Origin of the sequence: Erwinia sp. Leaf53 (genome assembly GCF_001422605.1) — a bacterium.
GTDB lineage: Bacteria > Pseudomonadota > Gammaproteobacteria > Enterobacterales > Enterobacteriaceae > Erwinia.
This window is the reverse complement of the sequence record NZ_LMLK01000027.1, coordinates 167624-222410: the sequence shown is the minus strand read 5'-3', so window position 1 is coordinate 222410 and position 54787 is coordinate 167624. Positions and strand designations below refer to the sequence as shown.

The following is a 54787-nucleotide window of genomic DNA, read 5'->3' as shown; positions in this document are numbered from 1 at the left end:
TGTTGCCAGGCGGCGTTGTAGAGGGTTCCGGCAGGCCTCGCTGCGTCAGGATTGCTGCCACCGGCGGCGGCATTGTCTTCGCCCAGCGTGCGCGTGCTGCCCAGCCACACCTGCTGCAGGCGGGCCATGTAGCCCCGCGAGGACGCAGGGAAGATCTGTTCCAGCAGGCTGAACAGCGGCCTGCCAAGCGCGCCGAGCGCCTCGATAAGAAACAGCAGCTGCTGGCGCTGCTGCACCGATGAAATGTCATGCAGCCGCTCCAGCGTATACTGACTCACGCGGCTGACCATCTGCTGGTAACCCTGTTCAGCGACAGGCCAGTTCTGTAACCCGCTGTTGCCAGGAGGCACGCTGAAACCGAGGCCTTTCTGCAACAGATCCTCGCTGAGCAGCGTCAGCAGCGTCTCGCCACCGGTCAGCATATCGAGATGGGTGAGCATCAGGTACACCGGCTGATCGCTGCAGGCCAGCAGGGGGATCTCCAGCAGCCGGACGCGTAAGGCATCCGCCAGCGATTTGCGTTCGTTCAGCGAGGCATGCAGGATTTCATGCGCGTTCAGGCAGAGGAAAACGCCGTCCAGCACCGGACGTTTGCGAAAGCGGCGCAATAGCCTGAACAGCTGCGGCAGCCCTTTTGCCGTCTCATCACTCAGGCCGTTAAGCTGCACCCAGTCACCGGCGGTGTCGATCCACACCGCCTGCTCCGTCAGCCACCAGTTGCAATCCCGGGTCGGCCCCGGCTCCACGGTCGACGTCATGCCGTAGTGCCCGGCAAATATAAACCGCCGATCGCTCTCGCTCAGCAGTGCGGTTTTGCCACTGCCGGCTGGCCCGAGGATCATAAACCACGGGCGGTCGTCCAGGTAACGCTGAAAAACACGATAGCGCAGCTGTTGCCAGCCGCTGCGCTGTTGCGCCAGGCCGGCACTTTTCAGGGTGCTCATGGCATCATAAAACCGCTGGCTGACCCGATCGCGCGCGCGGCTCTTTTCCGGGGCAGAACGCCTGGCCTGCGCATGGCGGAACAGCCCGCCGGTAAACTGCGCGATCCACGGCCAGACTGCCCGCAGGATCAGGGCGGTAATCAGCAGCAGCCGGACAACAACGCTGCTCAGAGGCCGCCAGCTGCCGACGGAAACCAGCGGCCCGACCCACCAGATAATGGCGCTCAGCAGCAGCGCCAGCAGCAAAATAAACGTTCGCCGTAACATAGCACTTCCTTATGGTGTCTGACGTCTCTTCTCACGGATATCGCGCAACAGCTGTCTGACGTCACTGTTATCCTCGCCATCCGCGCCACTCTGGCCGTTGTCGCGATGGCCAATCTTCCACAGAATATCGACACGCCGGTTCTTACTGCGCCCCTGCGGGGTGGCATTATCACCGATCGGCTCGCTCTCGCCTTTTCCCAGCGACACGATCTCCCTCGGCACCCCGTCCGCCGGTTGCATCACCGCGCGTAATACGCTGGCCACGGTTGCCGCCCGGGCGGCAGAGAGTCTCTGGTTCGAGTCCAGGGTATTGTTTCTGAAAGGCTGGCTGTCGGTGTGGCCGATAACCTCGAGATCCCCGGGCCAGGGAGCCAGCGCTTCGCCCAGTCGTTCAATGTTACGCCTGCGCTGAAAATCCGCGGAAAGCACGGATTTACCGGTGGCAAACGCGCCGTCCGAGGTGAAAATCAGCAGCCAGCCGCGCGGATCTTCCCGCACCTCCAGCCAGCCTTCGCTGAGAATGCGTGGCAGGGGCTGGGGTAGCGTGGCCATCAGGTTGATGCGCCGGGGGGGTGTGGGGGTCCAGGCGAGGATCGCGCTGCGCAGCCCGCGCGACGCATCATGCAGAGACCAGGCGGCCGCCCCCCAGCCGGCCAGCAGCAGCAGGCCGCCACAGAACAGGTGGCGCGGCCGCAGCCGTCTGCCCGCACGGGAAGCCGTAACCCCGGCAACCTGTGCCAGGCTTTGCAGCGGATCCTGACCGTACAGCAGCTTGTCCAGCTGATGCCGCAGATCCGCCAGCAGCACGGCACCTCGATCCATAATCCGGTACTTACCCGTAAACCCGAGGGAGAGGATCAGGTCGTAGAAGGCGAGAATTTCAGCGTGCTTTTCAGGTTCGCGGCAGTACTGCTGCAGGTGTTCAAAACATTTTTCACCGCCCCAGGCATTCTGATAAAACTCCACGCTGAGCGTGATGCCCAGCGCCTCCCTGCTCCTGGTATCCCCCAGTGTTTCATCAATACAGGAATAGAGCAGGTAGACCAGACGATGAACATCATCCGCCGGATAGCGTTTCAGCAGCACCTGTTGAAAGTGATCGGCCTCGCGGATCAGCTGAGCCCGCGTCCCTCCCCCCTCATCCTGTTGCTGGCCACGGTTGCGCTCCATCAGCAGCAGCGCGGGCATCGCCGCCTGGATAATCGGATTAGACCAGTTTCCGCTGCGGCCCGCCGGCTGGGTGGGCGCACCCTGTACTGCCAACGCCGCCGGGCCGCCGTCAGCCATCACCGTGGCGAATGTCTCCGCACCGTCACCCGGTATCACGGCTTTCATCCTGCGCTCAACGTCACTCATCCAATTCGTCCCTGGCGCAGGCCCCAGCTGTCAATACGCAGCTCCGGGAAGTCGCCGACGATACTCAGCGCCATCGCGGCCCCCGCCATCATCTCCCGGTAGAGCGGGTCTGCGGTGTCGGTTTCGAAATAGACGCTGTTCGGGTACCAGGGCACATGCCTCGGCGGCGTTGACATCGGCACAATGCTCGCGCCCGGCAGCTGCAGGTCAATCAGATGCACGATTTTTTCCACCGGCCCCAGTTTCACCTGCGCCGGGAAATAGCTGCGCAGGATATCACCCGGTAAGGCGGAGCTGACGGCAAACACCACTTTTTCCAGCCTCAGCTGGCCGTCGTTCTGACAGACCAGAATATTGTCGCCACGTTCGCTGAAGTTCAGGGCTACGGCAGGCGCTTCGATCACCAGTGACAACGCGCGCCTGATCGCCTGCATTAACGGAAAGAAGCAGCGGTGTGGCGCAGGGTGCTGATAGTGCAGATCGCTGCGGCTCCAGGCTTTCTCACCGTCGGGAATGATGCTCAGCCGGCCCAGCAGCCCGAGCAGCGTCTGGTATAGTTTTTCCGGGTGGGTTTGCGGGCTGTCCAGCAGATGGCTGAAGCGCAGTTGATATTCGCTGAGCAGTTGCAACAGCAGCAGTTCCAGCAGCTCCGACAGCCCGCCGACCGCCGCGGGCACGTCGGCGCGGGATACATTTTCCAGCCGCTGGGTAATTAACCCGAGCAGTTCCGTGGTGGCGGCCATCAGCCAGCGGGAGGCATGCACATCCAGCAGCGGGGGCAGTATCTCCTCGGCTATCTGCACGCGGCCATCGTGCTGTCGGTCCGTAATCATCGCGATCGCCAGTGACGACTCGGCGCTGCTGACCTCCTCCTGCAACAGCAGGCGGCAGTTCAGCCGCCCCAGCTCCAGCGTGATCGTGCGCGGCGAGCCTTCGCTACTGACGCCGAGGTTGCTGTCGGCGATATCGGCGTCCGTGGTGTTAAAACGGCTTTTTTCACTTTGCCGGTTAAGGTCCATCAGCGGAACGCCGGGCAGATCCATCATCACCACCAGGCAGATGCTTTTACCCCTGCTGGTTTCATCCACCACCAGCGGCAGCGGCAAGGGAGCATCGTCCGGCAGGCTGAACGGCGTGCCGTCCGGGAAAATACCCCGCGCGCGGGTTAAGGCGAACTTCCCCTGCTCCAGCAGCGCGTGATTGATCTCAATCTGGCTGAACCCCCAGTGGAAGGGCTCCAGCGCGTCCACCCGCTGGTTGATGCGGTGCTCAAAGAAACGTTCCTGCTGCTGAAAATGCTGGGGTTCCATCAGCATGCCTTCAACCCAGGCGATACGTTGTGTAGAAAATCGTTCCATTAGCTGCTCCCTGCGTCAGTCTGTTCGGTGTCCATCAGGCGTTGATAAAGTATTTGGTCTGGCTGGGTGCGATCTGAGCAGCAACGGTGTTGTTGTTGTTGGTCATGCTCATATCGCCAAGGCGCGTCACCGGCATCCCCTGCAGGAAATACTTTCCTGATCCCTGCATCGGCTGCATCTGCGCAGAGTGGGTGCCCGAGCCGGTCCCCACCACGCCGCCGCTATCCACGGTGGTCGTGCGGATCGTCGCCATATTCTGCTGGTTGCTGCCCATCAGGAAGTAGTTCGCCACGTTCGGCACGCCGGTGGCGTTTGGCGCGATATTGGGGCCGGGGGCCGGGATCATCGGGTCACAGCCGGCGAAGCTCAGCCCGCCGGCGTTGTTGTTGGCTGCGGTCATCGTTCACCCCATGTGGATCTGAGCGCCGTCGATCTTCAGCACGGCGCTGGCATTGATGGCGGCAAGCTTGCTTTCCAGCCGGTAGCTCTGTTCAGCAGTCTGCACAAGGTGTTTTGCCAGCACGGTGTCGCACTGTTCCACCCGCCGCTCGGCGTGTACCGCGCGCTGATGCAGAAAACGGGCGCACTGCTGCAGGCAATCGGCCAGCCAGCGGCAGGTGCGCGAGACCACGGAGAGATGATCGCTGGACAGACTGAGCGTATCGCGGGCTTCGATAGCCAGCTGCTGCGCGTAAATTTTCAGGCTGGCCTGCTGGCTGCTTAAGGTCAGGCAACGTCCGGTATCGGCGCAGCTGAGCAGATCGAGAACGATCAGTTCGTCGCCCGCTTCAATAAATCTGACCCGATCGCCCACCTCGGGCTGGGTCAGGCAGCTGACGGCAATTTTCAACACCCGATGACGATAACCCGCGATATAGAGCAGCCCGGTTTTATCGGCCTCTAAGGTCGTAACCCTGGCAATACACTCGGGGGCAGTGGGGGCTACGGCTGCGCTCCCTGTCTGACGGCGGGATGGTTTTCTGAAGCGTAATACTGTTGCGTGATCAGACATAACGGCTGACTCCTGAAGGTAAAGTAGGAAATGAGAGGCCGGCGTGCGGCCCGGGTTGGAACTGCGCATACCAGCGTTCGATAGCCTGCAGCAGCGGGTCGGCAGGCCTGGCGGGTTCGCCTTCCGGCAGATGGCTGCCGTACAGTCGTGCCGTCGCCAGTTCAGCGGCGTCGGGCCTGTCCAGGCAGGCATCGCGCAGGTCAGCCCGCGTCCATTCACTGGTGGCCAGCGCACAATGGCTCAACGCAGCCCGCTGCAGATGGGCCGCCGTCAACCGCGCCCCACGCAGCTGGCACTGCGCCAGTTGCAGATCGGCCCCCTGCACCGCCTGCAGCTCCGTATCATTGAGCAGGCAGTCCGTCAGACAGGCAGCGCTGAAGATCCCGCCGCTGAAATCACTAGCTGAAAGGTCGCAGCCGGTTAACCGGCTCTGGTGGAAACTGATGCCCGGCAGCGTCTGCTGCTGTAGCACGCACGCTTCCAGCTGGCATTTGAACCAGACCGGTCCGCGCCCCGGCAGCAGGCTGAAGCGGCAGTGCGCAAAGCGGCTGCTGGCCGCCACCCAGCGGACCAGCGCCAGCGCCTGGAAGTGCCCCTGCTCAAGGGTGCAGTCGCTGAAATTCCAGTCCTGCGCCTGGCCGTTCAGCAGCCGCAGCTGGCTGAGTGTGACCTCAATCAGCGTCCAGTGTGCGGTGTGACACTGCTCCGCGCACAGCAGCTGGCCGCTGTCCTGTTGCAGGGTGACGTGGCTCAGCCGGCTTTGCGTCAGCTGCAGGTTTTCCCACTGGCTCTGGTGGCTGTAGAGGTGGCTGACCTCCAGCTGATGCAGGCTGACGTTGTTGAGCCGGCACTGAAAGAGATCGCAGTGGCGAAACGATCCGCCGTTGACCCTGACGTCAGTGAACTGGCACCGTTCAAAGCGTACCCCTTCCAGCTGCCACACCTGCAGTGTCAGCCCGCTAAACTGGCAGTCGGTGACGTGCATATTGCGCCACGCCCCGGCGGGCGGGTTGTGCGCGCTAAAGTGCTGCCCGCTGAGCACGGTCGGGCTCTCCGGCACGCCGGCCAGCGCCGCGTCCGGCGATGTCCACATCGGGTCCTGCGGCGGTATCTGCGGGTTATCCGTCATACGCTCCCCCGTTTCTTCGGCATATCCGGGGGCAGCGCAGGCAGACGGGTTGCCCCCTCCAGCAGACAGTCGCTGAACTGCGTGGCCCGGTCGCAGCGGGTTCTGGCCAGACTCGCGCCGATCAGATTGCAGTCGCGGAAGTGGGCAGCACAAAGATTGGCCCGGTAGAACTGCCCCTGCTGCAGGCTGGAGTCCAGCCAGTAGGTGTTTTCCAGCCGGGCATCTTTCCAGCGGCTCCCCGCCATATCACAGCGCAGAAAACGGCTGCCGGTTAGCCTGCACCGATCGAAGTTGCCTTCTTCGACCACGCAATGTTCCAGCAGGGCTTCGGGCAATATTCCGCCTTTAAAGCCCATTTTCTGCAGCCAGCAGTGAGAAAAGTGGACGCCGGTGAAATCACTCTCCAGCGCGGCGGTCAGGCTGACCAGCTGACACTCGCTAAACGCGCTTTTTTGCCAGTTGCCGCCCAGTAATGAGGTGGCCGTGGCCGTGACCCGGGTCATCTGCAGCTGCGCCGCGTCGCACTGGTTAAACAGGCACTGCGTCAGGGTACTGTGCAGCAGCTGTGCCGCCGGTAACTGACTCTCATCCAGTGAAACGCCCCGCCAGTGGTTATCGTGCCAGCGGCTCTGCGCAAGATCGCACTTCACAAACTGGCAGTGGGTCCACTGGCAGTTATCACAGCGGATTTCACCAAGCAGGCAGCGCTCAGCGTTGAAATATTGTGCGCTGACCTGCTGCCAGTGCGCGCTGCGCAGGTCGCACGCCGTCAGGGTGACATGTTCAAACTGCACCCCTTCCAGCCGGCTGCCCTGCCAGCAGCACTGGTCAAAGCTGCAGTGCTCAAACCGGCATTGCTGCAGCGTGGCCGCCAGAAAACTGACCTGGCTGAAGCGGCAGCGGCGGAACGTTTTCCCGTGCAGCTGGCTTAGGGTCAGCGCTGAGAAGGTCTTATCCTCCAGCAGGCTGTGCTGCCGGAGCAGTGACAGGGCGTCAGGCGTACCGGGTAAATGACAGTCGGTGAAATCCCGCGCGGAGAGCGGTTCCGGCCTGGCGTGGTCCGCCGCGATCAGCTGTTGGATCTGCTGATAAAAGTCACGGGCAATGGCCGGATCCTGCGGGCCGTGCGGGGCTTCAGCAGAATCAGGATGTTGCTCCGCAGACGCGATCACGTCCAGTGCGGCCCCTTCCGGCATCAGCTCCGGATCGTAAAGGAAACTGAGCGGCGGGGCGTCCGTTGCCGTCCGCCGCGTCACGATCCCGGCGTAGTACTGCGCGGTACGCGGTGCCTGCACGGCGTCGAGACCGGCCATAATCAGGCTCACCGATTCATCCAGGGCATCGTCCAGCGGCAGCCGGCCGGTGAAAATAATTAACGCCAGATCGCTGTCCGGCAACAGCCACAGCGTCTTACGTTCCAGCCTGACCGGTTCAACGGGCTTGTCGCCATTGCGCGCCAGTACCACGGCCCGTACCGCAGGCAGCGTGCAGTTTACCTCGCTGTCATTATTGAAACCGGTCAGCGTTAATGCGACATCGTCAGGCCACTCCGGGGCGTTCAGCCACTGTTCGGCTGCCGCCATCTGGAAGTAACGCGGGTCGATATTCTCCGGTAAGCCGGGAAAAACCGTATCGCGGTAAGCGGCACCGTTCATCTCCGCCCGTACCGGCTGCAGGTAGATATCACGCTCCGGAAAATGATGGGGTACCGGCGTGGCCGCGCCCAGCTTACACGTCAGCGGTTCACCGGCGATTTCGATATTGGCCAGCGGTTTACCGGCCGGGTTGAGCCTGCCATTTTCACCGCACCATCCCTGAGGGTGGTCGAGCGGCATCCGGGTAAAGGGCTCAGGGCTGAGCCGCCCGGCTTCGCGATCGCCGACGATATGCCAGCTTTTTCTCAGCCGCCCCACCGCGATGCTCACCTCGGCGTGCGTGGCGGGAGGATCGCGCAACACCCAGCCTGCCAGCAGATATTCCGCATGCGGTTTCGGCTCGGCGCAGTCGAGCACCGACATCATGTGCGGGGCACGGCTCCAGGCGTGCCAGATTTTTGCCTCGGTGGCAAACTGGTCAGGGCGGCTGAGATAGCAGCCCGCCACCACGCTGATCCCCAGAAAACTTTCCTGACCGATCTGATAGCCCGACTTCAGCACAATCAGCTGCTGCGGTTTGATGATTCTCATCTTTTCACCCTTCCTTAGTTCGACATTTTCACGCCGACGGTTTGCATACTGGCACCGGCCACCGAGACGCCGACACCGGTGGTGGTGATACTTGAACCGGTGGTTATGATGCTGGAGCCGATATTGGTGATATTTGAACCATTGTTCATAAACACGGAAGCGGTGAAGTTCACCCAGGAACCTAACATCTGTACCATCGAGCCATACATCATGGTGCTGGACCCGGTCATCACCACCTCGCTGCCGGTCATCGACGATGACACGCCAGTCATCGATGATGACACGCCGGTGAAGGCGGTTCCCTGTCCGAGGAAGGAGGTTGAGCTGGCGGTGAAGTTGCTGGCATCCCCGATCACGGCGGTTGAACTTCCGGTACAGCTGCTGCTACAGCCGGTGAGGCTGACGCTGCTGCCGGTAGTGGAGAGGCTGCTGCCGATGACCGCGCTGCTCATCCCGGTAAACGCGCTGCCATTGCCCGTGACGGAGAGATTGTTGCCGGACAGGGAGACCGCATTGCCCGTCAGGCTGGCCTGATTGCCGGTGGCGGCAACGCTGTTACCGGTCACTCCGATGGCGTTCGCTTTGTAAGAAACCGCGTTCTGCAGCTGTTCCGTCAGCGTGCGGGTGACTACCTGATAGAGATCCTGCCCGACATCGGTGGCGCTGTTACGCTCAACCGAGGTCTGCAGATCGCGCTCCGCGTGCATCATCACCCGTTCACCGCCGCGCTTGTCATCAAAGGTCAGCTGACTGGCATGCTGCGGCTGACCAAACTTCAGCGACCGGGAGACCAGGCCGCTGTAGTTGATCTGCTCCGGCAACCGGTAAGGGGGTGGATTATCGCCGTTATAAACGATGCCGGTGACCACCGGCCGGTCAGGCGAGCCGTCAAGGTAGGTGATCAGCACCTCCTGCCCGACGCGCGGCATCGCCAGCACGCCCCAGCCTTTGCCCGCCCAGGCCTGCACCACCCGCATCCAGCATGAACAGTCCTCCTCACTGCTCTTGTCACGGTCCCAGTGAAAATGCACGCGGATGCGCCCGTGTTTGTCGGTGTGCACTTCGGACTCAGCCGGGCCGACCACGGTGGCACTGTGCAAACCGGGCATCTGTGGCCGTGGCGTGACGCGGGGTGGCCGCCAGGCAATGTCGTCGTTTATCGCGATAAAACGGCAGATGACGTTGCGCCCCTGGCTGCTGCTGTCCGGCCCGTCCTGGATAAAGTCGTAATCGCAGCGCAGCAGTTTGTAGCCCCGGTTGCGCTGCGGGTCAGGGTGCAGAGACAGCGTAAAACGGCGGGCGGGCCGTAAGCCTGTGGCATTGCTCTCGCCGTTGAGCAGCAGCCCCTGTGCCTGCAGTTCCTGCAGGCGTATCTGCGCCAGCCGTTCGCCCCGTTCGGTATCCCGGTAACCCGTGGCATAGTCATACCACTGCAGCGGCGTCTCCCGCAGCCGGTTGTCCTGCTGTTCGGCCCGGGTTTGCAGGTTATTGCGCGGATTGAGATAGTCAAAATCACGCAGGACAATCTCATTCGGGCTGACCCTGCGCTGGCGACGAATGCGCTGAATGCCTTCGCGAATGGCGCGCCCCTCTTCGCCGTCGGGGATGTAGCGCAGCCCCTGCCAGGGGGCATCCAGCAGGGGCCAGGTCTGCCGGTCCTGGATCACCAGCGTGTGGCGATCCTCGCCGTGTTCCGTCACGTAACTGATGCCTTCATCCTCCAGCAGGCGGCTGACGAAATCGAAGTCACTTTCGGCAAACTGCACGCAGTACTCCCGCGGCGGATAGGTGCCTTCCAGCTCGAAGCGGTAATCCGCCGCGCCATAACGCGAGAAAATCTGCGTGACAATGTCAGGCACGTTCAGATTCTGGAAGATCCGGCAGTTGCGGTTCTGCTGCAGAAACCACAGCCAGCCACTCAGCCTGAACTGATAAACAAAATGCGTGCCCTGCTGCCCGCGATCGGCCCCGGCGATAATCCAGGCATTAAACGGCCGCCGCCTGCCGCCGGGCAACTCAACGGAGACGGTGACCTTCTTACCCAGCAGCGGGTCGAAATCGACCTCCGCGCTGCGGCACTCGACGTCCAGAGCGTACGCGGCATTCGCGGACATGCCCTCCTCTACCTTAAAACTGAGCGGGTAGGCGTCCAGCGCGTTCAGCTCATCACTTACGATTTCAAGCAAAGACATACAACCTCCTTGTACAGGGTGATGCGGTTCAGACGAAATGCAGCGTCAGGCAGTCGTCTTCGATACTCAGTTGAATTTCGTGCAATACCTGGCGGGTGCGCTGGCGTTGCAGTAGCTCAAGGCCGATCGGCGGCAGCACCGTCTGTTGCAATAATCCCTCGACGGCACGCCCGCTGGACGGATGCTGTCGGGCGCGGGCCGTCAGCCAGTCCATGACGTCTGCCGCCACCGTCAGCCGGGTTCCGGCACCGGCACCGGCCGTCAGCCGGGCGTCGAGTGCGTCCAGCTGGTGGCGGACGATCGCCCGCAGAGCCTCGTCGCTGAGCGGCAGATACGGGATCAGGGTCATGCGCGCCAGCAACGCCGGAGAGAACACCCGGCTAAGCGCCTGATGGACCCGCGGCCGCAGCGTGGACAGCGTGAGCGGCTGTTCGGCGGCGGCGGCCTCAATTTCATCACCGCCGGCATTGCAGGTCAGCAGGAAGAAGCAGTGGCGGAAGCTGATCTGCCGCCCTTCCCCATCCTCCATCAGCCCTTTATCAAACACCTGGTAAAACAGGTCATGAATATCGGGGTGCGCTTTCTCAAACTCATCCAGCAGGACAACTGACCAGGGTTTACGCCTGACCGCCTCGGTTAGCTTTCCTCCTTTGCCGTAGCCGATATAGCCTGGCGGCGCACCTTTCAGCGTGGAGACGCTGTGCGCTTCCTGAAATTCACTCATGTTAAAGGCGATCAGATTATGGCTTCCGCCATAGATCGCCCGGGCCAGCGCGTGGGCGGTTTCCGTTTTCCCGGTGCCGGTCGGCCCGGCCAGCAGAAAGACGCCAGACGGGCGCTCCGGCGACTGTAAACCAGCACGCGACACCCGTATCGCCTGGGCCAGCTGCTCTATTGCCGCAGGCTGGCCAAAGATCTGCGCCGCCAGCCGTGACTCCAGCTGCAGCACGTTGTCGATATCGCTCTGCAACATGCGGCCGGAGGGGATTCCGGTCCAGTCAGACAGCACGTCGGCAATCACCCGCTCATCCACCCACGGAGAGACCAGCGGCGTTTCGTTCAGCCCGTCCGGCGGTTCCGCCAGCGCTGGCTCAGCCCCTTCCTGCTGCCTGGCACGATAACGCTGGAAGATCTGCTGCTCCTGCTGATGCTGCTGGCGCAGGCTGTCCAGCCGTTGCCGGCACGCCGACTGTCGCTGTTGCAGCGCCGCCAGCCGTGGTTCTTTCTCCTCCGCCGCCAGCGGTTCCTGCCGCAGGTTGTCGCTTTCCCGCCGCAGCGCATCGAGTTCGGCCAGGGCGTCACCGATGGCGTAAGGTTGCCCGTGCTGGCTGAGGGCGACCCGCACGCAGGCGGTGTCCAGTAGCGCAATCGCCTTGTCGGGCAGCTGCCGCGAGGGCAGATTGCGCTGCGACAGGCGCACCGCCGCCAGCAGCGCGGATTCGCGAATCGACACCTGATGAAAGGCGGAAAATTTCGGCGCGATGGCGCGCAGCATGGCGACCGCGTGCGCCTCATCAGGTTCACTGACCAGCACGGTCTGAAAACGACGGGTCAGCGCGGCGTCCGGCTCTATAAACTGCTTATACTCCGACCAGGTGGTGGCCCCAATCATCCTCAGCTCACCGCGCGCCAGCATCGGTTTCAGCAGATTCACCGCATCACCGGTTCCGGCCTGCCCTCCTGCACCGACCAGCCCATGTGCCTCATCGCAGAACAGCACAACCGGGCTGCCGGAGGCAAGGATGGCGTCCAGCAACGCGCAGATTCTGGCCTCAAACTCCCCGCGCGCCGTGGCACCCGCCTGCAGGCTGCCGAGATCCAGCGACAGCAGACGCGCCCCCTTCAGGCGTGGCGGCACCTGGCCGCTGACGATCTGGCTGGCCAGCGCCTCGACCACCGCGGTTTTGCCTACGCCCGCCTCGCCTACCAGCATCGGGTTGTTCTGCCGCCGGCGCTGCAAAATATCGATCATCTGGCGCAGCTCCTGCTCACGACCAATGACCGGATCAATCTCACCTCTGGCGGCCTGATCGGTCAGATCGGCACACCAGCGGGTGAGCACGGAGGTCTCTGCCCCGGCGTCTGCGGCGGCGGGCGGCGGGCTGACAGACAACGGGTCAGCGTTTACCTGCTCAATGGAGCGGGCAACGATCGCCGGATAGTCGTCAAAAATTTTGGGCAGCGGCAGCTTTTTGAACTCATCGCAGAGTCGGTATAACACGCGCTGCAGCGCCGGATCCTGCAGGATACCCAGCAGAATATGGGCGGTGCGCACCGGGCCACCGGCCGGGTTAAGCTGGCTGACCACCACCCCGTGCTCTACCGCACGGATCAGGCTGGCTGACAGGTCGCTCACCGTCCCCTCGCGGTTTGGCTGAGTGTGCAGGATCTTCTTCAGCGCGTTCGCCACCCGTGACTGGCTGACCTCACAGGCGTTGAACAGCAGCGGGATATCACCGCGATCCTCGCTGACCAGCACGCTCAGCCAGTGCTCCAGCTCCACGGTCTCGTGGCGGAAACTGCGGCACAGCCGGGTTGCGTCAACAAAGGTTGCCCTGGCAAACGCTCCCAACAGGGAAAACAGACGTTCTCGCTGATACACCTTTAACCTTCCTTATTTCAGGTTGTCGAATACCAGACAGGCTGGGAGACGATCTTTTCCCTGGCCTGCAACCAGCCGCTGCGCCCCGCACGCCCCTGCCCCAGACGGCAGGCCATCGCAGGTGAGGTGCGGATCAGCAGCACAATATCCATCACGTACCGGTGGCGGAAAAAAGCCCGGCAGCAGTGCGCCAGAGAGAGCAATGCCGGTGCCCCGCGTTGAAATGTCGAATACTCGCTGGCGTCCAGCGGACCAATATCTATCCGCACGGCGTGCTGCGCATCATAGAAACGCCTTCCGAGTCGGGTGGCGCCCAGCAGGTTGCCCACCGGATGAACGCCAGGCTCATCGCCAATCCACCTGCCCTGTCGGGTGCGCACCCGCACCGGGACGGAGAAGTAGTGGGTCAGCATCCGTTGCAACTCCGCTACCGAACCCCGCCCCGGCAGCCACGCGCCGGGCCAGGCCAGGCGCAGACGGCTCAGGTGAGTTTCCAGAGGCTGGGCCGCCGATATCCCGGCGACGCTACGCAGACGGCGGTCAAACCGGTTCTGCTCCGGCGGGCGATCGTGCCCGACCACCGGGTTCAGCTGGCTCCACGCACGGTAAAAAAGCAGCGCCAGCCGCTGGCTGAAAATCGCCATAAAGGCCTCAAAGGCCCGGTTGCGCTGCAAAAATGCGTCGGCATGCGCGTGCTCGGTGACGTAAAGGGGTAACGGGCCGTAAGGCGCAAACAAGCCAAAGTAGCGGGTGACCACCTCCAGCCGACCGTCGTTGATCTGCACATCCGCCACCTCACGCGCGGCGAATGCCGCGTCTGCCCGCTGGGTAATGCGTATGCGCGACAACGAACCATCGCGACTCTCTCCCAGCTGCGGCTGGCCGGGGCAGAGATGTTCAAACTCGCGCAGCAGGGCGAAAAAGTCCCGATCGGCGCTGAACGTGCCCCACGCCAGCGGCGGCAGCGGCTTAGCAGACATGCTCTTGCTCCCAGCTGATTTGCGGTTCGCCATCCAGAGAGAGCGTCATGCGCAGCGTCTGGCTCAGCTCACAATACTGGCTCAGCGCACGATGAATCACCGCCGCGAAGACCACCGCGCCGTGATCGGCATGGTGATCGCGCCGCAGGTTGAGCGCGATCTCGGCCCCGCGGGTCCAGGCCAGCGGCCCCGCCCCGCGATAGCGCTCAAAGCGGTGGCCGATCGCGCTGTTCTCAATGCTGTCCAGACGGCGTTGATGGGTGGGCTGCAGGGGATCGGCAAACAGCATCAGCCACTCCTTCAGTAAGGCAGAGCAGTCCGCCACCTGCGGCCGGGCATAGTGCAGCGGGTTAACGGCCAGCAGCTGTAACGCCTGCCAGCTCTTATCCGCTGGCGGCACCGCCTGTGGGCTGGAGGGATGACGAATAATCTCCGTCTGATGCACCGGCAACGTCTGTTGCAGCTGGAACACCGGCTGTTGTAACCCGGCCGGGATCAGATGCCGTTCGCAGACCAGCGCCTCCACCGCCAGCGCTTTCAGCGCGTGCGCTGGTCCACTGGCTTCCCCCATCGAGAGCGCGATAAAAAGTTCTTCTTCCGGTAACCCGCTGTTGTGATAGCGCGATGCGCGTGGCTCACGCCGACGCCGTAACGACCAGACGGCCGGAATGCCCGGCTGATGATAACGGCGATCGCCCTGCGGTGAGGCCAGCGGGATCGGTTCCCCCTGCGGGTTCACGCCCTGTACCTGACACAGGCTGTGAACGTCGTAAAGCGACGCGTTCAGCCGGTCGACAATCAGCGGATGTTCAACGCGATCGTGGTTGAGTAATACCGGGTCACAGCGACGGCGGTACAGGTTAATCACCGGCGTGGCAAACAGGGCGAAATCGGCTGCACCAATCTGGTTCAGCAGCGTCACCACCTTCCGATCGAGCAGAATAAACAGTTCAAACTCCCGCGCCTGCCGGCACTCACTGAGGAAAGGCTGCAACCCGGCGATATCAACACGGCAGAACAGGCCGGGTGCGGCAAAGTACTCGCGCAGGATCCGGCAGCCCGGCAGCTCGCCCGTGACCTGCGGCAGCAGTGAATCCTCATCACCCAGCCCGCCCAGGCGTAATGCGCTGGCGGGCAGTTCTGCAACCTTTGTCTGCCGGTCGCAGGTCGCCCAGGCGACTATTTTTTGCGTGTGCAGCAGGATCAGCGAGAGCAGCTGGCTGGCTTTGACCTGGTGACCGGCCAGCGTCAGTTGCAGCGGTGAAAATCTCAGCTGTGAGACGGCAACCACGCCCCGGGTGCTGAGCCGGATGCGCAGGTGGGACTGACTGAGCTGAAAATGGCGTGCCACCCCTTCAGGCAGGGACGCGGGGGCCAGCAGCGCGTAGCTGGCCTCCTCAATCACCACCGGCTGAAGGTGCAGCGCTGTGCCGGTTGAAAACGTTGCCGTCCTGCCGTGCAGTGACGGATCGCTTAATACCACCTTGCTGCCGCGAGGCAGCGTGGTGTGCGTATCCCACTGCGGATAAGTCAGGTCGGGACGGATGGCGATCAGCGCCATTGAGGGTACCGGGGCCGACCAGTAGGGTGCCAGGCGGGCCAGCATATTAAGCGCGAACTCAGGCTGCTCATAATTCAGCCGCTGCTGAACGCGGGTGCTGAGGAAGGCCGCGCCCTCCAGCAGTCGTTCAACAAAAGGATCGCGTACCCCGTCGTGATGCATCCCCAGATGCCGGGCAACCTGCGGATTTTCACGTGAGAACTGCTCACCGGCCTGCAGGAAATAACGGAGTTCATCGTTGTACAGGGCTAAAAAATTGTCATCGAGCATGATTTTCCCCTAAAGCACCTGAATGGCACCACATGAGTAGTCCAGCGCAATCCGTAAATTAATGACCTGGGCACCTTGCGAAATGGCCAGAACGCCGCTGATATCAAATAAGATCGCCAGTGCCAGCGTTTGTCGCGTTTCAAATACCGGCTTCACCGTAATTCTCACCGGATCAAGACGCGGCTCGAACGTCACCAGGATGCGATGTATGTGTCTGGCCAACGCCGATACATTTTCACTGATCGGGATCTGTTTACTCAGTGAAGGCAGTCCGTAATTGATCACCGAGCCTGCGCAGAATGAGTAATGTTCTAACGATAACGTGCCGCTGCGCGTGGCATCATTCAGCAGTCTTTCAATATCGCGCAGCAATATTTCCCGCCACCCCGCCATACTCATGGCCACAGGTAGCGTGCTGAGCTTATCGAATAACGCAGGCCGTGATATTATCATTGTATTTTCCTTTATCCTGGCCACCCGTAAACGGGCAGCCAGGGTGCGGATTAGATTTTTATATTCCGCTTAAGATCATAGCCGGACTGGATAACGGCCCCCATACTTCCGTCATTATTCTGCTCCTTATATTCAATCTCTATCCTGGCAAAATTGAGCCTGATCAGATCGGTTGGCAAAACCGTATCGACCTTGTGAATATACATAGGATCAATAGGCATATTACCCACGGTTTTATAGGACGACACCAGGCAGTTGCTGAACACCACCGTGAGGAAGTCCTGCTGACCCTGACCGGATTTACGGCAGACCAGCCGGGCTTTTTCAATATGCGCCCCCGTTGCACACATCAGAAAGAGTTTGGGGGAGGATTTGTTATTGATCATGCGGAATTCAAAATCTTTCATTTCAACTTTTCCTGCTCCACCGCCGCTACCCATTCCCCAGCGGCCGGCATTCTCTTCTGACCACTGCCAGGCATCAAGCTGGATCCAGCCACGATAATGTTCATCAGGCGATTCACCATCAACGCCATCTATTTTTAAAAAATAATCAACTAACGCTGCCATCTTAATCTCCTTGATTGCGTTACGCCGGTTTGTACCGGCAGATATCCGGATAAAAATGCACAGTGCAGAACGCCAGGATTTTGTGCTTTAACGCACTATCCGGCTTTCATCACTCTGATTCATTTTCATCTTTTCCCATCCATGTTGGCAGAGGGAAGTCTGGACACTAACCGTAATGAAACGGTCATGCCTTCTAACTGGTAATGGGGGCGCAAATAAAAATGCGCACGATAATATCCCGGATCGTCAGCCACCTCTTCCACGCTGACTTCCGCTGCGGCGAGAGGGCGGCGAGCTTTGGTAGTTTCGGTAGATACCGTAGGATCGCCGTCAACATAATTCATCAGCCAGTCATTCAGCCATAACTGCATATCATCACGAGAGCGGAATGATCCTATTTTGTCCCTGACAATACATTTCAGATAGTGGGCAAAACGGCAGGTGGCAAAAATATAGGGCAATCGCGATGATAACTTCGCATTCGCCGTCGCATCATCATTTTCATAGCGCCTGGGCGCATGCAGCGTGCATGAACCAATGAAAGCGGCAAAGTCAGAGTGTTTACGGTAAACCAGCGGCAGAAATCCCGCATCCGACAGCTCCTGTTCCCGCCGGTCAGAAATAGCGACTTCGGTGGGACACGTCAGTTCATAACCGCCCTCCTCCGAGGGAAAGGCATACGCCGGTAGCTCTTCCACCGCGCCGCCGGATTCGATGCCGCGAATTCTTGAGCACCAGCCATATTCATGGAAGGCCCGGTTGATGTTCAGCGCCATGGCATAGGCCGAGTTGGCCCAGCAGAAATCGTCACTCTGCTCGGGGCGAACCACTTCTTCAAAAGAAAACGCCTCTACCGGATTGGTTTTGGCCCCGTAAGGCTGGCGGGCCAGGAAGCGGGGCAGCGTCAGCACCAGATAGCGCGCGTCGTTGCTTTCCCGCAATCGTCGCCATGCCGCATATTCCGGCGTGGTAAAAATCTTGCCAATATCCCGCGGGTTGCCCAGTTCGGCCCATTTGTTCATCTGCAGCAGCGCTGGTGACGCCGCAGCAATAAACGGGCAGTGCGCAGCGGCGGCAATTTTGGCAATTTCACTCAGCAGCGACACGCCAATCGGGCTGTGATCGAACGGGTAATCGCCAACCAGACAGCCAAAGGGTTCACCGCCAAACTGCCCATACTCATTTTCATAGATCTGTTTGAAAATCGGGCTCTGATCCCAGGCCGTACCCCGGTAGCGGCTCAGCGTGCTCATGAGTTCCTGCTGAGTAATATTAAGAACACGGATTTTCTGTGTTTCATTAACATTAGTATTATCAACAAGATAGCTAAGACCGCGCCATGCCGCCTCCAGTTTTTGAAAAGCCGGCTGATGAATGATCAGGTTCATCTGCTGTGACAGTTTCTCGTCGATTTCAGCAATCAAACGCTCGAGGGTGAAAATCACGTCTTTGCTGACCCTGACCTGGCTTCGGCTCACGTAGTCCGACAGGGTGCCGATCGCACTGCGTACCGCCAGCGATGCTTCCTGCGTGCGTGGGCGAAAGCTCTTTTTCAACAGCGCGTCCAGCTCATCGCCGACGTCTACAGGTTCATCATATTCCCGCCGATCGTGACTGAGATGTTCAGCCAGCGGATTAGTCTCTGTCATTGCCCTTCCCCTTCCTCTGTCCTGCTGCCTGGATCCGGCTCGCCTTCGCTCTCACTGAAGATATCCGCGCCTTTCACGATCAGATCGTTAAGAAAATCGGGACGTTCTAACAGATTTTTTACTACCTCTTCCGCGCTGGCTTTCCCGTCCATATAGGTGATCAGCTGGGAAAAATGCTCACGGGCCTGCAGCAGTGCCGCCATCTGTGGAATGCGCCGTGCCAGTTCTGCGGGAGAAAAGTCCTCCATGGATTCGAATTCCAGATCGATATCGATCAGGTCATCGCCCTCACTCAGCGTATTTTCCACGTAGAATTGCAAATGGGGTTTTATTGCCCGCATGCGGTCATTAAAATTATCCTGATCGAAGGTCAGAAATTTACGTTTTTCAATAGCAGGCAGATCGGTTTTACGATTACCGGAAAGATCGGACATGATACCGGTGACAAAAGGTAGCTCGATCTTCTTTTGCGAACCATAAAGCTCAACGTCATACTCAATCTGAACGCGGGGTGCATTGTTCTTGCCGATAAACTTTTGTGAATCAGTATCCCTGGCCATCAGCCTCTCCTCGGTATTTTATTTATTACCAATAAACTGCTGTAACGTCGACAGTGAGTCCGGCAGCATATCTTCAACGATCGCTAAAAAATCCATACCGATCATTTTTTGCGACCGCCGAATCAGCACCGGTGCCGGATGACCCGGCTCACACCGTTCAAAATAGTCGATAACTTTATCCAGCATGATAATCACATCCTGACGACTCGAAAAACCGTCTGGCGTGAGTGCTGGCAAACTCTGACTTTCCAATAAAACCGCGTCGTCATCACTACTTGCAGTGATATGAGCTATTTTATTCCGCAGGACATCAATCCATTCCAGCAGCAACCGACAATCCAGTTGATATCCTTCGTTATCCTTATTGACCAAAAACTCTATGTTTTTCAGCGAACCATGGATCAGCAGCAGCTGCTCTGATAACGCCGGCAGTCCGGCCTGATGGTAGACTTCATTTACCTGAGAAACAGCGGATACAATTTGTGAATAACTCAATTCCGTACTGTCGGATGAGAGCCCGCGTGAAAAAATATCATCATAAGATAATCCTCCCCCAGGGATTAACTGACTCTTTTTTATCAGGCTCAGGCACGGTACTGATGAAATCCAGCTCAGCGCTGCGGCTCCATCACCATTGAGTAACAGCGTCTTATCCTCAGCGACTTCCGTTATTGACAGGTCAAGAAGATAATGTTCTATTTTTTTTATACTCTCAAAGAGTACGATCCCACCGCGCAGATTCAACTCCGCACGAAGTAACCAGAGTTCAACCCGCAGGTCAAAATTTTTTGATATTAAGTGACTGCAGTTATCTCTGATTTTATACCAGTCAAACTTTTCTTCCGGAAGCGTATAGCCCAGAGGATCGTCGATTTCATCGAATTTAGCCAGAGATAATTCAACATCAACATAGAGTGGATCAAACTTGATATCTTCATTCGGTCCGTAAGAAGAAGCGCAATCATCCATAATTCTATCCTCAGCGTGGATTAGCAGTACTTTTTCTGTCACAGGGGCATGCATAGCTCGTCCTTGTATAAATCACCTTATCAAACAAAATTAATTAACACCCAATTGTTTGTGAGAATTAATCAGCACTCAATTATAGATTTCATCTATCAATAAATTGATATCGATCGTCAAAAGCAATAAGCATTATTAACGGTTCATTTAAGTTTTTTTATGTCATCGTTTTTACTAAAAAACCACCTGTTAAAATCGTATAATTACTTCGATAAAAAACTTTTTTAATCAAATATTATTATAATCATAATATTTGTTAACTAAAAATAAGGTTTTTCCGCAAGTTAAAATCATTAAAAAAAATGAACCCTCATTTTCTGGCTACAATTGCAGCAGTGAAATCTTTTTTTTGCAAATGCAGTATAAAAATTTTGGACATGTTGAAATCATTGAAAAAATGATTTTTATCGGGCGTTAATGTGATAAATACAGAACGGTAGTGAGTGTAAGATCATGTTTTTGAACAATATATTTTCCATGAGCTTTTTTTAACTTCAGGAGAGACGCTCTTACGGTGACCGGATGTTTTACGATAAGCGTTAATTCCCGTCCGACAAAATTCCTCAGCTTTGCTGCATTCATAAGTAAAATGAATCATTCGCCACGTACCCTCACCCTTCACGTGGATAGAGTATTAACTGAAAAAACTGTTACCTGCGCAGAAATGCTCATACCCGGCGTGCCCGAGCATGAGTCAGAAAGAGGGGGAAAAGGGAATTCAACAGGTCGGCGCTGCTGCGTTCGTCAGGCATAGCGACCATGACGCTCGCTGTTGCGTCTCGTCATCTTCTTACCAAGCAGTGCGTCGAAATCTATCGACGCACTGCGGCACTCGATATCCAGCCGGTATTGCGCGTTGCCGGATACCCGCTCTTCCACGTCAAAGCTGAGCGGGAAAGCACCCAGTGCTTTGAGTTCCGCACTCCCGATTTCAATTAACGACATATAACCTCCTGGTATGGGTTGCCGTCAGAAGGTGCTAATGGTTTACGGCCTTCAGCAGGATGCCCTGACCGACTGAAAACAGCGTCATTTACCGTCAGCTTAGCGTTTAACAGGTCAGTTTGTTTTTGCCAAAACGGGTGGGTTGAACAACCACAGAACAGGATGGAATGGGATGAAAGTGCAGGGCCGGCAGGTATCGTCGGGCAATTTACAGCAGGTTGCAGAGCACTAAGCACAAAATAAAGAAAAAGACGGGTAAACAGCCCCACCACCGCCAGGTGGGGGGTGTTTACCCGTCCGCAGGGGCTGCGCCCTGTTGATTGACTCCGGCCGTTTATTCCAGGCTGGTGGTGCCGTTGATCCTGAACTTGATGGTCATTTTCAGATCTTTCCCTGGCCTGCCGGGTTCGTAACGCCACTTACGCATCGCTGATTTCACCTCACGCTCAAACATATTGCGCGGTTCGGCGGAGACAATACGCACGTTCTCTACCTGCCCGCTGGCGTTGACGTCGAACATCACCCTGACCGCACCCTCCACGCGCAGCGCCAGCGCCCGCGACGGATAATCAGGGTTGCCCTGGCTAATCGCCCGCGTACCGGTTGAGACGGTATTCGACGGCGGCGCCGGGTTGGTTGTCGGCGCGGTAGACGCTTTCGGTGCTTCGGTGACCTGCTTTTCAACCGGGGCTGGCGGACGCGTTTCACGCGGCTTCACCTGTGGCTTCGGCTTCTCTTCCACCTTCTTCGGTTTCGGCTTCGGCTTCGGCTTCGGTTTGGGCTTCGGCTCGGGGATCGGAATCGGAACCGGCTCGGCTTTTGGCGGCTCGGGAACGATTTCTGGCTCAGGTTCCGGCTCAGGTTCGATCACCGGCTCTGGCGGCGCAGGCTGCACTTCCGGCTGCACTTCCGGCGCGACCATCGACACGCTGATGGGCTGTGCCGGTTTCGGCATCTCAGTCGTCTGGTGGTACGAGGCGTAAAGCAGCGCACCGATCACCGTACCGTGCAGTACAACGGAAACCAGCAACGAGAGGGGTGAACGGCCTGGTAGTGGGGTTGTCAGCGTCGTCATAGTCTTTATGGTCAAAATGTGAAGGGGTGAGTTTAAATGCAAATAGCAATCAATTTCAACAACCAGCGGCATCCAATTGACAATAAGCCCTTAAATCACCGCCCGGCGGGTCAGATTCCCTCCGTTTATCTTTCGTTTGCACAAACGCTGGTGATCACTTAACGTGGCGCAACTATTTATTTCGACAGGGGTTCGAAAGTGCTCTACGTAATATACGCTGAAGATCATGCTGATTCACTGGAAAAACGGCTGGCGGTGCGCCCTGCACACCTGGCCCGGCTGCAGCTGCTGCGCGATGAAGGACGCCTGATTATCGCCGGGCCAATGCCCGCCGTCGACAGCAACGACCCCGGTGCCGCAGGCTTCAGCGGCTCTACGGTGATCGCCGAGTTCACCTCGCTGGAAGAGGCGCAGACCTGGGCGCAGGACGACCCATATGTCGCGGCGGGTGTATACCGGCAAGTGGCGGTGAAGCCATTCAAACGGGTCTTTTGACTAAACGGCATAAATCATTTAAAACAATGATTTATGCCAAATACAAAAAAATAAAACAACCACCAAGTACACATAAGAGTACGCAAAAAATTTTTCGTGCATCAAATCGTTGGTTCGCGCCTTTCCAAAACCTCCAGCACGATCCACGTCACGCAGCCCAGCAACACCACATCCTCCAGCGCCTGCCCCTCAATCGCCTCACCCTCCTCTGTTATCAGCGACTCCCCCATCAGCTTTCCGATGTGCCCTTCCCCGAACAGCTCAAACGCCACGGTATCGCCCTGGTTAATCTTCACGGACCGATCGATAACCAAGATGCGGCCAGGCTCCCGAATGATGGTTGTCGCCGCCGGATGCGCGACCATTAAATCGTCGAGGTTGATCCGGGTTTCGATGTAGTCAGTTGCTGGCGAGGGGAAGCCCATCAGTAGCTCCCTGCGCTGTTGGGGTTGTAGAGGAAGAAGGTGCGGCGTTCGCCCTCCTCGGTGGAGATGTCCTTGAAGCAGCTCTGGTAGTTCTCTATCCAGCGGTTGGCTTCGCGCAACGTGAAAACATGGTTGAGGTTTGCCAGTTCGCGCTGAAAGTCGACGGTGCGGACGATCCGCCGGCCAGACGGTTCATGAACGACGCTTTTTCTGAATGCTGCGGGAATGTCTGATTTGCGGGGCATGATACCCTCCTGAAATATACTGTATACCCATACAGTATTATCTCAGAAGGGGATCGATCAAGCGGGAAATGCGGGGGGGAAGGTTAAGTAGGTGTTTAGCCGGATAATTTAAGTCAGGAATCCGGTGAAGCATTCCAGACGTGCCTGGATGAGGGGCTCTTACGGTCAGCCGGTTTTGTCGGTCTCAAAGAATACGAAGGCCGTCTTTGCCGCAATCACCAGGTCGAGGGGGAAAGATTTGTGATCCACGTAAAACAGGTCGTAGCGGATCATGTTGTCGAACGTGGTGGTGTTGCGACCGGATATCTGCCACAGGCCGGTGAGACCGGGCTTAATGGTCGAACGTTTTGCCATCCTGTCCGGCCTGACCTTTTCGGCGTCATAGAGCGGCAGCGGGCGCGGCCCGATAACGTTCATCTCGCCTTTGATGACGTTGATAATCTGGCTGGTTTCGTCAAGGCTGGAGCGCCGCAGGAAATTAGAAAACCGCCCCGCCACCCTCGGGTCCATCTGGGTAACAATTTTGTTGTAAACCTGAACCTGCCGGAGCAGCTCAGGATTAGTTTTGATCTCTTTTTCAAACACTTCTGCCACGTTTAATTTCATGGTGCGAAGCTTTACTGCGCGGAACGTTTTCCCGTTATGCCCCTCTCTCTCCTGCATAAAAAACACAGGGCCACCGTCATAAATTTTTATGTATATTGCGAACGCTATCAGGACGGGTATGAAGAGAATGAAAATCAGAGCGGAAAGCAAAACCTCTAACAACCAACTGAAAAGCCTCATGAAATCCCTTACAATTAGCATGTGATGGAATCTCACTTGTATCAAAAACCCGCAAAATTGTAAATAAATATTTATGCACATCCCTGTGCACTCACCCTTCAACATTAGCCGCCACACAGTGTCAGCCCGGCGACACCCTCAGCATGCGGCCGTCAGAACGCCACCGAAGGGATGACTTTTTGCAGCCAGGCGCGGATCGTCGCCAGCTCGGCGTCGGTCAGCACGCGTGAGAAGACCAGCGCGGCGGCAATATCCACCGCAGCGCCGCTCACACCGAACAGCGTCGGGGCGCCGCCAAGCCGCAGCGTTCTCAGCGCGGTGCTTTTCACCAGCGTTGAACCCGCCGGCAGCGTGTACAGGCCGGTTTTGGCCTCGGTCAGGTTGTTCAGCTGCGCACCGGTGGCGGCCGTAAATCTGCCGGTCAGCATGGTTCCGGTTTCCACGCCCAGCGCGGAGGTGATGCTGGACGCGCTTACCGTTCCCGCTGAGTCGGCCTTTGCCAGGAACAGCTGAGCATTGGCCGCGCTGTACATCAGGCTTTTACCCGGATCGCCCGCGCCGTTGTAGTTCGAAATCAATGCCCGGTTATCCGCCAGGCTCGCGCGACGGCTCACCACAATCAGCGTCATGTTGTCCGTATCGGTAATGCCCAGGTCGAGATAGTTGACGTTGTTCCCGGCCTTAAGATAGCCGCCGGTGACCGTGAGCGTGCCCGACACCGAGGGCTTAACGCCGCCCGGCACAAAGTTATCCGTCAGCCCCGCGGCGGAAAAGACGTTGGCATACATCAGCCCGGTTGTGTCCCAGCCGGGGGTGAACTCATCAGGATCGGATACCTGAGAAAGCGCGTTGTTAGAGAGTAGTGTGAATCCCATAATGTCCTCTTCAGGCGGTGACGGTGATGACCTGAGCCCAGGCCCAGTTGTTCAGCGGATAAGGCTTGTTGACCAGCTCTGCGATGTTTTCGGCAGGCTGCTGGCCGGAGCCGGCGGTGTAGCTGTAATTCTCCATCGCAACGAACGGATCGGAGTCCTGCAGGCAGCCGTTGCCGTTGTGCGCGGTTTTGTCGGCGTACCAGATTTTCAGGGTGCCGCTGACGTTGCGGCCAAAGTTAATCTTCACGATGGTGTCGGCGACGATCTCCACCGACGTTATTGCCAGCGCGCCGGCGTCATCCGTGGCGCGGAATCCTTTGTCCGCATAGTCGGTTGCCACCGCCCCCACGTAAGGCCTGCCCCACTTAAGCGGCGGGTAAGGCACGGCGTAGCTGAGCAGCGCGTGGTTATCGGTGACTTCCGCAGACGTGCAGTGCAGCGGCTCCCAGCCCTCACCCAGCACCAGCACCCGAAACATCACTTTGGCAAAGAACATATCCATCCAGCGGTAGCCGTTGCTGGTCAGGTGGCCGCCTTTGTCCGGGAAGGGGTAGGACGGACAGACCCCGTAATAATTTCCGCCCTCCTTTGCCATATCCAGCTGGGCCATACCGATAGCCAGCTCGTTGGTGTCGCTGGTAAAGCTGGCGCTGGTCTGATAGGTGAACATCGCCGGCGGCAGCTGGCCGGTGCAGAAGTCAGCCACAAAGTCGGCGTAAAGCTGCTTAACCTTCGCCCTGTACCCCGCCCGCGTGGTGTCGCCGCCGTAGGTCGGGTTGTAGTTCCACTCACCCTGCAGGAAGCAGAGCGCCCCAATCCCGTAAGACTTACCGGCGGTTGTCGCCAGAGACCTGGCCAGATTCACGGCTTCGCGCACGCGGTTATACAGCTCCGGGCTGGCCCCCTTTGACAGCTGCTCAACCGTCCGCCCGTTCACGCCGCAGACCGACAGCAGCAGCCGGCGCGTTTCGTCTGACGAAAGCGACATGTGCTTAAGGAACAGGCTTCGGAGCATATTCACCGCAGCAACGCCGCCCTCACCCTCGTTCGGCGAGCCGGCGGGCAGCGCGGACACTTCCGCATCGGTCATCACGGCGGAGCCGTCGGCGGTCTGGGTCACCGCGACCAGGGGGGTGAGCGCGGCCGCGCCAACCGGGACAAAAGCCGGGTTGGTTCTGCTGGACGGGCGGCAGCTGTTGCCGATCATGAGGTTACCCAGCGCCGCGTAAGCCGTCTTGCTGAGCGCCGGATAACCCTCCTGGAAGGTGGAGAGCGACTGGCCGTCGACGATGATATGCGTCAGGGCAAAAATCAGCCGCTCAATGCCGGCGTTATACTGGCTGCGCACCCGGGCGTAATAGTTCAGGTTGCGGTTGTTCGTTACCGCGATACTGTCGTCGCTGCCGCCGCCCTGCTCCACGCCGACCAGCTGCCCCTTATCGTCGATGATGGTTCTGCTGCGCCCCAGGCTGTCGGTCACCTTCAGAAAGGCCGGTCCGCTGACCCGGATTTTATTCCCGCCGGATGAGAGCGACACCTCAGAGCCGGACACGCTCGCAGCGTCCGTGCCAAAGCTGCCGTCAGCGTTTTTACGGACGCTGCGCGGGGCGACCACGCCCTTATCATCGACCACCGTCACCACCCGCCCGAGAGCGTCCCGGAAGTAGAGCCCTTTGCCTTCAACCTGCAGCATCAGCTTGCTGATGATCTCGTTTACACCCTGCTGAGACAACATCACCTTGCCCGTAGCGGTCAGGGTGCCTGCAACGTTCTGATACTCGTCTGCCAGCGAAGCGCTGGCGGAGCTGCGGACGTAAGCATAGGCCCCGACGGCGATGACACCGGCGCTGACATCAGCCTGTGCGGCGGGCAGTGTGGCGTACTGTTTGCCCAGAGGCATGATGTTCTGGATCGCCCCGGTTATCCTTTCTTCGTTTTCAGCCTCAATACCCGCCCACGTCCTCCTCTCTGTGCCCAGGCGATCGGTGTAATTCTGCTGCTGGGAGTTGATCGCCTCATCCATTTTTTCGGCGTTGAAGAGTAAGTTTCTCGGTGAGCTACTTGGAACCGGATCATTAGTTGGTGTCGTCGCCATAATTTTTCCAATAAAAAACCCGGCGCGGTGGCCGGGTGTTGGTGGAGGAATCGATCAGGAGTAGATGCTGTCGTTATATTCAGAGAGCGTGAAGGCCGTGGTGCCGTCGCTGTTCGGTTTTTTGTCGTCCACCAGCCACAGGGTGCCGTCCATCTCTTCCTGCGTGGCGATCACGTAGCGTGATGGCGACTGCACGTCGTAGCCGTCCCAGATGTTCAGCGCGATGGCCGGCAGCGCAGCTGTGAAGCCAAAGCGGGTGTCTGCCCGGGCGATGGCCGGATAGCGCGCCGAAGTGCTGCCCAGGTCATCCGTGACGGTCACGAACATCGCGCCGGCGAAGACGATCGCCTCGCTGGTGTCGAAGTCATTGCCGGTGCGCTTCACGATGTAGCCCGACTGCTGGTTAGTGTCGAAGGTATCCGGCACCTGCACCATATCCCCAACCGACACGTACTGCCCGTCCGCCAGCGTGGTGCAGGTCATTTTACCGCGGGAGTAAATCAGCCGCCGGGCCTCCATAAATGCGCGATCACGTGCCTGGAATTCGTTCCTGCAGCCGACGATTGTCACCTTTAGCGGCGATTCGGCCGCCTGCTCGACAATCCCCGTTGCGGTGATCCGCAGGCGGATGTAGGTCTTTTTGTTGGTCGTCGGGCTGACGTACTCAATTTCCACCCCGTCATAGCCGCCGGGCATGGTCATTTCATAGGTCAGCCTGTAGCCGTCACTGGTCATGTTGGCACGGTTGAAGGTGGTGGCCGGGTACGGCACCGCCTGATTACGCACAAACGACAGCACGCCGTCCTCCGAGAAAGCGGTAACCCGCGCGGCGCCGCATATCGACGCCACCCGGCTGCCCAGCGAAACATCCTCATCGTCAAAGGTGTAATCGAAGTAACCCAGGCGCGGATCGCTCAGCTCGGCGGCAATGTCGTACAGCGCCTGCAGGTCGATGCTGGTCACGTCCTGCCTGCCCATAACAAGCCAGGTGTGCGCCACGGCATCGGCGAAAGAGCGCGACGGGCGCAGCGTGTAATCGACCTGCCGGGTGCTCCGGTTGTAACTGATGGTGTGCCGGGTGATCAGCGCGTTGTATTTCCTTTCATGAATATTGGTGGGCCTTTCCGTTGCGCGGATGGTGACCTTTACCAGCGTATCATTCGGGTAAACGACGCCATTTCTGACGTTTATGGCGTGCACGCCATCGAGCGTGAGCTTGTTTCCCGAGTTACTGTTGTTGGTTCGCTCGATGCTGACTGCATACTTCGCCAGGCCGTAAGCCGGGGTGAATTTATAGGTCCGGTAATAAGACTTGGTCGTGACGTTGAAGGGGTTGTCGATGCTGTCAGAGACGGTCTGCAGCGTACCGGGGATTTGGTTGTTATTCTCATCCACCGCCCAGCACTTGATAACAAAGTCGGTTGTGCCATCAACGGGCCCGAGGTCAGACACCGTGTGAACCCAGATAGCGGTTGAGCTGATGGGCGACACGAACGGGCCAACCACCAGAGTCGCCTTGTCCACCAGGGTGAATCTGCTGTTATTGATCGTCGCCGTAGTCAGGTACTGGGTAACGTCGCCCGTAATATCGGTGATGGTGAAGGTGTACCGATAGTCGGCAGGAGGTACGGCGCCATCATTGGTTTCCACCGCCCCGATCAGGTTGCCACTCAGGCCCACATCTTTGGTGACCACTCCTGATGCGGTGTTGTAAGTCACGTTCAGCGTGAAGCTGACCGCGTGCGGAAACGAAAGCCCGAGGAAATAATCGAACTCAGTGTTTTTTGGGATGGAGACGGCAATCTGGCCGCCGGAGTATTCACCCGAAATCACGGTGTTCGTCGTCGCGCTTTCAACGGGCGTAGACTCTGACTCATTTTTACCGGGCACCTCCTGCCCGTCGATGCCGTCGAACAGGTACGGCTCGATAAGCTGCCCTATCACCTCGCCGGGGTTGTAAATGCTGTAGGTGGCCCCGGCCAGCGATCCCAGGTTAGTTTCCGAATAGCGAACCGAGCTCACGTCGTATCTGCCGATGCCGAAATTCATCACCTCGGTGATGTACTTTTTGTCGTTAATGTACTCATAACAGGACTGCTGGATCAGGTCGGGGAACGACCGTACTTCGCCGTAAACGTCCGGCCTGGCCTGATAGGTTCGGGCGACGTTGGTCTGTCCGGTCAACTTGTTGTTCGGGCTCTCTTTGCCGTTGCTGTCGGCCACGGAAACGGACGGCTTCGGCACCAGGAAGGACAGCACCTTGCTGATCAGCTTAAACAGCGGCTTCACCACCGCCAGCACGCCCTTTGGCTGGTCGAACACCTGCACCCGATCCGCGTCGGTCAGCAGAAAGCCGACATCCTCGTCCGGGCCAATCTCGCGACCGTTGACCACCACCATCACGTCGGCGTGAATGTCGGCGGCCAGCAGCCAGTCGGCCAGCGCGGTGCCCGCCGGTACCGCGATGCGCTCCTTTGGCGTGCCGGGCACGCGCTGCAGCTCAATTACCGGCATATACCATGTACTCCACCCGGGTGAAAACTCTCTCTACAGCCTGCAGCCGGTCGCTGCGCACCGCGCCATTATCGCCCCGGCTGTGCAGGGCCCGGCCACCTACTGTCAGACCGACGTGAATCGGCTGTCGGCCTTCGTAGCCGATAAAAATGCCGCCCTCCTGCGGTACCACCACCGGCCGCCAGTACACCACCTCGTCGGTAAAGCAGGTGATGAACTCGCCTGCCGATTCGTAACCCGCCGAGTGGTGAATCTCCACCCCGGCCACGTGCCGGAACCACAGCACCACCAGCCCCCAGCAGTCGCATGCATCAAACGAGCAGGCGCGGTTCAGCCAGGGCACGCCGATCATCCGGCGGGCGAAGTCATCAGGTGCTTGCAAGGCCGGGCCATTCTGCTGGGTCATAGAGGATGCCTATATTTTTGTTCAGGGGGTTGGTCATCGACAGAGACACGTTGACGTCCAGGGCGTCCATGCTGCAGTCATTCACGTACAGCACCCACGATTTCAGCAGCGTGGCCATATCGGCGTCGTACAGCGCGAAGGTGGCGCTGATCGGCGTGACACGGGAATAGCCCTTCCAGGCCTTCAGCTTCTGCTTAAAGTCCTGCGCCAGGCGGCTGAATTTCAGGGTGCTGTCGATCACCGGGATACTGCTCTGCTGGCTTTCCGTCAGCTCGAACCGGCAGGCGTCAAAGTCGATGCCGGCCAGCCGCTTGGCGAAAATCTGGTTGTTGACCAGGCGAACATACCCGAAGGTGCTGTGATGAAAGGTGATGGTTTCAAACTGGATGCGGTTCGGTCTCTGCGCTCTTATCTGGCGCAGCGTGGGCATTATTCACTCCTGGGGATGGTCTCAGTGACAACGATGTCGAGCCAGCTGCTCCACGGCGGCGGCAGCTCCAGAATCAGGTCGCCGTAGTCGTCGTCGGAGTTGGCCAGCTGCCGGCAGATAACGTCACCCACCCAGGTGAATACCGATCCGGACTGGCTCCACGTCGGGTAAGCCGTAAAATGCAGCTCCAGCAGCTCCAGCCCGGTGTCACCCGTTCCGGTGCCGACCTTCATCGTGAACCACTGGTTGCAGTTGTCCAGATAGTTGGGGCTGCGCAGCCACTGTGAAAAAGCCCGGTGCTGGTACTCGCTGAAAATCCAGCTCAGCGAGAGCGAGGTTTTCAGGTCGTCGGTCAGCTTCTGGAAGATCGGGGCGCCGACTTGTGGCTGTTCGGTGCGAAATCCGGTATCCGTCTTCGGGTTTTTGTTGGACTTCTGCGCCAGCGGCAGCCAGTCGGGGTATTCGATAGCCATAGTTACCGCCATAAAAAACCCGCCGAAGCGGGTTGCTGTTTATTTCCAAGCCCCTAATGTGTACCCATCAACTTCACCAACTTTTAAACGCCAAACTGTATCAGGCGTTTGAATTTGCTGAGCACCTTGAAATACTCTCACAGCTTCAAGATGGATAAACTCAATAGCATCAAATTCATCAGGTGGTGATGAGTATCTTTCATTCTTAATATGATTAAAATAGTTATTAATAGCCTCTGTAGCTTCTTCACTGGGCGAGCTACTTGATAGTTGCTCAGCCATCAAGTCACACCATCGAGCCCCTCCGATTATCATTCCACTATATAAAACACCCTTTATAGACAGAGTTACAGCTAGCGACACCCCTTTATTTGCCCAAGTAATGTAACTAACTAGCGTGTCATCTTTGTGGTTATAGCTATATTCTACTTCCGATGTTTTGATTTCGTTTTCTTCTGTAGCCATGTGAGCCTCGATTTATGTTAAAGCAGTCAATCTGCAAAAAAAAGCGCGCAGTATTTTACAAGTTAACATAAGTTAAGTTAAAGATTAACTACCAATCGCTTTACGTGGTGCACTGTGGTAGGTGGAGATCGCTCGGCTGGCTTGCCCTCCATTAGCGATGTCCGTAATGAAAGCCTCTAAAGTGAGAGTGTTTCCATCTTGACTGGATTTGTAGTCATAAGCATGATCGCCGGAGGTGTAATCATTGAAGTTCACGACAACATTCATAGCACCGCCGCCCTGCATGTCCTTATTGCTGATCACCTTCCCGTTATCGCCGGGGATCATGTACTGGCTGCCGTTACTGGCCTGGTAGATTTCAGGCATCCCCCCCTCGCCCACCTGGTACATTGAGCCGGCTGAGACCGGGCCACCGTTTTTACGCTTACCGGCCACGCCCATCGCCAGCGCGCCGAGCACGGCACCGATGCCGATAGCCGCCGCCCCGCCGAACGAACCGATAGAGGCCACGATAGCCGCTGGCGTCCAGGCTGCGGTAGCAGTACCAGCAGCGGCTGTACTGGCGGCGGTGGTCGTTGCCAGCCCGCCGACCTGCGCAGCTGTAGAGGCCGCAACGGCGGCCTGATTAGCCGCGGTACCCATGACCGCCGACTTGACCCACTCAACGCCCATCTGAACGAAGGTGTTCACCAGGCTGTTCAGCACGGTAGAGCCGAGTGAGCGCATTGCCTCTTCGGCACTCATGCTACCCGTCAGCATGCCTGTCAGCGCGTTGGATGCATTACCGGCCAGTGCGTCGAACGATGCGGCCAGCGCCTCGTTGCCGGTGCTCTGGTTGCGCCAAATCTCCCACTGCGCCGCCACGCGCTGCTGCTCGTACTCAGTGTTGAGGGAGTTGCGCAGCGCCAGCGCCTGCTGCTCGGTCAGAGTTTTGTTCTTCTCAAATTCTTGGATAAGTGCCAGTTTACGTGCGTTCTCGTTGGCCAGCGCCTGTACCGGGTCCACCAGCCCGGCGGATTGCTGCTGCGGGGTGACCGCCTGCCCGGCGCGGATCTGCGCGAGCTTGTCCTGGTGATCCTGTGCCATTCTCTCGGCGGTAGTATCGTACTCCTGCTGGGTGATCTTCTTCTGCGCCAGCGCCACTTTCAGGTCGGACACATCCTGCTGATAGCTGACGCTCTCGGCTGTTTCAGGGATCAACTTCTGCGCTGCCGCCTGCGCCCGGATGGCAGCAGCGCCATCCCATTTCTTGGCGGCGTACTGCGCGGCCAGCTGCAGGTCCTTCTGCGTGGCAGCCGCCCCGAGGGATTGCTGCGCGGTCAGGATCGCCTGCTCTCGAGTCATTTCCCGGGTCGAGTCTGCAGTAAGTTCCGACTGCTGCTTCAGGTTCGCCAGCTTCTGCGCGACCGATTCAGTGGCTGATGCGGATTTTTTATCCTGGCTGAGGCTTTCCTGCTGTGCCTTTTTACGGGCCTCTTCAGCTTTTTGCAGATCGTAATTTTCACCAGCCAACTGGCCGGCACCCGTAACCTGATTTCTATTTTTACTGACCTTGGACATCTCCATCTCGGCTTTGGTAACAGCCCGAGTCCGCTCGTCTTTGATCTTGAGGAGCTTATTCTGCTCTTCCAAGCTCAAAATCATTTTGTCACCATCCTCGGTGGCTGGGGAAATGTTTAGAGATTTCGGGTTATAACTCTGCCCAGCCTGATTCGCGCGACTGACTTCATCAGCGGTTGTACCAAAAGCCCTGGCGACAGCGCCCTGAACACGCTCAAGGGTTGTGCCCTTCTCGATCAGACCATCATGGACACCCATAGATGTGAGCATGTTATTTGTAAGAAGCCGGCTGGCCTCGGCCTGGGTACCTTCCGTTTTCGCCAGTTTTTCGCGCGCGTTTGCCAGATCACGGGATTTTTTGTGGAGGTTGTCAGTTACTTCGGCTGAGGTGCGCAGGTACCCCTCAAGGTTGCCCATGCTTTGCGCTGCCCGCTCTGCTTCAGGGCTGATGTTTTTATACCGAGCCTGGAGCGTTGCAACTTCTCCTTCCAGCGTTTTGACTGCATCGACCTGAGCACGCACCGACTCGTTGGCGTCGGCGATCGTTCCGCGTAGCTGGGTGTTGCTCATCGACTTCATTGCATCGTTAAGCCGATCCAGCCCGTCAGCGAAAGCAATAGCTTCTCTTTTCGCCTGCTCGGATTTCTGCCAGAAGTAATAAATAGCTGCTGCAGCAAGCATTGCTGCCCCGGCAGGCCCACCGATTAACCCTAACGTGCCCCGAAGAAATGCTGTTGATGCTGAAGCAGCCCTCGTGGCAATTGTTGTAGCCTCTTGTGAGGCTATATACCGTCCGTTCGCTGCCGTAGCGACACCCGTAGCATCCGCAACCACTAAACGAGCTGCACTAACCTGCGCTTCTGCAGCTGCAATTGCCGTTGCCCTTGCCTGAGTAGCGGACGCTTCAGCAAATGCTATACGTGCACTTAGCGCTGCAGACGCTTGCTGCAACTGAGCCATCCTTGTTGCGGTGGCAATGCGCCCCTGTTCAGTGATCTGAGCTTTAAGCCTCTGCGTCTCCTGCACTTTCTCCGCTTCAATCTGAGCCAATTGAGTGCGAAGCTGAATTGCCTGTGCCTCCGCCAATCGGACTTCAGTTACTGATAATGCGTTCGTCTCTTTGAGCACATTAGCTCTTGCCTGAGCAACATTTAAGGCGGATATGGCAGAACTTTTATCAGCTTCAGCCACTCTTAACTTGGCTGCTGCCTCAATCTCCGCGCTTTTCGCAGCCACAGCAGATGCTTTTGAGGCGGCTACGCTGGCTAATGTATCCTGCACTTTAGCTGTGGTGGCCATAGCTAGGGCCCCGACATACCGACTTCCCATAACTCCTGCAACCAGAATCAGAGTTCCACTAAGTAACTCGAGGTTCTCAGACATGGTGATGACCGAGTCACGGAAGCCAGTAGCGAAGGATTTAACAGTGGAATTTTCACCGAAAAACTTCGTGACGTTGTTACCGGCAACCAGCAAGCCCTGCGAAATACTGACCGTGGTTTTAGCGAACTCCTTGCCGATCGCATCGCCCTGTGACAGCAGACCATTAACAATAACTTCGTTGGTGATCTTCCCTTGTGCAGCCATGGCACGCAGCTCACCCAGCGACACACCAAGGGAGTCAGCCAGGGCAATCATTAGCCTGCTACCTTGCTCAGAGACAGAGTTAAACTCCTCCCCTCGCAGCGCGCCGGCAGCGAGGCCCTGTGATAACTGGACGATGGCGTTTTCGGCTTCCTGAGTCGTTGCGCCAGATACGGCAAAACCCTGATTTATGATGGTTGTGAGCTTGGCAAGATCGGCAGAGCTGGTATTCAGCAGGCGGGTACCGCGCTCCAGCCGGGCATAAAGGGTTGCGGTACCGTTCAGGCTGGACTGAGTTGCCTGCGAGATGTCAAAAATACGCTGCATGACCTCGGCCTGCTGCTCACCCTGTTTAACGGAGTTGGCGACCTTGTTATTCAGAACGGTCCAGGCGTCAGCATAAGCACCCACCTGCTGGACAGATAGCGCCGCCAGCAGGCCTTTTGCTATGCCGCTGAGGCTGGACATCGTCCGCTCCATTGATCCAACGGCGCGCTCCGTGCGATTAACACTTGCCTCCAGGCGGCCCATGCTGCCGCCCATGCCACTCAGGGCAGCATCGACTTCTCGCCGGGCAGCCAGCAACTTGGCGGTATCCATATCCACTTCATAAATGATGCTGCCTGCGTTAACTGAACCTGCCATTTGCTTTTCTCCGGGCATAAAAAAACCCCGCCGAAGCGAGGTTTTATGAATTAATATTCATTGCATTATTAACTCTTAAAAAGACCTGCAAAAATCAACAGAGCAACAACCGCAATTAGCCAAGGTAATGCACGCTGAATGTCTGACTTTGCGGAAGGCTCATTCATTTCCTCCAGTTTTTTCTTATCCAACAAATCAAAATCATGCCTGAGCAAAGCTTGTTTTTCTTCAAGAAGAACAGCATTCAGGTCATCAGCCATCGATGCATATTCAGACGTCATGATTTTTGTCAACAAATCAACGGTCGCATCATTTACATCAAGTTCTGCCGCGTGTTTATTGCCACCTGATAACTCAGCCGCCTTTAAATATGCGTGACATTTTTCAGCTAACAGCCTCACTTCGGAGCGATTTACTTTAAACACATCTTTTGATGTTTCTGATTTGATAAATAAATCATCAATTTTCTCATCATAAGCAAAAGCCATATCCCTATCCCTATCCCCATTAGTAAACCGTTCAGATGAATCCTAACGGGGAGCGGTAGCAAATGGAAGCAACAAAATCCACACTTAAGCCTTGTCACCAGGTACTGTTTATCTATCAGGATAGATGAACACCACTCCTTCAGGTTAGGCTGAATGAAACCCCAACGAGGCCCGAACCATGGATAGATTTTCCTCACAGATTGCACGCATCTCCTCTATGTCTCACAAAGAAATCGTCGATCTGCATTTCGCCCTTCATACGGAGATAAAAGAGCTGTATAAGCCGAAAAAGCATCCCGAAAGAATCAATGATGTGAAGTTGCTCTGTGAAAAGTCAGTGGCCATATCAGCGATTGTCATCAACTCGCTGAAGAAGAAGCACAGGGCTGAGGCTGATGAGTATGCAAGGCTATTTGGAAAACTTTCTCCTCTCAAATTCAGCTACCCCGCTCACGCTCCAGCTAACACGCTTTGCGCCATTTTAAGAAAGCAAGGTGATAGCAGCCAGGCAGATTACATTGAGCGCAAAATGACAAGCGAAGGTTGGGGTACAGGTCGTTATGTAGATCTTCTTGACCTTTGATTGCAACCGGCGGAGCTAAGCCAGTTTCGCCCGCCGGCGCGCCCGCTTCGCAAAGAAGTCATCAGCCTCGGCGTCGTACTCTTCCCGGGTGTAGCCCTTCTGATCCGGGTACTTGGCAGCCAGCATCATCGTGAACTCAGTCATGGAGAGCTGCTGCGCCTCTTCCCGGCTAATGGCAAACTGGTTGCGCGCGGCGCTGACGTACTCAAAGGCGCGGAACTCCGTGGTGGCCTGCCCTCTTTCGTGGCGCTGCAGCTGTCGGATTTTTGCTTTGCCGATGATGCCGTGGGTGATCAGCGACTGCGCGATCAGCACCATGTCAGACGGCGACATCAGGCCGGGCCGGTACATGAAGGCCCGTCGGCCGGTTTTGCCCGGCACCAGCTCACCAGTCAGGCGTGACACGTCACGGTCGCAGCAGGCGGCGATGATATTCATAGCCGCGGAGACGGCCGCGTTTGCCATCTGCTGGCCGCCGATGTACTTCACCAGCCAGTCGGGCACCTTGCCGTACGCATCGTGTGCACGCTGCAGCAGCGGCGTCACCTCATCGTTATGCACGTCATAGAACGCCTGCACAATATCCCGCGGCTCGCCGATCCGCGTCATCGCCAGAAATGACGGCCGGAAAAAGTATTCATCCTCGCCGGCGGTAATGGCGCACTCGCCGATCTCTTTCACTGGTGTCATTGGCGTCTCCTGTAAGCAAAAGCAAGGGCAGGCTCGCTGCCCTTTGGTTTGGTTACACGGTCACCGTCACGGTGTGGGTGGCGACATACTCGCCATCTACCGTTTTAACGGTGATCACCGCGGCACCGGCCGTTGCGCCGGACGGCGCTGACACGGTTACGGTGTTGCCAGCGAACGCCGCGGTGGCGCGCGCCGGTACCGAAGAGGTCACGGTGAACAGCTTGTTGTCGGCATCAGCCGGGTTAACGGTCACGGCAAAGGTCGTGCTGGCCCCGGCAGCGATAGTGCTGGTCGTCGGCAACACGGTAACGCCGGTGACCGGGATATCGCTGTCAGCGGCGATCACCTGGTAGGTGTTGCCCTCGTTCAGCTTCAGCTCCAGGCTGTAGGTCACGATTTCCTTAACGCCGCCGCCGTCGCTCAGCCCGGTCGCCACCATGTAGCCGATGTGGTAGAAGTCACCCCACTGGAAACGCATCCAGAAGGTTGGCTGACGGCGCGCACGCACCTCATCAACCACGTATTTCACCAGCTGCTGGATGCCGAACTCGTCGGTGCGGTCGTTAACGCGTACCTCACCCTCGATCGAGTAGGTAGGGTCCAGGCTGGCGATCAGGCTGGCAGAGAAGCCGCCGTTATCGGCATCCGACGTCAGCGCCTCCGGGCTCAGGTCCCAAGTTGCTGACGTGGGCAGCCCCAACAGCTTCCAGTCACCTTCTGCCGGAACCTGGTCAGGGCAGCCATACGCCAGTTCCAGCGTTTTGGCGCGGCCAATGAGCTGGCCGTTGTTAGTGGAGCAGCCTTGCATAGTTGCTTACCTCATTTCAGATAATAAAAAAGGCCGCTCCGGGCGACCTTGTTCGAATTGGTGGTGATCACCCGCCGTACAGGCAGGAAAATTGCAGACGCCACACCATGCGCCCCTCGGTAGTGAGTACCGGCGAAGGTATGCCGCCCATGTTGGTGATCTGGCCGATACAGGGATTGAGCGGGTTCTGCTGCACCCAGTCGACGATCGCCTGGGTAGCAGCTTCAGCCTTCGCGAAGTCACCGGAAACAGCAGAGATAACATCCAGCATGACGTAATGGTCAGAGGCCATATCCCGGTCTACCGCGCTTCCGCCATTCGAGCGGATCACGATAAAGCGGTCGCTGCCAGTTCCGGTATCGTCCCAAAATCGCCGCTGGATGGTGAAGCCAGCAAACAGCCCGGCCTGCTCCAGCAGCTCACTGACGCGCTGATACATGGGAGGCGTCACAAGCTCATCTCCCTGGCGATGATTTCATGAATTTTCGCGCGCGCGTCTTCAGCTGGTTTTTCGAGGAATTTGGGCTCGCCGGTTTTATCCCAGATATTTCCCCGGGAACCGGGTTTCTGGCCTGGCTTAACCGGGCGCGGGGTTTTGGTGCCCAGATGAATACCCTTCGCCTCATGAACTGCTGCCGCATACTTGACGGAATAGCCAATCTTCCCGATGATCCGGGTGCCCAGCGTGGTTACATCACGAAACTGTGAATTCAGCAGCGTGCTGGTATCGACCGGCACTTTTACGGCCGATTCAATGCCGATGTAGTAAAGCGCCGAGTAAATCGCCCGAACCGTTCTGCGCCCCTCGAAGCTGTCGATCAAGTGGTTAATGTTGTTGGCTACCTGCTTCACTCCCTTCACTTTCACGCCCATATCAGACTCCCGTCAGTATTGCGTAATCGTCCGCCTGCCGGTTAAAGGTGTCGGCGTAGCGGATCACCTGCATCACCTGGTCAGCGCCTGCCGCTATCGGGTCCGGGTCTGCTGACTCACCGATCAGGATGTAGTCACCCGTCTCAGCCTCAGCGTATTCAGACCAGATCGTGTTTTTCACCACCAGCTCAGCGCCAATATTGCCGATGCGCTTGGACAGCCCGCCCTGATAGTCGGCCATGATGACCAGCGGCGCGGACCAACCCAATGCCTGGTTATCCCGGTCTTTCCCCAGCGACTTCCAGATGGTGCATGGCGCGGTGTAACTCCAGATGGCTAAACTGCTCACAGTGGATACTCCAGGTGCTGATCGGGGCAACCGGGACAGTTCGGGCATTGCTGGCAGTCCGGCTTTTCTTCCGGCTCGTCTTTCGGTTCGGACATCTTAGCCTCCCACCACATCAAAAAAGCCCACGCTGGTCCCGACGTCGATCGGCAGCCCGGACGTGCAGCCTGTCTTATCCAGCGCGGCCAGCGTATTGCGCATGTTTTTAATATCGCCGCTGTAGTCGAACGAACGTGACGCCCCAGACGGGGCAGACTGCGACTTAATGCGCTGACTGGACGCGGTAACCGCCATCAGGGTGACGGCGTAAACCTGAATCAGCATCAGGTCACAATCATCGTGACCGGAGGCCGCCAGGCATTCGCTGATGCCCTCCAGTTTGCACAGGTAGGCATCAATCATGAAGTCCGGGACGGTGTAGCCCAGCGCAGATAACTGCTGTTTTACCTGCGCTGCCGTTATCTGCACTGCCATGATTATTTCCCCTTTTTAACTGCTTCCGCCAGCGCCGCGTCGGCTGCGTCAGCGCGCTGCTTTTCTGCAGCCAGTGCGGTGGCATGGGCCAGCTCAGCAGCTTCAAGGGCGTCAGCCTGAGATTTAGCACTGGCCTCAGCTGCATCCTTCAGTACCTGCACTTCCGCCAGCGCCGCGTCGAGCTGCAACTGCAGCGCGGAAGATACAGCAGCCACCGGTGCAGACGGTGTTGCCACCTCAAAGGCCAGCTTTTCGCCCTTCTTCTCGCTGGTCTTCTCCGCCTTGCCCGCGGTGATCCACTTTTCAGCGATCGCATCGTCCACGTCATACACCACGCCAGCCTCCAGTTTCTGGAAGCTGGCACCCGCGAACAGATTCGCAGAGAGAATTTTCACAAGTGCCATGGTGACCTCTTAGCTGGAAGCGTAAATAACGGAGAACTTGCCGTTGATGTCCTGCTTGACCATCAGGCCCGCAGCGCCCCAGGTGCGCCACACGTAATCGCTGTTGTAGTTCAGGCGCGGATCGGCAACGGTGCCGAACGCCTGCCCGACGATTGGCGCGATGACACCTGCCTGCAGCGGCACAATCAGAATCTGATTGCCGGTGAGCTTGGACTCTTCTTTGATGGCCGCGATACCTGACAGCTTCAGCAACTCTTCCAGCACGGTGCGGGTTTTGTTGGTGGTCTCGTAGTACTGCTCCAGGTTGGACATGATTTCTGCCGACACGTACCAGGTCTGCTGGCCGTACTGGAAGTTTTGCACCTTCAGCACGTCACGCAGCGCGATAGCGGCTTTGCGCATCGCTTCCGGATCGTTACTGGTGGCGAAGTTAACGGTCAGCGTAACGTGCGCCACGCGCTCGTCACCGCGCAGGCCTTTCCAGGTGTAGTTGTCGAACTTGATGAAATTGCCTTCGCTGTCGCGGAAGCCATCCCAGATGTAATCGACATACTGGCGACGCACGTCGTTCACGGAGCCAGACTGGGCGTCAGCCAGAGAGGACAGCGCAGAGCCTTTGTTAAACACCGGATCGCGCCAGTTGAACTTAAAGCCGCTGTCGTGCACCGGCACCATCGTACCGTCGAAGGTGTAGCTTTTGGCATCCAGCGCCGCGCCGATCTGGCCGGACATCGAGGTGTGCGCCCAGCCACGGCCGCCGGTGCGCGCGTATTCGTACACCGACTCTTCCAGGCGAACAGAGCGGGACAGCGGCATCAGGTCATTCAGCAGCGTGAACTCGGTGTTGGGCTCGAACTGCGCCAGCACCGTCTGATCGTAAGAGCGGTACAGGCGGCGGATATCGTCCACAGCGTTGGTGGCGTCCAGTTGCGGCGCACCTTCTGCATCACCGCGCCACTGCGTGCGCATGATGAAATCAGCGGCTGCTTGGGCGCTGGCGTTGCGGGCAAAAGTCAGATGGCGAAACTGCGCCTGGTTGATTTCCAGATTACCGGTCTCGGTCGCCTGGCGGGTAGAGTATCCGAACATTGTCGCTCCTTACTTGAACACGACGCGAACCAGATCGCCAGCTGCGGCTGTCAGGTCTTTATCTTCTTCGACATAGGCGAACACAGTATCTGGCGTGTCGCCGGTGGTGGTGGCCGGCTTGATGCGGCCATTGGCGATGGCTACCGGGTCACCTTTCCCGTAGGTGCCGGCAGCAGCACGCAGGTTTAGGAACACGCCCGGAGTCGGGTGGAAGCCAACCACCCAGTCGCCGGCGGCGATCGTGTCATCGACCGTTTTGCAGCGCAGGTAGTCATAGTTCGCCACGTAGTGGATGGCTGCGGCCTTGCCATCGGTTGCAGCGGTGAACTTGCCGTTTACGAAGGTGCCCACGGTACCGGGCAGCAGGTCAGCCGCCGCCGCGCCCTCGCGGTGAAGCTGCGGGTTAGCGAAGATGCCGCCCGCGTGAATTACGTGCTTTCCGTCTTTAGCCATGACTTACTCCGGCATGTCACTGAATGAATTGGTGGTGGACTGCTGGCGGTACGCGCCATTCAGGCCAAAGGAGGTCTGGCACTGAGCAAACAGGCCGTCGAGGGCAGCACCGTCGAGCGCATTCACGGCCAGATCGTCGAGGCCGAATTTGGACTTAACGGCGGCACGTTTCTCGCCCTTTTCTTTGTCGGCATTAACCGCCAGACCGCTCTCGATGGTGGTCAGTTTTTCGGCAAAGGGCTTGAACCAAGCGGGAGCTTCAGCGCTGTTGCTGGCCCGTTCACGCTCTTCCTTCTCGGCCTTTTCACGGGCTGCCTTCTGCTCAGGGGTTTCACCATTCCCGGCAGCCTTCTCGGCCGCCAGCTGGTTGTATGCGTCCATCAGCTCAGCATCGGTTTTGCCTTCGGTAGGCTTACCCGCCGCCTGGAGCGCGTTTACGATCAGGTCTTTCATCGGATTCTCTTCTCCGTTGGTTTTAATTTCGTACTCAGTGGGTTTGCGCACGACTTCTACAGGCTCACCGACAAAGACGGCCTTACCGTCATCGCCGATCAGGTATTTCTGCTTGAAATAGCGGGTGTCATTCCGATAGATGAAGCTGTCCGGCCAGACGCTCTCCGGCCACAGCCACTTATCATCTGAGCGGCCTTCGCGCAGCTTGTCGCTGATGGCACGCTGGATGTCGTCGAATGAAAAATTGGAAGCGTTGGTGAAGAAGAACCGCGTTTTGTTCAACAGCCCTTCGCGGGTGCAGTCAGCGGCCTCGGCCAGGCTGGCCAGCTCGATTTCCTGATCGTCACCTTCGGCGTTAACGAAGATGCCGACACCTTCCGCCGGCGTACCGGCACCCGGCTCGTCCAGCAGGATGGCGACGTGGTCAAAGAGCATGTTGGTGGCGATTTCGTTGTACTTTTTGCCCTTCGACTCGCCGTTGGCGGCGATGCCGGAATAGAGCAGCCCGGTGGATATGTGGATCGGCTCGGCGTTGCTGCCGGCTGCCATCTCGTCCAGGCGGTTTACCAGGCGCTTGCCCTTCTCACTGCCTTCGGCGTACTGGCGATCGACATACATATCGCCGGTCACTTTGCCGTCGTTGTGGCTGACGTTCTGCAGCCAGGCACCAACGTGATAGTTGTTCACCGCACGGACGTCGCGCGCCGAAACGTGCTTGCCGTCTACCTTCGGGTGACCGAACGGCATCGGGTTACGCTCAAGGGTGTTAAAGGCCTTGCCGATCTCTGCTGCCGGGTACAACTTCCGGTTCATCACGATATCGTCGACAACGGGCGTGACGCCGCGAACCACGATATGTGGCTTGCCGTCGATAGTTTCAGTGGTGATTTTTGAAGCGGAGTTGACGACGGTCAGCACGTTAACGCGATTGCGTTTCATGCTGTGTCCTCGTTATGAAGCCTGACCTTCTTTGCGATAGTGATTCGCGACGATGTTGTTGCTGGCTTTCTGAAGCGCCTGGTTGAACTGTTCATCGGTGCCGACAGCATCCAGCGGCACAGTCGTTTCAAATGTTTTTACGCCGAGCCTTGATTCCAGAACAATTGTCACTTTTGCTGTTCCGGTCATTGCCGCTCGTTTCAAGCTGCCTTCTGCCATTGCTGGCGCTCCTCTCTCAGTCGTTGAACTAATCCCTCATTCACCACCTTGCCGTCATCATCCACCAGGCAAGGTATCTGGCTGCAGTAACAGTGATAGCGGTTGCCGCGCTCTGCGTAGAATGTTTCGACCTCTTCGGTGGTGTAGGTGCGACCGTGCCGCGCCGCGTGCCAGCTGCGGGTCGTTGCCTTGAGCGCTGAAAGCCACAGCAGCCGGGTATTCAGCCCCAGCCGCTCACGCGCCCAGTCGGTTTCCAGCCATTGAGCCTTACGCAGCGCCCCGACCTGCTCGGTCTGAGCGATGTTCTTCGCTTGAGCCATCGACACGTCAAGGCGTTTACTGATGATGCCGGCCGTCTCACGTGGGTTGACGCCGCGGCCAATCGAATCGGAGATCACGTTGGCCAGATCGGCACGTGCGGCATCGCTGATGCCCTTCCAGTCGCTATAGGTCGAGACATATGCGGCGGCGATCTGGTTCTGGTAGGCCGGGCTGCTCAGCAGCTGCGCCAGCGTAGTTTGCTGGGCGTAGACCGGGGACTGTACCGACAGGTTAGTGAACGCCTGATGCGTGCCGCGCTCGTACTCTGCAGCAACGTAACCCAGCGCCCACAGATTCTGACTGCCACCTTCCAGCAGCGCGTCATCGAGTATCACCTGCACGCGCTGCAGCAGGTCGGCCAGCTGCGCCGCCGTCATATCGTAGATAAACGTCCCGGCATTGACCTGGTAGAGCGTTGCAGGTTCGTCGGCGTTATTGCAGGCCATAAAGCTCTGCTGCCCGTTGGTCTCACGCGTTACGCCCGTCAGACGCTGATCAAACAGCACCCGCAGCGCCCGCTTGATAGCGAGGTAACGCTCGTCGATATCGCGGAACATGCGGCCTACCTGGCGCGCTGACTGCGTGGGGTCGGCTTTGTTACGCGGTACTATTGGCGTCCCGATCCTCGTCGTCGCTGTCATCATTTAGCGGGTCCTTACCGGGTGGCTTAGCGCTGGGGTCTGGCTGCTTCGGCTCTTTAATGGGCTCCATTTCGCCAACAGCTCGCACCTCATTGGCCTCAATGGCAGCCGTGCCGAAGGCCTGCTGCGTTTTCTGTGCTACATCGGCCATTGCCTGCATATTGGCGATCTTCTCTTTCTCGCTTGGGGCCAGTAAGTCAGACCAGGCCAACGTGACCTCGCCGGAAGCAGGCGGCTCAATGGCCCCCATCATCCAGAATCGCTCCAGCACTGCGGTGACCACCGCTGACATAAACCCCCAGCGGCGGCCGTTGCAGCGCTTAGCCCAGTCCGTCTTATCCTCATCAGAGGCCAGGCGGCCGGTCTGCTGACCGAACTGAATGGTGAACGGGCATTGAATTGAGGCGGCGAACTCGTTGGCAGTCACTGTCCAGGTCGGTGCCGGATCGGCAGCAGCAACTGACAGCACCGATGGCGAGCCGGCCTGCATGACAATCGCTGCATCAGTACCGCGGTTCATTCGAGAAATCTTCTCATTCAGCGCCTCGCCTACGTCTTTAAAGCCTGCCTTTTCGGCCTGGTCCTGCAGCACCTGCATATCAGTTTCTTTTTCAAACGCGATACCCAGCTGGCGGCTGGCATTCTTCAGGAAGCCCTCCGCGCTGCCGCCGGAAACTTTCTCCAGGTCGAGCAGCTTGTTATAGCCAGCGCGCAGGAACGGCACGCCTGACAGCATATTCTCGTCTTCCGAGCCTTCGCTCAGAATGATGATCCGCTCAGGGTGAACGGTAACGCCACGCACCGGCCCGTAAGTACCATCGTCGCCGACGGGCTGCTCGTTGAAGTTGAAACTCACCGGCTGGCCGTAAGTCTCCGACATCGTGTCGGTGTCGAAGTTACCCGGTTTAACCTGCGACTCCCATGCGGGGATCAGCTTCACGATGGACTGTTCTTTCAGCTGCCCCACCAGCGTGCGGTCAACGGGCAGATGCCACTCCCGACCGTCCTTAAACTGGATCAGCAGCGCAGAGTAACGGCCAATCAGGTTACGCCGATCGGCATCCTTGATTTTCGGCCAGTGCTTTTTCAGCAGCCGGGTGACCTGCTTCTCCCACGGCGTGGTTTTGGTCGCCTCCCTTGCCTGGTCGCCGTCGATGATCGTTGGGTTATCGACCCAGCAGCTGTCCAGCAGCTTATGCACCGCGGCGTGCGCCACGGCGTTGCGTTCATAGGCCCGGTAGTACTGCTCGAAGCCAACCTGATCCGGGTAGCCGAACTCGTCCCACAGCTTCGTGCGCTTCGTGTTGCCGTTTACCCCGGCATACATCGAGCGCAGGCGGCCGACGGTAGCAGCCAGGGCGTTAACGAGAAAATTCTCCCGCGGCATTAATTCACTCACTGGTGCTCCTTAGAAGAAAATTGCCCCGGTAGAGGCACCACTTAATTCGGTCAGCGCATACACCATCGCATCGAGCCGGTCAGGTGACTTTTTGGCGGTGGCCGGAACGTATTCCATCAGCTGATTTTCCAGCACATACAGATTGCCGTGGTTAGCCACTCGCCCCTGTTCGTAAAGCGCGGATATCGGCTCAGCTCGAGCATATTTGCCCTTACTGGCATGAACCCTGATGATCCGCCCTTTGAACCCGGCATTACGGAGCGTTTCCTCGGCCATATCGCCACCCTGGTTGGTTTCGATCACGATGGCATCGGCCTGGTGGTGGTCGTAAGCGAACATGGCCTTTTTCGCCCAGCCTGCAGGCGAGTATTTGCCGCTGTAGTCACCATCCACCGAGAACTGCTTGCGGTCACCGGCACCATAGACACTGGCGGCCACTATGCCGGATTCGTCACTCTCGTCGCTGTTGGTAGCCTGCGGATCGACAGCCACGACCGTTCTTACCTTTTCCTGCCTTATCTGCAGCTGGTGAGATGCAGCGATAAGCGCCTCTGTCCACAGCGCACCCTCTGCATTGAAGCGACGTGGCTTTTGCATGTACTGCGCTTCGGCGGTGCGCCGGTGCGAGAACAGGGCGACGCGGTGCGTTTCGTTATGCTTGAACGGCCACAGCCAGCCGTCAGGCAGACCGTGGTCAATCGGGATGGCGTGGGTGTTCTCCGGGTAGGTCTCGGCATAGCTGATGCTGTTATCGATGATGACCGGCAGGTTGAGGTGGTGCCACTTCTCGCCGCTGCCGCCGCGCAGCAGGTATCCACTGAGGTCGCTGTAGTGGATGCGCTGCATAATCACGATCATCGGCGTCGTTTCGACGGCAAGGCGCGATTTAATGGTTTCGTTAAAGCGGTCGTTCACCCCGCCGCGCACGACCTCGCTGTAAGCGTCGTCCGGCTTAACCGGGTCATCGATGATCAGCGCGCCCTGCCAGCCCGGCTCCATATGCCCTGCACGAAAGCCGGTAACCTGCCCTGCAGCTGACGAGGCGTACACGCCGCCGCCGTGTTCGTTCCACCACATCGCCTTACTGTCGGCATCGTCGCGCAGCTCCATAGGCCACATCGCCTGATAGAGCTTCGACTTGATCATGCCGCGCGCGGTGGAGGAGTTCAGCAGCGCCAGGTTGTGCGAGTAGGACAGGTGCATGAAGCGCGCCCGCCGGTTCAGCGCCAGCCCGCGCCCCATCATGTTGATGGTGGCCAGTTCAGTTTTGGTGTAGCCGGGCGGAACGTTGATCACCAGGCGCGTTATCTCGCCGCTGATAACCCGATCGAGCGCGGCCTGTATCGCCAGGTGGTGCGGCGCGATGATCATCTTGCCGCCGGTGCGCTGTTTGAAGAAGTAGCGGGAGTAATAAAGCCCGTCTTCTTCGCACTCTATCTTGCGGGCAAAGTTCCGCTGCTCAACAGTCGTCATCCTCCAGCATCTCCTGTCGAGCCTTCTTGTATTCGTCCTTTGTCAGCGTGGCAGATTCGATCGGGCCGCCGTTCGCGCCGGTATGCTCCACCTTCTGCTTATTGGTATAGGCGTCGCCCACCTCTTTGGCCGCCTGCTCCATCAGCTGGGCGGTCATCGCGAGATTCTTCATCCCCTCCGCCCTCGTCGCCATGCGATCGAGCACGCGTAGCCGGTACGCCTTATTGGCGATCGGGATGTCGGCTATTTCGGTCTGGAAACGGGCGCGGGTGGCGTTGAACATGTCGACCCACCGCGCCGCGAGCGCTTTGCCGCTGGCCTTCGTCGGGTCGTAAGATTCGACCTGCTGGCGGGTGATCTTCACCTTAAATTCTACCTGGACAGCCTCAACCACCTGAGAGGGGCTGTCGAAGCACGCAAGCGATTGAACTATGTACGCTTTTACGTCATTTTTTAGCGCCGCCATAATTCACCATCCGTCCAGGTCAGTCCAGGTAATCACGCCAGTTTCATGAGGCATGTTCCGCATGCCCTGGCTATGTTTAATTTCGCTACCTCCGGCCGCTCTGCTGCGGCGTCGATCAGCTGTTGCACTTCGTTGCTGGCACCATAGCGCCGCACCACGCCCACAAACTCTTCCACGTCATGCCCGCGCATCTTCAGCTTTGGCTGACCATCGCGTGTGAACGCTGGCGCGCCAAACTCATCGGTCTCCTGGGCGATGTGGTACAGCTCGTGCTCGACCAGTGCGCAGAACTCCAAATCCGTGCACTGTGCGCAGAAATCGGCAGCCAGCGTGATGATGAACTTCGGCACTTCACCGAACCACTCATGCATCTGCTGCTCCATCCGAGCTTTCTGCCAGCCACCGGCGCGCATGGCGACTTCCTCGGCCTGGCCCAGCACCGTGCGGCCCTTTTTCGTGAACGCGCTGGAGGCCCACATAAAGCGCAGATCAGCGTCTATCAGGTGGCCGTGATCAGGATTATGCAGGTGTCCGTCATTGGAGAGGATGCGGTCGCGAACCCATTCACCGATTTCAGGAGCGGGGATCAGTCGTGTGTGGGGGTGGAACTCGTTAAGCAGGCTGCCTGGTGGTGCCGGGCGCGCGAATTCCGCTTCTGATTTGCTCATAACAGAATTTCCTGCTGGTTTCGTTGATATATCACCGACGTTGAAGTTAACCGCCACCTACCGAAACTTACACAAAACTCTGTCAATGGCGCTTTACTGACACCATTTGCAGAACTTTGTAAAATCGCTTTCATCTACCATCGCAGCGACTGGCGACCATGAGTGAGCGCCCCTGATTGGCGTCAGGAGTAACACGGCAATGGCGTTATTGGTTCCCGCTGTGCGCTGGCGTGCAGGAGTGGACACGTTCATGGCTAACACTACGGGACAGCGACGGCCGACGCTTCAGGGAGGTGGTTATTTCTCGGCGGTGGCTGTGGCAGTTGTCTCGTTCAGCACGGTGATCGCTTCGACTGACTCCTGCACTGCTTTGGTGGCGCGTGCCACGAAGTCAGTTTCAGAGTAAGTGCGGTTGAACTGGTTGATGAACAGGCGATGCTTAAACGCGTCGTCCTTGATAAAGGCCACAGCAACTTTAGCCGCAGCGGTGTCATAGTTCAGCGTCTGCAGCAGCTCAAGCTGGTTGCTCTGCTCGGTAGTGATTTCCATGGGGTACCTCGGGGAGTGGGTTTACTGTCATTACGATACCCGGCGCGCCAGGCATTGTGATAGCAATAAAAAACCGCCCGGTTAGGGCGGCTTGAGAGCTCAGTCAGTCAATCTTTCAATCGAATGTAATTTAAAAGTCAATAGGCCTTGAGCATGAGTAAAACGTTTCTGCCTCAGGGGAAACCATAACAAAAACAACTGAGTTCAATCCACCACCGTTCATGGCATTTTTAATTGCTCTATAAACACGATTTTTGACACGCTCAGCTCCGATAGCTACCGACTCGTAGGCCCCAACCTTCTCAGTCTCAGTCCCGAGATAGGTGTTACTCGGCAGCTTATGATTTTTATGAGATAGCTGCTCAAAACCATTATCGGAAAGATAAGAGTTCACATAGCGGTAATCACTTGAATTGGCGTAGCTAAGATCGAATGTAACAAGAACTGTATACCCTATTAACTTCATAAATCCTCCTCTTCGTTTGAGTAAAAGTTATCGGATTCATGAAGATTTTCTTTACTTTTAACTTCCTCGATCTGTGGATGTGTCAGAAGAAATCATTTAGAACACTGCTCCCTGATGTACTGCTGCAGGTAGCTCACCTGTCCTGTGATGGTGCTGATCCGCTCTCTGAGGGTGAAATAATTCCGTTCAGCGGACTCAGTAAGTCGGGGGCTGGTAGCATCGCCCACGCTGCTGGCGGTGGCGGTGCCACCCTTTGAGCAGGTGGCGTTGACGTGCAGCCCACACTTGCCAGAGCGAACACACTGCTGCAGATCATCAAGCTTAGCTTTGGCATCGGCCAGTTCTCCGGTGTATTTGGCGTCCAGTGCAGCAACATCGCGCTGGCGCACCTGCATGTCGTCGATGGTCTGCTGCCGCTGGGTTGCCAGCAGCTCGGCATCATCAGCGCGTTTATCGGCAGCCTGGTATTGGCTGTGGTAGTAACTGGCCAGCTTCGCGCCGACGATCGCCATGACCAACAACACACCCCACACCATCGTGCGCCAGTCGAATTTCACGACAGGAACAGCGCACGTTCGCGCCGCCTCCGGGAAAGGAGAATGTCCGGGTCTTTACCGGCCTTCTTCCACATCAGGAATGCGTCTGCCGCACCAGTGTAGTTTTTGCCATTGAGCAGCCGAAGCACTGTCGAACCGGCAAACGCCGGGCCGCCGATGTTGAAAACCAGACTGCACAGCGCGTCATACTGGTTCTGAGTGAGTGGCACTTTCACAGAGCCATTGATGGCTTTTTCCACCCACTGGATATCCTGCAGCAGCAGCTCGGTAGATTTGACCTGGCTGATCCTCATCCCCAGCACAACGGGCTTGCCATCAACCTTCCCGGTGTGGCCTACGCCTACTGTAGGGATGCCGCGGGAGTCCAAGTAACCGGTGAGCTCTTCACCCTCTTCTCCTTTGAGGCGGATTACGCCGTTACTGCTGATTTGCATCTTCCACCCCAGCTTTTTTGGCAACAACACGCTTAATCAGTGCGCCGATGGAGTCTGTCCCCACGTAGCCAATGAACACGCTGGCGATGTAGGCAAGGTTGGTGTTCAGCCCGACGAAATCCAGAAGGTCACGGACGAACCAGGCAATCATCGCGCACATCACGCCGTCAATGAGTGTCTTCACCAGTGGGCCGCCATTGTAGCGACCCCGCAGCCAAGCCATCACGAACGCCAGTATTGCGCCGATTCCCTGCTCTTTTGCCGCCAGTAGCGCGGCAAGGAAATCCTGTTTATAGGGCATACGCATATCTCTCACCTCCGTTTCCGGATCGGTGTTGTGTGTGGATGGGTAAGGGGGAAATGAAAAAGCCCCGGCGGTTAGCCAGGGCTTGAAATGTGGTGTGGTGTGCTGACCTTCCAGCCAGCATGGTTCGGATGCGCACACTGATGTGTTTTACGAACTGGCAGACTTTTTCGGCGCTGCCACCGTAATTCATTTTGCCGGATGCCGCGCTTTCGTGCATTCCGAGCCGATGCACCTCATGACCGATTAGCGGCTTTCGTTCCGATGATGCCAATAAAAAAGCTGCCGTGGCATTCACTAAGAACACTTACGGCAGCTTACCTACTTATTATGGGTAAATGGGTATATAGACGTCAAGCACTTTCACGCAAAATCACGCAACATGCCTAATCTTCTCGACACGTTTGCGGCTATTAAGCGCATTTTTGAGTGGGGAATAGAGTAAGTACAGGCTGGCATTGATGATCTGCGCCACTTCCTTTCGACAGGTCTCCTCTGATGGCTTGCGCCATCCCTCCCCCTTGCGGCCACAGACGAACTTGCGGGGTTTTGCAGTGGCATGGTAGTACGATGCAATGGCTCGCTTAGATGATCCGTGAGAGTAGTAGCTGAGCAGAATACCGAAAGCCCGCTGGTCAATGCACATGACGGAATCCACGACCTGAGAAATCAACATTCCGTCATCGTCATTGCACATCGGGCGGGACATTACCCGGGAAGGTTCGACGCTCTCCATCCACTGAGCGATCATGCTGCTCATTCGCTTTTCCAGCCTGCCGCTGTACACCCACGCGCCCCATAGCTCCAGCCAGTTATTCAGCCAGTCGTGCTGGTCTTTCGTCAGATTCAGTTCACGTACCGGCATGTTTTACCCCCATAAGTTTTTCGGTGTTCCGCAATATGCGGTAGTTGATCTCGAACATGCGGCGCGCGCGGAACATCCGCAGGTAACGCCACTTCTGCCGAAGATAGTCAGCCATCATTCAGCCTCGTCCTTGATATGCATTCTCGGCTCGCCATCCTTCGGCTCAGGCCAGTTACGCGCCATGTTTACCTTTAGTTTTTCTTCCATCGCCGAGATGATTTCTCCATCACTGATTCCGGCGCGACGCTGCGCATCCCACAGCAGAAACTGCATGTCTGCCCATTCAGACAGGTCATCAACTTTTTCAGCTGCCTCCAGCGCTTCTGCTGACAGGTGTTTTAATGGTCCAATCGGCCCTACATCGCCGAAAGTCTTTTGTGACCATTCGGCATGCCTGGCACGAATCAGGTCACGGAGTTGCACCAGCGATCCTGTTGCGTGGTTTTTGTTGCTCATGCTGCATGCTCCTGTTTTTTTATCAGCACCCGTAATTTCGCCCTGTAACGCGCCCTGATGGCGTCGAGCTCTTCGCGGGTGTAACGGTGAAGGTTGTTGTCTGTTTCGAGCGCTGTGACGCGCTGGAGGCCGATTTTCGCTATCAGGCTGATGCGGTATGGACCGATGTTGCCGGAGTGGTGGATATTGCAGGCCGAACACTGGCTGTTGCAGTTGTCCTCGTTGAACCGGTGCTGTGATGCCGCTGCCGTCGTCCGGTAGTGGCCGGCGTGGTAGGTGATTGCCGATCTGCTGCCGCAGCTGATGCAGATATTGCCGTCCCGAGCCCTGATGAAGTCGTTAAACGCCCGCTGGGTCATGCTCATCCAGTGGCTTAACGGCTTGACGTCTGCTTTGCGTTTGTTCCACGCCGCGCGTGCGGCTTTTTCCTCTCCCTTTTTTTTGCGGTCGGTTTGCTGCCTGGCCAGCTTGGCGCCGCATTGGGGGGAACAGACGGTTTGCAGGGTGTTACGGGGGAGGAACTTCTCGGGACATACTCGGCATTTCTTCGGCTTCGGCGGTTTCGGCTTTGTCGCCTTTGTCATCGCGTTCTCCGCATACGGTTCCACTTCGCCTGCAGCAGGCCGTGCACATAGTCAAACGTCGGTATCTGGCTGGCGGTGGGCTGGGGTTTGGGTTTGCGCCGGCTGCGGCTGGTAGAGCGGATCATGGCGTGGTCGAGGCACTGCTGGAATCCTGACCTCATGGCCGCACCTGCTGAACCAGTGACTGGAAATCGGCCAGGTTGCGGCTGATGCCAAATCCAATCGGCGCGCGTGCCTTTCGGTAAACCACGCCACCCGGGTTTTCCGGGTCCTCTTTTCGCAGCAGCGCGCCGTCGGCGATCAGCCGGACAATCATGCTGCGCACAGACGGGGCTTTGTACCCTACCCGCTTCGCGATTTGGGCAGAGGTCAGCCACTCTCCATCGGTCATCGAATTGACGATAGCTATGAATAATTTGCTCATGCCAGGCTCCTAAAAATACGAATACAGCTGGTTGAGAGTGTTCTGGTCCCGCGTACCGCCAAAGATGTGTTTGATCGCAGCGTTGATCATTGCGCTGTAGCAGCGCTCAAATTCGTCAGGTTCCATGCTGCCGTAGGCCAGGCTCTTTGCCTCGGTACGGATGTCGCCGTTAAGCCTCACCGTTTGCTCATAAAACCCGGCCAGTATCGTCAGGTCTTTGCGGAAACGGTCGAACTGCGTGGCCTCGTCGGCGTGCTCAAGCCCGGCGCGATCGGCTGCCCAGTGCTCAAAGCAGAACTTGAAGAATGCGAACATCTTGCGGTGGAAAGCGGGATTACGGGTCAGTTTGAAATCGGCGGTGTAGGCTTCGCCGTTTTTGAACTTCGTCAGGCGGGGTAAATCGTGATCGAACATCGGAACAAAAACACCGCCGGCGTTTTTGACCATGGTTATTTCCATTCAGCCTCCTGTAGTGGTCCTCAGATGGTTTTCGATGATCTGCAGTGACTCAGCCAACTGGCTCACCGCGTCTCTGGTGCGTTTGTTCCCCAGCTGCAGGACGACCTGCAACTGTTCACGACATGCACCGTCCAGCAGCAGCTGGGCGTCGCATAGGCCGCGAAACTCGGTACGGGTGATCGTGACTGTCGGAGAGAGGGTTATTACTGGCGGGCAGGCTGTCATGATTTCGTCCTATCCTCCAGGGCACTTAATTCCCCCATCTGGCGCTGTATCTCCACCAGGTCGCAACCAGCGCAACCAAGCGCCTCCGCTATGAGCTCGCGCTGCTCTTCAGATGGCCCAGCCTGCATTATCTGGTTCAGCTTTTGCCGCGACACTCCGACGTGCTTTGCGATACTGTTTAGCGTCACGCCGAAATCATCGGCCATCGACTTGACCATGATCCGGAAGTCACTCCACTCGATGCTCATGCCAACCCCACGGCCTTGCGGCGCTTGTATTCTTCGTAAAGCCACATGGCCGGAGTTACTGATCCAAGCACCGCAGCATTTGGCATCCAGTGCATTTTGCAGTCGTCTTTCGACGGGTGGCTGGTTACTGGCATCACGTCGCGCTTCACCTCCAGGCTGACAATCGGATCGGGAATGCTTTCGCCAGCGGACACTTTCCGTGACCAGTCATCGAGCTGCTTAGCGGCGTACTTCTCCACCTCGGCCTCGCTGAGCTGGCGCTGGTACATCGCCCGGCGCACTTCGCAGACAATCCAGTACAAAACGGGTTTCTTCCAGGGGAACTGCTCAGCACCGCCAGCGTGATAGCCCTTCTCACGGCTGTACCGGTGAAACTCGTCCATCACGTCCCGGACTGTAACGCCCAGCACGGTAGCGCTGTCTTTGCACCAGGAGATGAACTTACCCGGCGACGGCCAGAAGTCGGAGTTACTGGCGCGGGCATGGCGCACGCCGGCCGACAGCTGCTCACGGGTTTTGATGCCGTTTTCAGCGAAGGCGGCGATCCACTGGCGCTTCGTAGTCTTCTCGTCGGCCTCGTTTTTCAGGCTGGTGCTTACGGCCGCGGGGAAGATTTGCTTCAGCTGACGAAAAAGCGAGTCTACCAGCGCCTCCGCCTCGCTACTGAGCACCTTCTCCGGCTCGTACCGGTCTCCAGCCATGCGCGCCATAGCAGCGCCATCGCGGTTGTTAATCGCGTTCACCAGTTGCAGGGTCATAAGAAATCCTTCCAGCCTTCTCGGCTGTTCCAGTGCGGTGAGTCCTGATCAGGACGTGGTCTTTTGGGCAGGCCCTTCGGCTTGAACAACCCCTGGTAGCTGTTCGCGATGCTGGTGTTGATCACGTCGGCGGGGTCGTGGCCCTCGTCGAAGCACTCTTTCAGCAGGTTGAAGGCTTTGGTGACCGTCATCGCCGTTTTGATTGGCTTTTTGGACTGCTGCCGGTACTGGACCCATTCTGACCAGGCACTGCTGTCGAGCCACACAGGGATAGCGACTTCGAGAGGGTCGAATTTTTTGGGTTTCTCCCCCGGGGGGATTAAGGGGGGATCAGTATTGTCTTTTGTCTTTTGAATATTGTCTTTTGTGTTTAGCTGTTTTGGCGAATGGGTATTAGCTGACCTGGCTAATGTTTGTTTAGCTGGTTCAGCTAATGTTTCGCTAATTTGGCTAACCTCCTTTTCATCCCACATTGAGACGTGTTTATTGATGCCAATTTTCGACCCGTTGCTCACCAAAAGCCCCCGGTCGATAAGCTGGCG

63 protein-coding genes (2 of these 63 cut by a window edge) are annotated in these 54787 nt (G+C 57.7%); 2 read left to right on the top strand and 61 right to left on the bottom strand.

Features of this window, described 5'->3' with window-relative positions:
• The 18 genes from tssM to tonB form a co-directional block, all read right to left on the bottom strand.
• Nucleotides 1-1211, bottom strand: the 5' portion of a protein-coding gene (gene tssM / locus ASF13_RS22970) for a type VI secretion system membrane subunit TssM (protein ID WP_056242436.1). The gene continues 2251 nt to the left of window position 1, outside the view; the window shows 1211 of its 3462 coding nt (coding positions 1-1211); its start codon is at nt 1209-1211; the stop codon falls past the left edge of the window.
• A 9-nt stretch (nt 1212-1220) separates the two neighbouring features.
• Nucleotides 1221-2567: a DotU/TssL family secretion system protein gene (locus ASF13_RS22965; protein WP_056242433.1), complete on the bottom strand. Its 1347-nt coding sequence runs from the start codon at nt 2565-2567 to the stop codon at nt 1221-1223.
• On the bottom strand, nt 2564-3925 hold the full coding sequence (gene tssK, locus ASF13_RS22960) for a type VI secretion system baseplate subunit TssK (RefSeq protein WP_056242430.1): 1362 nt from the start codon (nt 3923-3925) through the stop codon (nt 2564-2566). The genes ASF13_RS22965 and tssK overlap by 4 nt, the downstream gene beginning before the upstream one ends.
• Nucleotides 3926-3959: 34 nt before the next feature.
• Nucleotides 3960-4325, bottom strand: a complete 366-nt coding sequence (locus ASF13_RS22955; protein ID WP_056242428.1) for a PAAR-like domain-containing protein — start codon at nt 4323-4325, stop codon at nt 3960-3962.
• A 3-nt stretch (nt 4326-4328) separates the two neighbouring features.
• Nucleotides 4329-4778, bottom strand: coding sequence for a DUF3540 domain-containing protein (locus tag ASF13_RS22950; protein ID WP_235515102.1), 450 nt, complete (start codon nt 4776-4778; stop codon nt 4329-4331).
• A 151-nt stretch (nt 4779-4929) separates the two neighbouring features.
• Complete coding sequence (locus ASF13_RS22945; RefSeq protein ID WP_056242423.1) at nt 4930-6066, bottom strand: pentapeptide repeat-containing protein; 1137 nt, start codon at nt 6064-6066, stop codon at nt 4930-4932.
• Nucleotides 6063-8252: a pentapeptide repeat-containing protein gene (locus ASF13_RS22940; protein WP_056242420.1), complete on the bottom strand. Its 2190-nt coding sequence runs from the start codon at nt 8250-8252 to the stop codon at nt 6063-6065. Before ASF13_RS22940 ends, ASF13_RS22945 begins: the two co-directional genes overlap by 4 nt.
• A gap of 14 nt (nt 8253-8266) precedes the next feature.
• A complete protein-coding gene (locus ASF13_RS22935) occupies nt 8267-10444 on the bottom strand; it encodes a type VI secretion system Vgr family protein (protein WP_056242417.1) in 2178 nt (725 codons plus the stop codon).
• Between the two features lie 28 nt (nt 10445-10472).
• Nucleotides 10473-13046 (bottom strand): type VI secretion system ATPase TssH, encoded by a 2574-nt coding sequence (tssH, locus tag ASF13_RS22930; protein ID WP_056242415.1) that lies wholly within the window; start codon nt 13044-13046, stop codon nt 10473-10475.
• 17 nt (nt 13047-13063) lie between these two features.
• A complete protein-coding gene (gene tssG / locus ASF13_RS22925) occupies nt 13064-14026 on the bottom strand; it encodes a type VI secretion system baseplate subunit TssG (protein WP_056242413.1) in 963 nt (320 codons plus the stop codon).
• Nucleotides 14016-15857, bottom strand: a complete 1842-nt coding sequence (gene tssF, locus ASF13_RS22920) for a type VI secretion system baseplate subunit TssF (protein WP_056242409.1) — start codon at nt 15855-15857, stop codon at nt 14016-14018. The genes tssG and tssF overlap by 11 nt, the downstream gene beginning before the upstream one ends.
• A gap of 9 nt (nt 15858-15866) precedes the next feature.
• Nucleotides 15867-16310 carry a type VI secretion system baseplate subunit TssE gene (locus ASF13_RS22915; RefSeq protein ID WP_056242407.1) on the bottom strand — a complete coding sequence of 148 codons (444 nt, stop codon included), beginning with the start codon at nt 16308-16310 and terminating at the stop codon, nt 15867-15869.
• Between the two features lie 50 nt (nt 16311-16360).
• Nucleotides 16361-16879 (bottom strand): type VI secretion system tube protein Hcp, encoded by a 519-nt coding sequence (locus ASF13_RS22910; protein ID WP_056242405.1) that lies wholly within the window; start codon nt 16877-16879, stop codon nt 16361-16363.
• A 125-nt stretch (nt 16880-17004) separates the two neighbouring features.
• Nucleotides 17005-18528, bottom strand: a complete 1524-nt coding sequence (gene tssC, locus ASF13_RS22905; RefSeq protein ID WP_082502405.1) for a type VI secretion system contractile sheath large subunit — start codon at nt 18526-18528, stop codon at nt 17005-17007.
• A complete protein-coding gene (gene tssB, locus ASF13_RS22900) occupies nt 18525-19088 on the bottom strand; it encodes a type VI secretion system contractile sheath small subunit (protein WP_056242401.1) in 564 nt (187 codons plus the stop codon). Before tssB ends, tssC begins: the two co-directional genes overlap by 4 nt.
• An 18-nt stretch (nt 19089-19106) precedes the next feature.
• Nucleotides 19107-20111, bottom strand: a complete 1005-nt coding sequence (locus ASF13_RS22895; RefSeq protein ID WP_056242399.1) for an ImpA family type VI secretion system protein — start codon at nt 20109-20111, stop codon at nt 19107-19109.
• 744 nt (nt 20112-20855) lie between these two features.
• Entirely contained in the window at nt 20856-21056 is a 201-nt protein-coding gene (locus tag ASF13_RS22890) for a hypothetical protein (RefSeq protein WP_056242397.1), read from the bottom strand.
• Nucleotides 21057-21390: 334 nt separating this feature from the next.
• Nucleotides 21391-22131: a TonB system transport protein TonB gene (gene tonB, locus ASF13_RS22885; protein ID WP_200929804.1), complete on the bottom strand. Its 741-nt coding sequence runs from the start codon at nt 22129-22131 to the stop codon at nt 21391-21393.
• 198 nt (nt 22132-22329) lie between these two features.
• Here tonB and ASF13_RS22880 point away from each other — a divergent pair, with 198 nt between their 5' ends.
• Complete coding sequence (locus tag ASF13_RS22880; protein WP_056242390.1) at nt 22330-22626, top strand: YciI family protein; 297 nt, start codon at nt 22330-22332, stop codon at nt 22624-22626.
• Nucleotides 22627-22727: 101 nt separating this feature from the next.
• On the opposite strand, the gene ASF13_RS22875 is transcribed toward ASF13_RS22880, so the two are convergent.
• The 12 genes from ASF13_RS22875 to ASF13_RS22825 all read right to left on the bottom strand — a co-directional run bounded on the left by ASF13_RS22875 (nt 22728) and on the right by ASF13_RS22825 (nt 35617).
• Nucleotides 22728-23051 carry a hypothetical protein gene (locus ASF13_RS22875; RefSeq protein ID WP_056242387.1) on the bottom strand — a complete coding sequence of 108 codons (324 nt, stop codon included), beginning with the start codon at nt 23049-23051 and terminating at the stop codon, nt 22728-22730.
• The gene (locus ASF13_RS22870) at nt 23051-23296 is read right to left on the bottom strand and encodes a DNA polymerase V (RefSeq protein ID WP_082502404.1); all 246 of its coding nucleotides are present in this window, start codon (nt 23294-23296) and stop codon (nt 23051-23053) included. The genes ASF13_RS22875 and ASF13_RS22870 overlap by 1 nt, the downstream gene beginning before the upstream one ends.
• A gap of 165 nt (nt 23297-23461) precedes the next feature.
• Nucleotides 23462-24082, bottom strand: a complete 621-nt coding sequence (locus tag ASF13_RS23915; protein ID WP_162237207.1) for a sugar transferase — start codon at nt 24080-24082, stop codon at nt 23462-23464.
• Nucleotides 24083-24234: 152 nt separating this feature from the next.
• The gene (locus tag ASF13_RS22860) at nt 24235-24957 is read right to left on the bottom strand and encodes a hypothetical protein (RefSeq protein WP_156365654.1); all 723 of its coding nucleotides are present in this window, start codon (nt 24955-24957) and stop codon (nt 24235-24237) included.
• Nucleotides 24958-24967: 10 nt separating this feature from the next.
• A complete protein-coding gene (locus ASF13_RS22855) occupies nt 24968-26980 on the bottom strand; it encodes a hypothetical protein (RefSeq protein ID WP_156365653.1) in 2013 nt (670 codons plus the stop codon).
• A gap of 126 nt (nt 26981-27106) precedes the next feature.
• Complete coding sequence (locus ASF13_RS22850; protein ID WP_056242370.1) at nt 27107-29566, bottom strand: host specificity factor TipJ family phage tail protein; 2460 nt, start codon at nt 29564-29566, stop codon at nt 27107-27109.
• Nucleotides 29553-29918, bottom strand: a complete 366-nt coding sequence (locus ASF13_RS22845; RefSeq protein ID WP_056242367.1) for an NlpC/P60 family protein — start codon at nt 29916-29918, stop codon at nt 29553-29555. The genes ASF13_RS22850 and ASF13_RS22845 overlap by 14 nt, the downstream gene beginning before the upstream one ends.
• 16 nt (nt 29919-29934) lie before the next feature.
• Nucleotides 29935-30402: a hypothetical protein gene (locus ASF13_RS22840; RefSeq protein WP_056242364.1), complete on the bottom strand. Its 468-nt coding sequence runs from the start codon at nt 30400-30402 to the stop codon at nt 29935-29937.
• Nucleotides 30402-30875: a hypothetical protein gene (locus ASF13_RS22835; RefSeq protein ID WP_082502403.1), complete on the bottom strand. Its 474-nt coding sequence runs from the start codon at nt 30873-30875 to the stop codon at nt 30402-30404. The genes ASF13_RS22840 and ASF13_RS22835 overlap by 1 nt, the downstream gene beginning before the upstream one ends.
• Nucleotides 30876-30914: 39 nt before the next feature.
• On the bottom strand, nt 30915-31340 hold the full coding sequence (locus ASF13_RS24595) for a hypothetical protein (protein ID WP_156365652.1): 426 nt from the start codon (nt 31338-31340) through the stop codon (nt 30915-30917).
• A gap of 84 nt (nt 31341-31424) precedes the next feature.
• Nucleotides 31425-35129 (bottom strand): tape measure protein, encoded by a 3705-nt coding sequence (locus ASF13_RS22830; RefSeq protein ID WP_056242357.1) that lies wholly within the window; start codon nt 35127-35129, stop codon nt 31425-31427.
• Nucleotides 35130-35197: 68 nt separating this feature from the next.
• Nucleotides 35198-35617, bottom strand: coding sequence for a hypothetical protein (locus ASF13_RS22825; RefSeq protein WP_056242352.1), 420 nt, complete (start codon nt 35615-35617; stop codon nt 35198-35200).
• A gap of 178 nt (nt 35618-35795) precedes the next feature.
• Here ASF13_RS22825 and ASF13_RS22820 point away from each other — a divergent pair, with 178 nt between their 5' ends.
• The gene (locus ASF13_RS22820) at nt 35796-36200 is read left to right on the top strand and encodes a hypothetical protein (RefSeq protein WP_156365651.1); all 405 of its coding nucleotides are present in this window, start codon (nt 35796-35798) and stop codon (nt 36198-36200) included.
• A 15-nt stretch (nt 36201-36215) separates the two neighbouring features.
• Here the strand turns inward: ASF13_RS22820 and ASF13_RS22815 are convergent, their stop codons facing one another.
• From ASF13_RS22815 to ASF13_RS22675, 31 genes are all read right to left on the bottom strand, one after another.
• Nucleotides 36216-36890: a DUF6246 family protein gene (locus ASF13_RS22815; RefSeq protein WP_056242343.1), complete on the bottom strand. Its 675-nt coding sequence runs from the start codon at nt 36888-36890 to the stop codon at nt 36216-36218.
• A 52-nt stretch (nt 36891-36942) separates the two neighbouring features.
• Nucleotides 36943-37698 (bottom strand): Ig-like domain-containing protein, encoded by a 756-nt coding sequence (locus tag ASF13_RS22810; RefSeq protein WP_056242340.1) that lies wholly within the window; start codon nt 37696-37698, stop codon nt 36943-36945.
• A 67-nt stretch (nt 37699-37765) separates the two neighbouring features.
• Nucleotides 37766-38149, bottom strand: a complete 384-nt coding sequence (locus ASF13_RS22805; RefSeq protein WP_056242338.1) for a hypothetical protein — start codon at nt 38147-38149, stop codon at nt 37766-37768.
• Nucleotides 38146-38571: a hypothetical protein gene (locus tag ASF13_RS22800; protein WP_056242337.1), complete on the bottom strand. Its 426-nt coding sequence runs from the start codon at nt 38569-38571 to the stop codon at nt 38146-38148. The genes ASF13_RS22805 and ASF13_RS22800 overlap by 4 nt, the downstream gene beginning before the upstream one ends.
• Nucleotide 38572: 1 nt before the next feature.
• Nucleotides 38573-38920 carry a hypothetical protein gene (locus tag ASF13_RS22795; RefSeq protein WP_056242336.1) on the bottom strand — a complete coding sequence of 116 codons (348 nt, stop codon included), beginning with the start codon at nt 38918-38920 and terminating at the stop codon, nt 38573-38575.
• Between the two features lie 96 nt (nt 38921-39016).
• On the bottom strand, nt 39017-39391 hold the full coding sequence (locus ASF13_RS22790) for a hypothetical protein (RefSeq protein WP_056242332.1): 375 nt from the start codon (nt 39389-39391) through the stop codon (nt 39017-39019).
• Nucleotides 39392-39393: 2 nt separating this feature from the next.
• Nucleotides 39394-39795 (bottom strand): hypothetical protein, encoded by a 402-nt coding sequence (locus ASF13_RS22785; RefSeq protein ID WP_056242330.1) that lies wholly within the window; start codon nt 39793-39795, stop codon nt 39394-39396.
• A gap of 9 nt (nt 39796-39804) precedes the next feature.
• On the bottom strand, nt 39805-40884 hold the full coding sequence (locus tag ASF13_RS22780) for a major capsid protein (RefSeq protein WP_056242326.1): 1080 nt from the start codon (nt 40882-40884) through the stop codon (nt 39805-39807).
• A gap of 9 nt (nt 40885-40893) precedes the next feature.
• Nucleotides 40894-41337 (bottom strand): hypothetical protein, encoded by a 444-nt coding sequence (locus tag ASF13_RS22775; protein ID WP_056242322.1) that lies wholly within the window; start codon nt 41335-41337, stop codon nt 40894-40896.
• Between the two features lie 3 nt (nt 41338-41340).
• Complete coding sequence (locus ASF13_RS22770) at nt 41341-42729, bottom strand: hypothetical protein (protein WP_056242319.1); 1389 nt, start codon at nt 42727-42729, stop codon at nt 41341-41343.
• Between the two features lie 12 nt (nt 42730-42741).
• The gene (locus tag ASF13_RS24590) at nt 42742-42948 is read right to left on the bottom strand and encodes a hypothetical protein (protein ID WP_156365649.1); all 207 of its coding nucleotides are present in this window, start codon (nt 42946-42948) and stop codon (nt 42742-42744) included.
• The gene (locus ASF13_RS22765) at nt 42930-43910 is read right to left on the bottom strand and encodes a phage minor head protein (RefSeq protein WP_072166484.1); all 981 of its coding nucleotides are present in this window, start codon (nt 43908-43910) and stop codon (nt 42930-42932) included. Before ASF13_RS22765 ends, ASF13_RS24590 begins: the two co-directional genes overlap by 19 nt.
• On the bottom strand, nt 43867-45297 hold the full coding sequence (locus ASF13_RS22760; protein WP_056242313.1) for a DUF1073 domain-containing protein: 1431 nt from the start codon (nt 45295-45297) through the stop codon (nt 43867-43869). Before ASF13_RS22760 ends, ASF13_RS22765 begins: the two co-directional genes overlap by 44 nt.
• Nucleotides 45298-45318: 21 nt before the next feature.
• The gene (locus ASF13_RS22755) at nt 45319-46782 is read right to left on the bottom strand and encodes a DNA-packaging protein (RefSeq protein WP_056242309.1); all 1464 of its coding nucleotides are present in this window, start codon (nt 46780-46782) and stop codon (nt 45319-45321) included.
• On the bottom strand, nt 46769-47248 hold the full coding sequence (locus tag ASF13_RS22750; protein ID WP_056242306.1) for a DUF2280 domain-containing protein: 480 nt from the start codon (nt 47246-47248) through the stop codon (nt 46769-46771). The genes ASF13_RS22755 and ASF13_RS22750 overlap by 14 nt, the downstream gene beginning before the upstream one ends.
• A gap of 32 nt (nt 47249-47280) precedes the next feature.
• On the bottom strand, nt 47281-47916 hold the full coding sequence (locus ASF13_RS22745) for a putative metallopeptidase (protein WP_056242303.1): 636 nt from the start codon (nt 47914-47916) through the stop codon (nt 47281-47283).
• A gap of 297 nt (nt 47917-48213) precedes the next feature.
• Nucleotides 48214-48465, bottom strand: a complete 252-nt coding sequence (locus ASF13_RS22740; protein ID WP_056242300.1) for a DUF2560 family protein — start codon at nt 48463-48465, stop codon at nt 48214-48216.
• A 130-nt stretch (nt 48466-48595) separates the two neighbouring features.
• Nucleotides 48596-48931, bottom strand: a complete 336-nt coding sequence (locus tag ASF13_RS22735) for a hypothetical protein (RefSeq protein WP_056242297.1) — start codon at nt 48929-48931, stop codon at nt 48596-48598.
• A 133-nt stretch (nt 48932-49064) separates the two neighbouring features.
• Nucleotides 49065-49247 carry a lysis system o-spanin lipoprotein Rz1 gene (locus ASF13_RS25420; protein ID WP_369814413.1) on the bottom strand — a complete coding sequence of 61 codons (183 nt, stop codon included), beginning with the start codon at nt 49245-49247 and terminating at the stop codon, nt 49065-49067.
• Nucleotides 49248-49484: 237 nt separating this feature from the next.
• Nucleotides 49485-49922, bottom strand: a complete 438-nt coding sequence (locus tag ASF13_RS22725) for a lysozyme (RefSeq protein ID WP_056242294.1) — start codon at nt 49920-49922, stop codon at nt 49485-49487.
• Complete coding sequence (locus tag ASF13_RS22720; protein ID WP_056242291.1) at nt 49906-50229, bottom strand: phage holin, lambda family; 324 nt, start codon at nt 50227-50229, stop codon at nt 49906-49908. Before ASF13_RS22720 ends, ASF13_RS22725 begins: the two co-directional genes overlap by 17 nt.
• A 370-nt stretch (nt 50230-50599) precedes the next feature.
• Nucleotides 50600-51091: an antiterminator Q family protein gene (locus ASF13_RS22715; RefSeq protein WP_056242288.1), complete on the bottom strand. Its 492-nt coding sequence runs from the start codon at nt 51089-51091 to the stop codon at nt 50600-50602.
• Nucleotides 51078-51209: a hypothetical protein gene (locus ASF13_RS25220; protein WP_255354478.1), complete on the bottom strand. Its 132-nt coding sequence runs from the start codon at nt 51207-51209 to the stop codon at nt 51078-51080. The genes ASF13_RS22715 and ASF13_RS25220 overlap by 14 nt, the downstream gene beginning before the upstream one ends.
• On the bottom strand, nt 51206-51547 hold the full coding sequence (locus ASF13_RS22710; protein ID WP_056242283.1) for a dATP/dGTP pyrophosphohydrolase domain-containing protein: 342 nt from the start codon (nt 51545-51547) through the stop codon (nt 51206-51208). Before ASF13_RS22710 ends, ASF13_RS25220 begins: the two co-directional genes overlap by 4 nt.
• On the bottom strand, nt 51544-52131 hold the full coding sequence (locus tag ASF13_RS22705) for a recombination protein NinG (protein ID WP_056242280.1): 588 nt from the start codon (nt 52129-52131) through the stop codon (nt 51544-51546). Before ASF13_RS22705 ends, ASF13_RS22710 begins: the two co-directional genes overlap by 4 nt.
• Complete coding sequence (locus ASF13_RS24585) at nt 52128-52292, bottom strand: NinE family protein (RefSeq protein ID WP_156365648.1); 165 nt, start codon at nt 52290-52292, stop codon at nt 52128-52130. Before ASF13_RS24585 ends, ASF13_RS22705 begins: the two co-directional genes overlap by 4 nt.
• The gene (locus ASF13_RS22700; RefSeq protein WP_156365647.1) at nt 52289-52555 is read right to left on the bottom strand and encodes a hypothetical protein; all 267 of its coding nucleotides are present in this window, start codon (nt 52553-52555) and stop codon (nt 52289-52291) included. The genes ASF13_RS24585 and ASF13_RS22700 overlap by 4 nt, the downstream gene beginning before the upstream one ends.
• Before the next feature lie 9 nt (nt 52556-52564).
• Complete coding sequence (locus tag ASF13_RS22695) at nt 52565-53014, bottom strand: DUF1367 family protein (protein WP_056242274.1); 450 nt, start codon at nt 53012-53014, stop codon at nt 52565-52567.
• Nucleotides 53015-53235: 221 nt separating this feature from the next.
• Entirely contained in the window at nt 53236-53487 is a 252-nt protein-coding gene (locus tag ASF13_RS22685) for a helix-turn-helix transcriptional regulator (RefSeq protein WP_056242267.1), read from the bottom strand.
• Nucleotides 53484-54245, bottom strand: a complete 762-nt coding sequence (locus ASF13_RS22680) for a replication protein P (RefSeq protein WP_056242263.1) — start codon at nt 54243-54245, stop codon at nt 53484-53486. The genes ASF13_RS22685 and ASF13_RS22680 overlap by 4 nt, the downstream gene beginning before the upstream one ends.
• On the bottom strand, nt 54242-54787 hold the 3' portion of the coding sequence (locus tag ASF13_RS22675) for a replication protein (protein WP_072166479.1). The gene runs 270 nt beyond the window's last position; 546 of the gene's 816 nt are visible here — the last part of the coding sequence; its start codon lies beyond the right edge, outside the window; its stop codon occupies nt 54242-54244. The genes ASF13_RS22680 and ASF13_RS22675 overlap by 4 nt, the downstream gene beginning before the upstream one ends.

What these genes read in the sequence shown, in the direction of transcription:
- ASF13_RS22965 (WP_056242433.1), bottom strand. Translation starts at nt 2,567, where the DNA reads ATGAGTGACGTTGAGCGCAGGATGAAAGCCGTGATACCGGGTGACGGT.
- tssK (WP_056242430.1), bottom strand. Translation starts at nt 3,925, where the DNA reads ATGGAACGATTTTCTACACAACGTATCGCCTGGGTTGAAGGCATGCTG.
- ASF13_RS22955 (WP_056242428.1), bottom strand. Translation starts at nt 4,325, where the DNA reads ATGACCGCAGCCAACAACAACGCCGGCGGGCTGAGCTTCGCCGGCTGT.
- ASF13_RS22945 (WP_056242423.1), bottom strand. Translation starts at nt 6,066, where the DNA reads ATGACGGATAACCCGCAGATACCGCCGCAGGACCCGATGTGGACATCG.
- ASF13_RS22940 (WP_056242420.1), bottom strand. Translation starts at nt 8,252, where the DNA reads ATGAGAATCATCAAACCGCAGCAGCTGATTGTGCTGAAGTCGGGCTAT.
- ASF13_RS22935 (WP_056242417.1), bottom strand. Translation starts at nt 10,444, where the DNA reads ATGTCTTTGCTTGAAATCGTAAGTGATGAGCTGAACGCGCTGGACGCC.
- tssG (WP_056242413.1), bottom strand. Translation starts at nt 14,026, where the DNA reads ATGTCTGCTAAGCCGCTGCCGCCGCTGGCGTGGGGCACGTTCAGCGCC.
- tssF (WP_056242409.1), bottom strand. Translation starts at nt 15,857, where the DNA reads ATGCTCGATGACAATTTTTTAGCCCTGTACAACGATGAACTCCGTTAT.
- ASF13_RS22915 (WP_056242407.1), bottom strand. Translation starts at nt 16,310, where the DNA reads ATGATAATATCACGGCCTGCGTTATTCGATAAGCTCAGCACGCTACCT.
- ASF13_RS22910 (WP_056242405.1), bottom strand. Translation starts at nt 16,879, where the DNA reads ATGGCAGCGTTAGTTGATTATTTTTTAAAAATAGATGGCGTTGATGGT.
- tssC (WP_082502405.1), bottom strand. Translation starts at nt 18,528, where the DNA reads ATGACAGAGACTAATCCGCTGGCTGAACATCTCAGTCACGATCGGCGG.
- tssB (WP_056242401.1), bottom strand. Translation starts at nt 19,088, where the DNA reads ATGGCCAGGGATACTGATTCACAAAAGTTTATCGGCAAGAACAATGCA.
- ASF13_RS22895 (WP_056242399.1), bottom strand. Translation starts at nt 20,111, where the DNA reads ATGCATGCCCCTGTGACAGAAAAAGTACTGCTAATCCACGCTGAGGAT.
- ASF13_RS22890 (WP_056242397.1), bottom strand. Translation starts at nt 21,056, where the DNA reads ATGTCGTTAATTGAAATCGGGAGTGCGGAACTCAAAGCACTGGGTGCT.
- tonB (WP_200929804.1), bottom strand. Translation starts at nt 22,131, where the DNA reads ATGACGACGCTGACAACCCCACTACCAGGCCGTTCACCCCTCTCGTTG.
- ASF13_RS22875 (WP_056242387.1), bottom strand. Translation starts at nt 23,051, where the DNA reads ATGGGCTTCCCCTCGCCAGCAACTGACTACATCGAAACCCGGATCAAC.
- ASF13_RS22870 (WP_082502404.1), bottom strand. Translation starts at nt 23,296, where the DNA reads ATGCCCCGCAAATCAGACATTCCCGCAGCATTCAGAAAAAGCGTCGTT.
- ASF13_RS23915 (WP_162237207.1), bottom strand. Translation starts at nt 24,082, where the DNA reads ATGAGGCTTTTCAGTTGGTTGTTAGAGGTTTTGCTTTCCGCTCTGATT.
- ASF13_RS22860 (WP_156365654.1), bottom strand. Translation starts at nt 24,957, where the DNA reads ATGGGATTCACACTACTCTCTAACAACGCGCTTTCTCAGGTATCCGAT.
- ASF13_RS22855 (WP_156365653.1), bottom strand. Translation starts at nt 26,980, where the DNA reads ATGGATGAGGCGATCAACTCCCAGCAGCAGAATTACACCGATCGCCTG.
- ASF13_RS22850 (WP_056242370.1), bottom strand. Translation starts at nt 29,566, where the DNA reads ATGCCGGTAATTGAGCTGCAGCGCGTGCCCGGCACGCCAAAGGAGCGC.
- ASF13_RS22845 (WP_056242367.1), bottom strand. Translation starts at nt 29,918, where the DNA reads ATGATCGGCGTGCCCTGGCTGAACCGCGCCTGCTCGTTTGATGCATGC.
- ASF13_RS22840 (WP_056242364.1), bottom strand. Translation starts at nt 30,402, where the DNA reads ATGCCCACGCTGCGCCAGATAAGAGCGCAGAGACCGAACCGCATCCAG.
- ASF13_RS22835 (WP_082502403.1), bottom strand. Translation starts at nt 30,875, where the DNA reads ATGGCTATCGAATACCCCGACTGGCTGCCGCTGGCGCAGAAGTCCAAC.
- ASF13_RS24595 (WP_156365652.1), bottom strand. Translation starts at nt 31,340, where the DNA reads ATGGCTACAGAAGAAAACGAAATCAAAACATCGGAAGTAGAATATAGC.
- ASF13_RS22830 (WP_056242357.1), bottom strand. Translation starts at nt 35,129, where the DNA reads ATGGCAGGTTCAGTTAACGCAGGCAGCATCATTTATGAAGTGGATATG.
- ASF13_RS22825 (WP_056242352.1), bottom strand. Translation starts at nt 35,617, where the DNA reads ATGGCTTTTGCTTATGATGAGAAAATTGATGATTTATTTATCAAATCA.
- ASF13_RS22820 (WP_156365651.1), top strand. Translation starts at nt 35,796, where the DNA reads ATGGATAGATTTTCCTCACAGATTGCACGCATCTCCTCTATGTCTCAC.
- ASF13_RS22815 (WP_056242343.1), bottom strand. Translation starts at nt 36,890, where the DNA reads ATGACACCAGTGAAAGAGATCGGCGAGTGCGCCATTACCGCCGGCGAG.
- ASF13_RS22810 (WP_056242340.1), bottom strand. Translation starts at nt 37,698, where the DNA reads ATGCAAGGCTGCTCCACTAACAACGGCCAGCTCATTGGCCGCGCCAAA.
- ASF13_RS22800 (WP_056242337.1), bottom strand. Translation starts at nt 38,571, where the DNA reads ATGGGCGTGAAAGTGAAGGGAGTGAAGCAGGTAGCCAACAACATTAAC.
- ASF13_RS22790 (WP_056242332.1), bottom strand. Translation starts at nt 39,391, where the DNA reads ATGGCAGTGCAGATAACGGCAGCGCAGGTAAAACAGCAGTTATCTGCG.
- ASF13_RS22785 (WP_056242330.1), bottom strand. Translation starts at nt 39,795, where the DNA reads ATGGCACTTGTGAAAATTCTCTCTGCGAATCTGTTCGCGGGTGCCAGC.
- ASF13_RS22780 (WP_056242326.1), bottom strand. Translation starts at nt 40,884, where the DNA reads ATGTTCGGATACTCTACCCGCCAGGCGACCGAGACCGGTAATCTGGAA.
- ASF13_RS22775 (WP_056242322.1), bottom strand. Translation starts at nt 41,337, where the DNA reads ATGGCTAAAGACGGAAAGCACGTAATTCACGCGGGCGGCATCTTCGCT.
- ASF13_RS22770 (WP_056242319.1), bottom strand. Translation starts at nt 42,729, where the DNA reads ATGAAACGCAATCGCGTTAACGTGCTGACCGTCGTCAACTCCGCTTCA.
- ASF13_RS24590 (WP_156365649.1), bottom strand. Translation starts at nt 42,948, where the DNA reads ATGGCAGAAGGCAGCTTGAAACGAGCGGCAATGACCGGAACAGCAAAA.
- ASF13_RS22765 (WP_072166484.1), bottom strand. Translation starts at nt 43,910, where the DNA reads ATGACAGCGACGACGAGGATCGGGACGCCAATAGTACCGCGTAACAAA.
- ASF13_RS22760 (WP_056242313.1), bottom strand. Translation starts at nt 45,297, where the DNA reads ATGCCGCGGGAGAATTTTCTCGTTAACGCCCTGGCTGCTACCGTCGGC.
- ASF13_RS22755 (WP_056242309.1), bottom strand. Translation starts at nt 46,782, where the DNA reads ATGACGACTGTTGAGCAGCGGAACTTTGCCCGCAAGATAGAGTGCGAA.
- ASF13_RS22750 (WP_056242306.1), bottom strand. Translation starts at nt 47,248, where the DNA reads ATGGCGGCGCTAAAAAATGACGTAAAAGCGTACATAGTTCAATCGCTT.
- ASF13_RS22745 (WP_056242303.1), bottom strand. Translation starts at nt 47,916, where the DNA reads ATGAGCAAATCAGAAGCGGAATTCGCGCGCCCGGCACCACCAGGCAGC.
- ASF13_RS22740 (WP_056242300.1), bottom strand. Translation starts at nt 48,465, where the DNA reads ATGGAAATCACTACCGAGCAGAGCAACCAGCTTGAGCTGCTGCAGACG.
- ASF13_RS22735 (WP_056242297.1), bottom strand. Translation starts at nt 48,931, where the DNA reads ATGAAGTTAATAGGGTATACAGTTCTTGTTACATTCGATCTTAGCTAC.
- ASF13_RS25420 (WP_369814413.1), bottom strand. Translation starts at nt 49,247, where the DNA reads ATGATCTGCAGCAGTGTGTTCGCTCTGGCAAGTGTGGGCTGCACGTCA.
- ASF13_RS22725 (WP_056242294.1), bottom strand. Translation starts at nt 49,922, where the DNA reads ATGCAAATCAGCAGTAACGGCGTAATCCGCCTCAAAGGAGAAGAGGGT.
- ASF13_RS22720 (WP_056242291.1), bottom strand. Translation starts at nt 50,229, where the DNA reads ATGCGTATGCCCTATAAACAGGATTTCCTTGCCGCGCTACTGGCGGCA.
- ASF13_RS22715 (WP_056242288.1), bottom strand. Translation starts at nt 51,091, where the DNA reads ATGCCGGTACGTGAACTGAATCTGACGAAAGACCAGCACGACTGGCTG.
- ASF13_RS25220 (WP_255354478.1), bottom strand. Translation starts at nt 51,209, where the DNA reads ATGATGGCTGACTATCTTCGGCAGAAGTGGCGTTACCTGCGGATGTTC.
- ASF13_RS22710 (WP_056242283.1), bottom strand. Translation starts at nt 51,547, where the DNA reads ATGAGCAACAAAAACCACGCAACAGGATCGCTGGTGCAACTCCGTGAC.
- ASF13_RS22705 (WP_056242280.1), bottom strand. Translation starts at nt 52,131, where the DNA reads ATGACAAAGGCGACAAAGCCGAAACCGCCGAAGCCGAAGAAATGCCGA.
- ASF13_RS24585 (WP_156365648.1), bottom strand. Translation starts at nt 52,292, where the DNA reads ATGAGGTCAGGATTCCAGCAGTGCCTCGACCACGCCATGATCCGCTCT.
- ASF13_RS22700 (WP_156365647.1), bottom strand. Translation starts at nt 52,555, where the DNA reads ATGAGCAAATTATTCATAGCTATCGTCAATTCGATGACCGATGGAGAG.
- ASF13_RS22695 (WP_056242274.1), bottom strand. Translation starts at nt 53,014, where the DNA reads ATGGAAATAACCATGGTCAAAAACGCCGGCGGTGTTTTTGTTCCGATG.
- ASF13_RS22685 (WP_056242267.1), bottom strand. Translation starts at nt 53,487, where the DNA reads ATGAGCATCGAGTGGAGTGACTTCCGGATCATGGTCAAGTCGATGGCC.
- ASF13_RS22680 (WP_056242263.1), bottom strand. Translation starts at nt 54,245, where the DNA reads ATGACCCTGCAACTGGTGAACGCGATTAACAACCGCGATGGCGCTGCT.